This is a genomic window from Chondromyces apiculatus DSM 436, from assembly GCF_000601485.1.
Taxonomy (GTDB): Bacteria; Myxococcota_A; Polyangia; order Polyangiales; family Polyangiaceae; genus Chondromyces; species Chondromyces apiculatus.
Window position 1 is genome coordinate 115,343 of record NZ_ASRX01000022.1, and the last position, 41,598, is coordinate 156,940.

Here is a 41,598-nt window from a genome sequence, read left to right on the forward strand (position 1 = left end):
CGAGCAGGGCCGCCTGATCGATGGCGTTGCTGATGGTCCCCACCACCTCGGCCGCGGCCTCCCGCGCCTTGTCGTTGAGCAGGATGGGCACCTCCGTGAACCCACCCGCCGACGTGCAGTAGTAAAGGCGCCCCGAGTGCACCTCCGTCCCCGGGGGCATCACCTTCTCCAGCACCAGCGCGTAGAGGACCGGCTGCAGCGTCTCCCCACCGGCCACGATCGCGTTGCGCTCGGTCCGTACCCGGCCCGTCTTGTAGTCCGTGGCCCGCACCGCACCCTGCCGGCTGCGCTCCACCAGATCGATCGACCCGCGCAGCTTCACCCCGCTGTCGAGGTGCACCGGCTCCTCCACGCTGGCGCGGTCCCGGCTGCGCCGGATGGGCAACCCGAAGGAGAGCTCGAAGTGCACCGGCTCCCACTCGTCGTCCTCCGCGGCCCGCCGCAGCCACTCGCGCAGGTCGGCCCGCACCGACGCGATCCCGTCGGCCCACACCCGATCGATGGCCGGCGCCAGCTCGTCCTTGAACCGCGCCGCCACCCCATCGAGCACCCGGTCGAGTGCCGCCCGCGCGTCGTCGAGCGACCCGGGCGTGATCGGCAGCCGCCCCTGATCCCGCAGCGCCACCAGCACCTCGTAGAGCGCCTCGTGCACCAGCGAGCCTCGCTGCAGCGGGTTCATCTCCTCGATCGCCTCCGGCACCTCCCGGGGCGAGAGCTTGTGCACCGCGTACAGGAAGAACCGGTAGGGGCACGCCGCGAAGTGCTGGAGCGCCGTCGGCGAGAACGACCGCGCCGCGAAGGTGTGCGCCTGCAGCGCCTCCCGCGCCTCCGGGATCGGCCGGTAAAGCCCGTCCGCCGTGGTCCACGCGGGGATCCAGCGCCGCGCCCGGAAGCGCAGCGCCCGCGCCAGGTGCGGGTTCACGCTGAGCAGGTAGCGCGCCGTCCCGATGGTCTGCTCCTCGGGCTGGTGGAAGAGCGTCTCCAGCAGCGCCAGATCGTGCTCCGCCGCGTCGATCGCGTCCTGCGGCCGCGCCGGTGCAGGCCAGCCGATCCGCGCCGCCCCTCCGCCCTGCTCGGCGCGACGGATCAGCTCCCCGAAGCCCGGCAGCCGCCCCTCCGCAGCGCGCAGCAGCTCAAGTCCGTAGAACGACGGCACCCGCGGCCGCGACTGATCCATGTCCACCCGCGGGTATGAGAGCACCAGCCGCTCCCGCGCCGCGCCGACCGCGAGGTGCAGCGCCAGCCGCTCCCGCGCCACCCGATCGTCGCTGGTCGCGAGCGGCGCATCGGGCCGCGCCTCGGCGATGCGCCGGCGCAGCGTATCGCGCAGGATGGGCTCCTCCATCACCTTCTGCGGGAACAGCTTCTCCGCCAGCCCTGGCACGAACACCACCGAGAACGAGCGCCCCCGCGCCGCCTCGATCGGCGCCACGAAGATCCGCCCCTCCCGCCTGTCGGGCGGCGGCTGGAGCAGCTCCGTCAAGCGCGCCGCGAGCACGATGCGCACCTCGTTCAGATCCACCGGCCCGATGTGCACCATCGGCGTCAGCTCCGCGAGCACGCTCAGCACCCGCTCCGGCTTCCGCAGCGCGCGCGTCGCCAGCGCGCCCAGGCGGTTCAGCCACTCCCCCCACGACGCCTGGTGCCCCGGGCGCGGCAGGTCCGCGAGCAGCGGCAGCGCGAAGCGGCGGAGCGCGTCGAGGTCGGAGAGCGTCCGCTCGATCCGGTCGACGTCACGCTCCTCCTTCACCTCCGCGAGGTCGAGCTTCAGCTCGTTCTCGTACCCATCGAGCCGCCGCCGCCACCGATCGAGCCCCCCGATCACCGCAGCGTTGACGAGGATCTGCTCCCACCGCCGGGGTGCCCGCAGCGTGCCCTCGACCACCGGCGGCTCCTCCGCATCCCCCGGCGCATCTCCCCCCTGAGCCTCGACCGTCTCCGCGCTCTCGATCTGCTGGACGTTCGGCAGCGCATCCTGCAGCGCGCCCGACGGTGCTCCCTGCTGCGTGCCCTGCGGCGCTCCCTGCTGAGTGCCCTGCGGCGCTCCCGGCTGCGTGCCCCGCGGCGCGCCCCCGACCGTCGTCGCTCCGCTCTTCAGCCAGCGATCGCGATCATGCCTCCCGCCGCTCCCGCCTCGACGCCGTGTCGGCTTCGGCCCCGCGTCATCGTCCAGGTCCGCGTCCAGATCGAGATCGCTGAACGGATCCCGGAGCATCGTCTCCGGCAGCAGCTCTTCGTCGGGAGGTACCCACCTGTCGCTGTCGCCGAGCGCGGGCGGCGGCGCCCCGTCGGCCGTGACGTCGGGCACCTGCCCGAGCGAGAGGTACTCCGCGAACCGCGACGCCGACAGGTTCTCCGCCGCGCATGCCAGCAGCGCCAGCAGCGCGCGCCCTGCAGGATCGGGCCGCACCGTTCCTTGCGCGAAATGCGCCGGGATCCCGGCGCGGCGCAGCGCCTCTTCGAGGTGCGCGCGGTACTGCTCCGGAGAGCGGAGCAGCACCGCCATGGTGTCGAACGGCACCCCGCGGGACGCCTCCTTCAGCGCGAGCCTCGCGATCTCCACGCACTCCCGGCTCTCTCCGGGGGCTGACAGGATGCGCACGTCGTCTGCGAGCGTCGACGGCTCCTCGTCCGTCTCGTGGAAGAGCCGCTCCTGCACCCGGATCAGCGACGGAGACGCTGCCCCCTTCTCGTCCGCGCCCGGTGGCCGCAGCCGCTCCCAGGGCACCCCGAACACCTGGTCGAGGTGCCTCTCGCTCATCGCGTCACCCGCCGGGCTCGTGGCCAGCGCGTCCGACGAACGAGCCACCAAGGCGGCGAGCAGATCCCGCTCCAGCGCGAAGCTCAGGGGCAGGTCCAGCATCAGCGTGGGCAGCCCCAGCAGCGGGTGCCTGGCTTCCGGATCGCGGGCCCGCTCCGCGGCGAGTTCGATCACCAGCGCCCGGTCGGCGAGGTTCGCTTCCTCCAGCTCCGCCTCGAACCCCGCGAGGATGCGGTCCAGATCCGTCGTCGCCAGCGACGCCGCGTCCAGCCCGGCGAGCCGCACCTCCTCGATCGTCCTGGCCAGCGCGCGCGGCAGCCCTGGCCGATCGGCCACCGGCTCGAACCGCCCGAGCTCCCCCCGCCTCCCCAGCCTGTCGATGACCCGCGCACAGAGCGCTTCGAGCGCCAGCATCCCCGCCGGCACCAGCCCACGCGTGACCAGCGCCGGAGCCGCGAGCGTCGCCGCCAGCCGCCCCAGCGTGAGCCTGTGCCAGCCGAACGCCGCGTGGCGCTTGGCTGCCACCGCGCAGACAAGCTCGTTGGCCGCGTCGATCGATGCCCCCAGGATCAGCACCCGCTCCGAGCCGCGTCTCCGGCGCAGCCAGGCCGAAGCGCGCTCCAGCCGAGCTGCTGCGCTGGGAGATGTGATGAGGGTCCGTGACACGAGCCTGGCAACTGTAGATCGCCCACGCCCCCTCCGCCCACGTTCACGGGCAGCTTTTGCAGCCCCGCAGCGCCGGCGCGTTCTGTCCCTGGCCGCGGCAGCACAGCGACCACGAGACGGTCGACCCTGCTTCCTGCAGCGATCCGGCTGGCGGCCTCTCTCCCTTCGGGATAACGCCTGCAGCCGGCGGCAGACCCGTGCGTCACTCCCCTCCTCGTGTTCTCCTCGCGGCCCTCCTCGCCCTCGTCGCCCCGCCCGCCGGCTGCGGCGGCCCTTCTCACCCCGCCGCTCCCTCCTCCGCGCCAGCTCCGACACAGCCCGCACCATCCCTGCCTCCCCCGCCCGCCGCGTCCACCGCCACTGCTGCGGCCCCCTCCAACACCTCTGCTCTCGCCGCGCGCGCCTCCAGCATCCCTGCTCCCGCCGCGGCTGCCTTCAGCACCCCCTCCCCTGTAGCCGCCGAGGACCGCCCTCCTCCCTGTCTGCTCGGAGTGCGCGGCGCCGATGGCCTCACCCCGCTCGAACGCGGCGTCCGTACCGCCTTGCGTGAAGCGCAGCTCGATCGCGTGATCGACCTCGGCCTCGACGCCGAGAAAGACTGCACCGAGCGCACCCCCTGCAAGGGCGCCCCCCTCGCGCGCACCCCCAGCGTCGACCTTGCTGTCGTCGCCTTTCCCCAGGGCTGCCCGCCCGTGGGCGCGAGCGTCATCCTCTCCGCCGGCACCCCTGACGTCCGCGTGAACGCCATCGACCCCTCCTCCGTCGAGGTCCGCGGCGTGCGCTTCCGCCGCTGGAACCCCGCGCGCTGGGACGGCGCCCCCACCGCACCGCGTGTCCCCTCGGACGACGTGGTGCCCGGCCTCGCAGGCGTCGACTTCGACCTCCCGTACCCTGCCTCCCTCTTCAAGCTGCTCGTGGCCGTGCAGGTCCTGCGCCTCGTCGAGCGAGGCACGCTCACCCTCGATCAGCCCGTGTTCGACGGCCACGCCGGACGCCCCCTCCGCGCCTGGCTCGACGACATGATCACCCGCAGCGACAACACCAGCACACGCGCCCTCGTGCGCAAGCTCCACGCGCTCGGCGCCATGGACGAGGTGACCCCCTACTTCGCCGCCCTCGGCCTGCCCACCCTGCAGATCCGCGGCACCTCCCCCGTCACTGGTGGCGACTGGCACCCTGGTCAGATCCACATGGGCGCCTGGGACACCGCGCGCCTCCTCTGGCTCATCGATCCCTCCGCCCCCCCGCCCTCCTGGCCGATGGCCGCTCCCTTCCTCGGCGAGGCCTCCAGGCAGAGGCTCTTCACCTTGCTCTCCGAGCAGGCCTTCCACGAAGCCCTGAGCACCCCGGCCCTGTGCGGCACCTGGGGCGTGCGCCAGGGCATCCCGGCGCGCATGCCCCCGCGCTGGATCCACAGAGACGGCAGCGTCAACGTCGACGAGCTACGCCGCTCCACGGACGCCCGCCCCTGCAACGCCAGCGCCGAGGTCGCCTTCGCCCACAAGACCGGCCTCACCCTCAATTACGGGAGCGACGCCGGCATCGTCACCGGCATCCCTGGCCGCGCGAGGCGCCACTACCTCGTGGCCCTCGTCAGCAACCTCGGCTACCGCTACACCGACGCGGAGCACGCGGGAGGCCCCTTGCCCTGCCTCGCGAAGGGCGTGTGTTACACCCAGCGCATCCCCGCGCTCGGCGCCCGCCTCGACGCCCTGATGAAGTCCCTGCTGGAGTGACCCGAGCGAGATCCGAACAGGGCAGCCTCTGGTCCCCGGCACTCGTTCCAGGTCCTCCGTGCGGCGCTCGTGCGAAGGAGGGGGGGTAGCGACCACCGGGAGCGTAGTCTCGAATGGAGGCTGCGCCTCCACAGGGCCCGAGGAAAAGGCTTCTGATTCAGAGACCTTGGAGTCCTTTTCAGAGCAGGGGCCGATAGGCCCCTGATCCAGGGTACGCAGTACATCAGGCGGCGATTGAGAGGGGGCCGTCGGGCATGCGCTCGACGGCCTCGGCCAGCATCCGCCGGGCCCGGTGGAGGCGGCTCATCACCGTGCCCATCGGCACCTCCAGGATGAACGACACGTCCTTGTAGGTCAGCTCCTCGAGATCGATCATCACCAGCACGCCGCGGAAGTGGGCGGGCAGCTTGGCGAGCGCCTTCTTCATGCCATCGGGCAGCGTGCGCATCACGGTGCGCTGCTCCTGCGGGCAGGTCCAGGCACACGGATCGAGCGCCAGCTTGTCGAGGGCGTCTCGCTCCCGCCGGCTCCGACGACACCGGCTGATGAACACGCTGAACACGATCTGGTGCAGCCAACCCCGCACGTTGGTCCCCGGCTGGTAGGAGGCCTCGAACCGGAGCGCGCGCTCGATGGCGTCCTGCACGATGTCCTCGGCGAGGGACTCCGAGCCCGAAAGACGCACCGCGTGCCCGATCATCTCGCCGTGCAGCCTCACAATCGCCTGCCGGACATCGCTGACGGCTGCACCCTTCGCCTGCCGGACCTCGCTGACGGCGGCGATCTTCGCGCGTGGCTTGAGGCGCACCCCGGACGGCGGCGGAGCGCTGGGGGAGACAACCTTGGCGCGCGCCTTGAGGCGCACCCCGGACGGCGGCGGCTCGCTGACGGGACCTTCGTCACCGCGCTGGCCTGAGCGGCTCGTTCCGAGCTGGGACTTGGAGGGGGTCTGGAGGCGGGTGCGGGTGCGGGTCGGCGGTTGGGCGGCGGGGCGGGCGAGCATCGGTGGACTCCTCGACCGGCTGCTTCCGCAAGGGTGGGACCACCGCGCAACTGCGCGAAATCACTGGAACGGTCGATCGAGAGTGCGGCATCCCGCCCGCGGGTGCGTGTTCAAAAGGACACCGCTCCCGTGGCGTCGGTGGAGACGGGGGTGGGGTAGGGGAAGGAGGGCAGGAGGAGAGCAGGAGGAGGAGGTAGGCGTGGAGGGCTTGCGGGTGGAGGTGCGTGCCCCTGCGGGGTGCCTGTCTCCTGGAACGGCCCGGGACCCCACAAGCTTCCCGGAGCACTGGAAGCGGGACCGTTCGTTGTCCGGGTTTCCCGGGCAGCGGGGGGGGGACGAGGTGCGGGAGATTGCCGGATGACCGTCGCACCGCGTGGACAAGGTGCGGGAGGTCGCCGACGGGACCGTGTCCACGGTGGACAAGGTGCGGGAGGCGCCGACGGGACCGTATCCACGGTGGACAAGGTGCGGAAGGCGCCGAGGGGACCGTATCCACGGTGGACAAGGTGCGGAAGGCGCCGACGGGACCGTGTCCACGGTGGGAATGCGCCGGCAGCGGGGGCCTCCCGCACTTTTCCCACGGTGGACATGGTCCCGTCGGCGACCGACGTACCCATTTCCGGCGGAGGGGGCCGGCCTCATGACGCCGGGCCCAGGGATTCCTGCGGGAGAGGCAGGGGCGTGCCCTGCCGTGTGACTCAGAACGACAGGGGATCGACGCCCTGGGAGAGGGCGGCGATCAACCCCGGGAACCGCTCGGCGATCTCGCTGGCCTGCATCCCCCGGTCGGCCCCGGTCACGAGGCGCCAGGCGTCGGCGGCGAGCGCGTGGATCAGCACCCCGGCGATCGCCGCGCAGTCGAGCGCCATGGTGCAGGCGAAGGCCGCGATGATGCCGGTGAGCACGTCGCCCGAGCCCGCGGTGGCGAGGGCGGGGTTGCCGGCCATGCACACGTAGATGCGGCCGTCCGGGGTGGCGATGATGGTGCGGGCGCCCTTGAGCACCACGATCGCGCGGGTGATCTGCACGGCCTCGCGCACCGCGCCGAAGCGGTCCTGCTCGATCGCGCTCCCGCTGCGGCCGAGGAGCCGCCCCAGCTCGCCGGGGTGAGGCGTGAGCACCAGGCTGCCGCTCGCCCTGGCGAGCGCCTCGGGCCGCCCCACGAAGTGGGTGAGGGCGTCCGCGTCGACGACCTTCAACCCGTCCCAGCCGAGCACCACGTGATCGACCACGGTGCGGGCGCGGTCGTCGAGCCCGAGCCCCGGACCGATGGCGACCGCGTGGCGGCCCGCGAGCGCCGCCTCGACCGACTCGTCGAGCCGCTCGGGCTCGATGGCCGTGGTCATGATCTCGACCACCCGCGACTGCAGCGCCTGCGCCGCGTCGGGCCAGGTGCCGATGGTGACCAGGCCTGCGCCCGAGCGCAGCGAGCTGCGCGCCGTGAGGAGCGCGGCGCCCAGCTTGCCCGACGAGCCCGCGATGACCAGCACGTTGCCGGCCGCGTGCTTGTGGGTGTTCGCCTCGCGCGGCTGCAGGTAGGAGCGCACCGTCTCCTTGCGGATCACCTCGGCCACGTAACCGACGTGGGCGAGGATGGGCCGGTCGGGGACGCCGAGGTCCACGACGTGCACGTTGCCGGCGAGGCGCGCGCCCTCGGGGGTGAGCAGGCCGATCTTCAGGTGCCCGAAGGTCACGGTGTCGTCCGCGTGCACGGCGGTGCCCAGCGGCGCTCCGCTGTCCGCGTCGAGGCCGGAGGGGACGTCGAGGGCGATGCACTGACAGCGCGCTTCGTTGATCGCCGCGATGACGTCGGCGAGGTGGCCCTGGATGATGCGATCGAGGCCGGTGCCGAAGATGGCGTCGACCACGATGTCCGCCCCCGAGAGCGCCTTGTGCAGCGGCTCCAGGGATTCGTCGCTCGGCAGCTCGGTGAGCACCCCGCCAAGATCCACGTAGGCGTCGAGGTTGATCCGCGACTCACCCGTCACCGCCTCGGAGCGCGAGGTGAGGAAGACGTGCACGTCCGCGCCGCGCGCGAGCAGGTGCCGCGCCACCACGTAGCCGTCGCCGCCGTTATTTCCCGCCCCGCACACCACCACCACGCGCGCGTCGAGCGGATAGGTGGCGGGCTGCCCGGGGCTCGGCACGTGCCGCACCGGGAACGAGCGCGCCCGCGCCGCGAAGGCGGCTGCCTCGTCGTCGCGCCGCTGGGGGCGCCAGCCGCTCGTCGGACCCCCCGCGAGCCGCCCGCTGGGCAGCGACGGGGGCGCCGGCGGCAGGAGGGAAGGAGAGCGGAACGCCCCTGCGGGTCCGGGCCACGTGGGCTGCGTTGCCTCCGCCGCCGCCCCGTCCGGGCGGAGCGACGTCCGGCGCGCATCGATGATCGCGGAGATCACGTCTGCCGCGCCGCGCCCCGCGTTCTCCATGAGCACCATGCCGGGTACGTGGCAGGCCTCGATCGCGTACTTGTCGAATGCCCGCATCTGGGCTCGGGAGAGGACGGGGATCACCGACTCACCATAGAACGGCGTGGCCCCGCCGGCCTACCCTCAACCTCCAGGGACAGGGGTCGAGCCCGCAAATCCCGAGGCTCGCGGCGACGCGCCGCGCCTGAACGAGAGACCAGCTCAGGAGCCGGGCCACGGCGTGCCGGGCGGGAGACGGAAGCCGCCGCCCTGAGGGCGTGCTAGTCCACGGCCCATGAAGAGAAGCCTGGTCGCCCTCTCGCTGATCCTCGTCGCGGCGTGTGCTCCCTCCGGTGGCGAGTCCACGCAATCGCCTCCAGCCCAGGGAGCGCCGACGCCCAAGAGCACCGCTGTGCCTGCCGCCACCCCGCAGGCTGCCGCGACTGGCGTCAAGGTCGGCCAGCCCGCGCCGGACTTCACCCTCACCGATCTCGACGGCAAGACCGTCCACCTCGCCGACTACAAGGGCAAGACGGTGGTCCTCGAGTGGTTCAACCCGGGCTGCCCCTTCGTGCAGAAGGCGCACCGTGAAGGCGCGCTCAAGGACATGGCCGCGCGCGTCGCCGACAAGGGCGTGGTGTGGCTGGCCATCAACTCGGGCGCCGCGGGCAAGCAGGGCCACGGCAAGGAGGCGAACGTGAAGGCCCGGGACGAGTTCGGGATGAAGCACCCCATCCTCCTCGACGAGACTGGCGCCACCGGCCGCGCTTACGGCGCCGAGAGGACGCCGCACATGTACGTCATCGATCCCAAGGGCATCGTCGTCTACGCCGGCGCCATCGATAGCACGCGCGGCGGCGAACCGGAAAAGGACGAAAAGGTCACGAACCACGTCGACGTGGCGCTCTCCGAACTGGCCGAGGGCAAGCCCATTTCGATGGCGCAGACCGAGGCTTACGGCTGCTCCGTCAAGTACTGAGCGAGGACTTGCCGGCAGGGGTCGAAGCTGTGAACATGGCCGTCCGTGTCCGAGCACGCGTCGCGTCAGCCGTCGCAGCCACCCATCGAGCCGGGCACCTTGCTCATCGGCAAGTACCGCGTCGAGCGGGTGATCGGGCGTGGTGGCATGGGGGTGGTCGTGGAGGCACGGCACCTCGCGCTCGACGAGCGGGTCGCCGTCAAGTTCCTCCTCCCTGACCACGCCCTGAACGCCGAGTCGTCGGCGCGCTTCCTCCGGGAGGCGCGCGCCTCGGTGCGGATCAAGAGCGAGCACGTCGCCCGTGTCTCCGACGTGGGCACGCTGGAGAACGGCGCCCCTTACATGGTGATGGAGTTCCTGGTCGGGCAAGACCTCGCCCAGGTCCTCCACGAGCGCGGCCCGCTCCACGGCGAGGAGGCCGTGGACTACGTGATCCAGGGGTGCGAGGCGATCGCCGAGGCCCACGGCCACGGCATCGTGCACCGCGACCTGAAGCCCTCGAACCTGTTCCTGACCTCCCGGAACGACGGCACACCCCTCGTCAAGGTGCTGGATTTCGGCATCTCCAAGCTGCTCCACGAGCGCGTCGACAACCTGACCCGCACCACCGCCGCCATGGGCTCGGCCCTCTACATGTCCCCCGAGCAGATGCAGCAGACCCGCTCGGTGGATCACCGCACCGACATCTACGCGCTTGGCGTGGCGCTCTTCGAGCTCTGCGCCGGGAGGCCGCCGTACTACGCGGAGACCTTGCCGCAGCTCTGCGCCGAGGTGCTGACCGGCATCCCCACCCCGCTGCGGGATCTGCGCCCCGACCTGCCGGAAGCCTTCGCCGTGGTGCTGGCGAAGGCCTACGCGCGCGACCGAGAGCACCGCTACGCCACCGTCGCGGAGATGGCGATGGCGCTCGCTCCCTTCGCTGCACCCCAGACGCACCCGCTGATCGAGCGCATCGCGCGGATGGGTGGCGTGCGGCTCTCCGACACCGGCCAGGGATACCGGCAGGCGTTCCCCTCGTCTCCCCACCAGACGGGCGGCGCGCTCGGCTCGCCGCTGCCCACAGCACCCGCGGCGCAGGTGGGCTCCGGGCCCCAGCAGCCGGTGCAAGCGATCTCCGCGCCCTACGCGAGCGCCTCGGCGTCCCAGTCGCAGCCCTTGCGCGCGCCTTCGCAGCCTGCGGTGCAGCCGTCCCCTCCTTCGCCATCACACCCGTCGTTCCCGAGCGTGGCGACGACCCCTGTCGCCGTGCCTTCAGGACCGTTTCCAGGCGCGCAGACCTCGCGCTCGACAGGCGGCGTGAGCATGCCTGCGGCGCCTCCTGGGTCCCCTGGAGGCGAGCAGATCACGCCGGGGCACTACGCGGGGCCCATGAGTTCCCGCGCCGCCGCCTCCTTCGCGACCGGCAACGCCACGGGCACCGGGGTTCCCGCCGTGTCACCGAAGCGGCCCGCGGTCGGCGTCATCGTGGCCATGATCGCCGCTGCCCTCACGGTGGGCTCCGTGGTCGGCGTGATCGTGCTCCGGGCCAGGTCCACCAGCACGCCGGCCGCCGGCCAGGAGACGACGCCATCGTCGGGCGGCGTGGCGCCTCCCACGGCCTCGCAGGTGCTCCCGCCTGCCTCCTCTCAGCCGACCCCTGCGGCTGTCCAGGAGCCTGCGTCGGCGTCCCCCTCGGGCGCTGCGCCGAGCCCCAGCGCATCCGCCATGTCCACCGCGTCCACCACGTCTCCCCCGGACGCCAAGGTGGCCGCTCCCTACGCGAGCGCCTCCACCCCGCAACCCGCGACTCCCACGACGCGCGGCACCTCGCCGGGGACGCGTCCCACGCAGCCGTCGCGCCCCACCCCTGCCCCCGTGGATCTCAACAGCCAGGACTGAGCGCGCATGAACCAGAGAGCCCCGATGAGCCAACGGCCTCACCAGATCCGCTTCCGCCTCACCGCCGTCGCGTCCCTCGCCGCCGCGCTCGCGCTCGCGCTCGCCCCTGCAGCGACCGCGCGCGCGCAGACCGCGGCGCCTGGACAGTCAGCGGCCATGGGTCAGACGCTCTTCGAGGAAGGTCGCAAGCTCATGGAGGCCAAGCAGTACGCCGAGGCCTGCCCGAAATTCGAGGAGAGCCTGCGGATCCGCCCCGGCATGGGCACGCTGCTCAACCTCGCCCTGTGCAACGAGGCCATCGGGAAGACCGCCACGGCGTGGGTGCAGTTCAAGGAGGTCATGTTCGCCGCCAAGAAGGATGGCAACACGGCGCGCGAGGCCTTCGCGAAGGAGCACATCGACGCGCTCGAACCGAAGCTGTCCCGCCTCCAGATCGATGCCGCCGCCACCCCGGGGCTGGTGGTCCGGCGCGACAACGAGGAGGTGCCCGCTGCGGCACTGCGCACGCCCATCCCCGTGGATCCTGGCAAGCACACCATCGAGGCGACGGCGCCGGGTCACTCCGTGTGGTCGACGACGATCGCGGTCGGTGCCGTCGCGGATCGGAAGACCGTGAGCGTGCCGGAGCTCCTCCCGCTCCCGGAGGAGACGGCGCAGGCGCCGGGTGCGGGGACCGCTGGCTCGGGTGCGGACAAGGGGAACACCTTGAGGACCGTCGGCTTCGTGGTGGGCGGGGTGGGCATCGCCTCGCTGGGTGTCGGGGCCGTCTTCGGCGCGCTCGCTGCAGGTCAGGCGAGCAGCGCGGAGGACGATCAGGCCCTCTGTCCGAACAAGCAGTGCACACCGGCCGGCCGCGCGGAGATCGACGCCGCAGGCACGAAGGCGCTGGTCTCCACGATCGGCATCGGCGTGGGCGTCGCAGCAATCGGTGCCGGCGTGACGATGATCCTGCTCTCTGGTCGATCCTCGCGCCCCGAAGGCGCCGCCGTGACGCGCCCGCCGGTCGCCCGGATCGTGCCGGAACTCGGCCCTCAGGGCGGCGGCGTGCACCTCATCGGCGCGTTTTGAGTCCCACGGCAGGGGCTCGCGCCCCCGCCCCCCACCGAGCAAAGCTCGTCGGGGCCCCCCACTCCGCGATCCACCCGCGGTTACCAGAGCGCTTTGCCGCTTCGGGCCTGACGCCCGTCGCCTCGGGAAGCGGACGATGTCTCCGACCGCATGGATGCGTCTCCACGTTCAACGCGGCGGGTGCGCCTCGGGGGGGAGCTGGATGTCCTTCAGCTCTGCGCCGAGAAGCTCGATCGCCGCCGCCACCAGGGGGTGCTGCGCGACGGCCCGGCGGCGGGCTGCTTGACGTGCCTTCTCCTCGGCGGTGAAGAGCTGGGCCATGGAGACGGCCTGGGTGCCGGGCGCGAGCGTGTCGATCTGCAGCTCGACAGGCTTTCCGTAATGCGTCTGGAGGGCCGTGCCGAGGAGCTGCCGCGCTGCAGGATCGCTGGCGTGAGCGAAGTACATCGAATCCGCAGCGAAGAAGCCGAGCATTGCCCGCTCCGGGCCCAGCTCCAGGATGGCAGCGCGCTCCAGGAATGACGCGAGCGCCGGCTTCTGGCGGCGCACGAGATCGAGCACCGCGCGCCAGGCGGTGACGTCGACGCTCGTGGGGAGGGTAGGAAGGGTGACGACCTCGTCGGTCCAGCGCGTGGGGGCCGGACCAGGACCCGAGACCAGGGTCGGCGCCTCCTGGAAGGTCGAGCGAACCGCGCCGTTGCCGGGAGGTGGCTCCGGAAAATTGGGGCGCACGGCGGCGCCGTTCAGGGGCTGGTCCGGGAAGCTGGGGCGCCCGGGGGCGCCATTCGAAGGGGGGTCCTTGAAGACCGGCCGCGCGGCGTTGCTGCTGGGTGGTTCCTTGAAGGCCGGTCGGGCGGCGCTGCTGCTCGGGGCCTCCTGCGCGTTCGGTCGCGCCGCGGCGCTGTTCGGGGGCAGGTCCGGGAAGCTCGGTCGGGTGGCCGCGGCGCTGTTCGAGGGCAAGTCCGGGAAGCTCGGCCGGGTGGCCATGCTGTTCGGAGTCGGCTCCGGGAAACCGGGGCGCGCTGCGCTCGACCTGGCCGCGCCATTCGTGTGCGGGGCAGGCTGGGCCGTTCGCGGTGCAGCGGCGGCCGGCGGTTCTGGCGCGAAGGCAGGTGGCGGGGGCGGTGGGGGCGGCGCGGGCGGCGCGGGCGGCGCGGGCGCTATGCGGGCCGGTGCTTCTGGACCCGCGGCCGCAGGTGGCGGCGCGGGTGCCACGCGGGGTGGTACTTCTGGACCCGGAGCAGGTGGAGCGGCAGGTGGCGGTTCGGCCGACCGGCCATCCGTCCCTTCGCGGGATGCGCTCCGCTCGCCCCGGGCTTCACCGGCGGGTGAAGCGCTGCGGCGTGGAGGGCCCCCTTGCGGGGAAGGTCCACCCCCTGGTCGTTGCGGCGCACGATCCTGGCCCCCTGAAGGCCCGGAGCCACCGCCGCCGAGGCGTCGATCGAGCTCGCCGAGGCGCCGCAGCAGCTCGTCGACGGGCACGAGCGGGGGGCGCCGGGCCAGGCGGACCAGCGCCATCTCCAGCGAGGCGCGCGGCTGACCGCTGCGGGCGATGTCGTCGAAGGCGCGCGAGAAGCCCTGATGAAGTCGGGCGAGATCGTCGGGGTCGGCCTTGGCGGCGAGCGCCTTCATGTCGGCCACCTCGGCGTCGGCGAGGTCGAGCAAGGGCCCAGGGTCCTCGCATACCCGCGCGACCACCAGATCCCTCAGGTGGGAGAGGATGTCGCGGGCCACGTGGGGCAGGTCGTATCCCTCCTGGGCGACGTCGCCGACGATGCGCAGGCACGTCGCCGGATCGCCCGCCACGAGGGCCTCGGCGAGCCTGTGCATCACCTCGCGGTCGGCGACGCCGAGCACGCGGGCCACGCCCTCGGTGGTGATCCGATCGCCGCTCACCCCGACCCACGCGATCACCTGATCGAGGAGGCTCATCGCGTCGCGCATGCTGCCGGCGGCCTCGCGGGCGATGGCCTTCACCGCGCCGTCTTCGGCGGGGATCTTCTCCTGCTCGAGCACGTAGCGCAGGCGCGCCGCGATGGTCTGGGCGCTGAGGAGCTTGAAGTCGTAGCGCTGACAGCGGCTGAGGATGGTGACCGGGACCTTGTGCACCTCGGTCGTGGCGAAGATGAACTTGACGTGCGGCGGGGGCTCCTCGAGCGTCTTCAGGAAGGCGTTCCACGCCGCGTTCGAGAGCATGTGGACCTCGTCCACGATGAAGATCTTGTAGCGGTCGCGCGCGGGCCGGTACGGCAGGCTCTCCTGGAGCTTGCGGACCTCGTCGACGCCGTTGTAGCTGGCGCCGTCGATCTCCTGCACGTCCACGTCGGCGCCCACCGTGATCTCGGTGCAGGGCGCGCACTGCTGGCAGGGCTTCGCGGTGGGGCCGTGGACGCAGTTCAGCGCCTTGGCGAGGATGCGGGCGCTGGTCGTCTTGCCGACGCCGCGGACGCCCGTGAACAGGAAGGCGTGGGCCACGCGGCCGCGGGCGATGGCGTTGCCGATCGTCGTCGAGACGTGGTCCTGACCGACCAGATCGTCGAAGGACTGCGGGCGCCACTTGCGCGCGAGGACGACGTAACTCATGGCCGCCGCACTAGCACTTTCTCGCGGGCGCGTCGCTGCCCCGCGTCACCACATCCCCACGTTGCCGCCCGGCGTTGTCACCCACGCCGCACCCGTGCCGCGCCTCTGACGTGGGCTGACGTGGGCTGACGACGAAGAACGCTCGGAGCATGAACATTCCCCCGTTCCTCCAGGCGTTACCGCATTGTCCCCGGACATCGCGGCGTGCTCGCCGCGCCCTGGGTTTCCTTGGAGGCGGGGCGTCGGGCGGATGGGACCGCAGGGGTTGCGGCGCGCCCGGTTCACGGCATACCCTGCCGGCAACATCATGGCCGGAAACCCCATGCAATTTCGCGGCGGAATGAACGAGCTGGTCCGTCAGGCTGCGCGCATGCAGCGCAAGATCGACGAGGTCAGGGCCGGGCTCAAGGACCACGAGCTGAGCGCGGGCGCCGCCGGGGACAAGGTGAGCGTCACCGTCTCGTGCGAGGGCAAGCTCCGCAAGATCACCATCGATCCGGAGTTCCTGGCCAGCGAGGGGACCGAGCTCGCGTTCGATGCGGTGATCGCGGCCGCGAACGCCGCGCTGGAGGCTGCCGACAAGCACGTGGAGGCCGAGATCGCCAAGGTCACGGGTGGCATCAAGCTTCCCGGCATGAGCGCCTGACGGCTTTGCGCTCCACGCCCCCCTCTCATCGTCCCTTTGCGGCAGGCGCGCCCGGTTCCCCGGGCTCTCCTGCCCACGCGGGCCGCCCCGGTGACGCCGGCAGCTTCGTGCGCGGCGGGCTCCCGGCGCGCCTCGCCCGGGTGGCGCAGATGCTGGCGCGGCTGCCCGGGGTGGGAGAGAAGACGGCCCAGCGTTACGCCCTCTTCTTCGCCACCACCGCGGACGAAGCGACGGCGCGTGAGCTGGGGACCGAACTCGTGACGCTCCGGGAGCACGTGCGCCCTTGCGAGCGCTGCAACCACATCGCCGAGGTGGGCGAGGACGGACGGGCGCGCTGCGCGATCTGCCTCGACACACGGAGGGATGGCACGCTGCTCTGCATCGTGGCCCGGGTGCAGGACCTTCTGGCCATCGAGCGCAGCGGGGCGATGCGGGGGCGCTACTTCGTCCTGGGCCGCCTCCTTTCTCCTCTGGAGGGGGTGGGGGCCGAGGACCTGCCCCTGGAGGCTCTCCGCTCCAGGCTCCAGGACCCCGGGGAGCCCATCCGGGAGGTGCTGGTGGCCACTCCCCCCTCCGTGGACGGGGAGGCCACGGCTCTGCTCCTGGCCCGGGAAATGGGGGCCATGGGCATCCAGGTCTCCCGGATCGCCAGCGGTGTCCCCCACGGGGGGGACCTCGAATTCGCCGACCAAGTCACCCTGGGCCGCGCCATCGAGGGCCGGAAGAGCTTCGGCTGATCGCGTGCTGTACCTGGATCATGGTACATGCGCGGACACGAGACGCGATCCTGGGATCGCGGCGCGGGTCACCGCAAGAGAGACCGGGCACGAGGTGCCCGGGAGGTCAACATGTCCAAGACCCCCATCACGTCCGAGCGCGCTCCTCGCGCAATCGGGCCATATTCGCAGGCCGTACGGGCCGGTGATTTCCTGTTCTGCAGCGGTCAGATTCCGATCGACCCTGCCACTGGTGAGCTCGTCTCCGGGGGGATAGAAGCCCAGACCGCTCAGGTGATGAAGAACCTGGGGGAGGTCCTCGCCGCCGGTGGAGCCGGCTGGGGTGACGTGGTGAAGTCCACGATCTACCTCGTCGACATGAATGATTTTGCCGTCGTGAACCGAGTTTACGGGGAGGTCGTGGGCAGTGTGCCTCCCGCGCGGGCGACGGTACAGGTGGCGGCGTTGCCGAAAGGCGCGGCCGTCGAGATCGACACGGTTGCCCACGTTCCCACCTCCCGGGGAGCCTCGACATGAGCACGAGAGACCAGAACGAGAGCGCGACGAAGCCGGAGAGCGCAGAGCCGCGGCCCAGCACGGACGAGGCCACCCAGGCGGCTCCTCGGCCCAAGGCGGAGGCGCCCGCGACGGCGGAGCCTCAAACCAGTGCGGAGGGCCAGGGCGCCGAGGGGGACGACCCCGATCGCCCGAAAGCCCGGCGCGTGGTGAGATCGGCCAGCACGCGGCGCGCCGACGAAGCGGCTGCAGGCGAACCGGGAGCCGTGCCCTCGGGCCGCCCCTCCAGGCCCGCCCAGGAGCCGCAAGGATCGCTGCTCGACGCCATCGCGCCCCGCCGCCGCCCCACCCTGGAAGACGCGCCGCCGCCCGTGGGTGAAGACGCGGCTCCTCCTCCGGCCGCGGCGCCGCGCGTGCGGGACTACCGCGCGCCCAGGCCGGCGCCGGGCGCAGCCGCCGGACCGCGCCCCGACCGCGGGCCGCGCCCCTTTGGAGATCGTGGACCGCGCCCCGACCGCGGGCCGCGCCCCTTCGGAGATCGTGGACCGCGTCCCGACCGCGGGCCGCGTCCCGACCGCGGACCGCGCCCCGAAGGCGCGGAGGCCAGGCCGGCGGGTGAAGGGCCGGATGCCGCCCGTCCGGACAGTGGGCCGCGCCCCGACCGCGGGCCGCGCCCCTTCGGAGATCGTGGACCGCGCCCCGACCGGGGGCCGCGTCCCGACCGCGGACCGCGCCCCGACCGCGGATCGTTCGGCGATCGTGGGCCGCGCCCCGACCGGCCCTCGCGCCCCGGCCCGAATGCCGAAGGCGCGAAGCCCCAGGGACGTCCTGCAACGACGGCATCCACCAAGGAGCCGTCGCGCATGGTCACGGTGACCGGTCCCGCCGCGACCGGCGAGAAGCCGAAGGACAAGGGGCCGGTACGTCCCTCTCACCTGATCTTCGCCATCCCGGCGGCGAAGGCCGCGCAGCCTCAGGGGAGCAACAAGCCCTCGCTGACCGCCAAGGAGGCGCTCGCCGCCAAGGCCAAGGCCAAGCAAGGCGCGGCGCCGGCCAAGGCGAAGGCAGCGGAGGCGTCGGCGGAGACGGCAGCTCCGGAAGCCGTCCGCGAGTTCGACGCGGAGCTGCTCTCGGCGGGCTGGGATCGTGCTGGAGAAGCGCTGCGCGCCGCGGGTGATGCCGGCGCAGCACTCATCGATGCATGGGTCACGAAGGGCAACGCGGAGGCAGTCGCCGCCGCAGCAGAGGCCGACGACGTCTCGGGCACCGTGCGCAAGGCTGCGCGTCGTGCGCTCGGCGTCATCAAGGCACGTGGCCTCGCCATCCCCACCCGTCCCCGGGTGGCTCGTCTCGCTGACGACAAGGCGGGCGCCGAAGAGGCGACGATGTTGCCGCCCGACGCCACCGGGACGTCGGCCATCACCGTGACGCGCCGCGAGCCGAGCGGCCGATTCCACATCGCCGAGGTCATCCTCCGCGAGGGCGTCGGGGTGCTCCACGCCGGGAGCGGCTGGTTGAGCGGATCGCAGCTCAAGGAGGGACGCGCGCGTGCCCTGGAGAGCCTCGGGACCGCGCCAGTTCCGGTGCCTCCGGAGTGGGCGCGTCATCGGATCGCCCAGGCCAAGAAGCTGAACGCGACCTCCGGCCAGGTGCTGCCGCTCGGCTTCGAGGGCTGCCGCGAGCTGGTCGAGCCGGCACCCGAGGCCGAGGCGAAGCACCCCGTGGCCGATCTCGAAGAGCAGATCACGCCCGAGCTGATGGCCGAGCACGCGGCCCAGTCGCGGGCGCTGCACGACGAGCCCGAGTTCCGGGGCTGGCTGCCTTCGCGACAGGCGATGGACGAGGCGCTGCAGGGCCTCGGACAGAAGCTCGGTCCCGACGGCCTCCAGGATCCCGTGCGGGTGAACGCCGCGTTGCGCGAGGAGATCGAAGCGGCCACCGACCGCTTCTTCTCTCCGGAGCTGCGGGCGGTGTTCGCCGCGCGCATGCGTGACAGCGCGATCTCGCTGCGGGTCAGGCGCGGGGACGCCGCCGCGCTCGGAGCGCTGGCCGTCGCGCGGGCCGTCCGCGAGGCAGGGCTGATCACCTCGCCCCCGCGGGAGATCCCCTTCCTGACCTCCTTCTTCAACAAGGCCCTCGCCATGATGGCGCAGCAAGGTGGCGGTCAGCTCCGCATCCCCACGCCGATCGGGGGCATCGACCGCCTCGGTTCAGAGGAGGGCAGCGCGGAGGAGGAAGCTTCCGGGTCCGCACCGGCAGGCGAGACCTCGGAAGCGAAGACCGACGAGAGCAGCAACGCCTGAAAGGCGACGCTGACCGTGCAGAGGGGCGTCCCGCGCGCCCCTCGCGCCCCGCGCGCCCCGCGTGAGGGAAACGAAAGAGGCGAGCCCCGGAGATCCGGACGCTCGCCTCTCTTCTTCTGGGCGTCGAAGATCCGCGCCGCTTACCGCGCGATGACGGTCACGTCGCCGAGGCCGTCATCGTTCGCGATGTCGACCTGGCCACCTGCCCCGGTACCCAAGGTGTACGACTTGCCAAACTCGTTCTCTGCCGTCGCCCAGTCGGCGGGGATGCCCTGCTCGGTGATCTGCCCGGTGGTCGTCACGGTCAGCGCTCCGTTCGTGGCTGCCGGCAGCGAGAAGACGATGCTGCCGTTGCCGGAGGTCACGCTGCCGTCCTGATCGCTCCACACCGCCACGCTCAGATCGATGCTGCCGTTGTCGGTGAACACATCGAGCGGGCCGCGCGCGCCGGTCACCTCGATGCTTCCGTTCTCGCTCGTGATGGTCGTCGAGCGGGCCTCGGTACCGGAGAGGTCGACCTCGACGCCCCCGTTGCCCTGCGTGACCTGGAAGTCGCCGTTGAACGCGGCAGGCAGGGTGACCTCGATGTCGGCGCCGAGCGTGGCCGGGCCGCCGTTCTTGACGACCTGGACCACGATCTCGCCACTGCCCCCGATGGTGTAGCTCAGGGAGTTCTCCATCTCCCGCTGCGCCTCGGCCTCGGCATCTTCCTCGCCCATGACGAACGGCAAGAACTTGGCCACGACCTCGTCGCCGCTACCCCGCGTCACGCTCACGCTGCCGTTGGCGCTGACGATCCTGACCGGCAGCCCGGCCGTGTAGCGGTTGCTGGCCGACTCGGTGGTCCCCTCGTACCGAACGGGCGGCTTGACCTCCCCCTCCGCGTCTCCGTTGAGCTCGACGGAGCAGCCGGCCATGGTGAAGGTGGTCGCGAGCAAGAGGCAAGCAGTCAGAAGCGAGCGTTTCATCATGGAATCCCTCTGAAGTTCGTCTACGGCGGCAGTTCCTGGAGATCCCCCGAACGGAGGCTCCTCCTATCCCTGCTCTATTGGACGCTCCACGCCTCAAAAAAATCAAGCGCGCGACCGAATCGTGACCACGCCTCTGCCGTCCCCCTGCGGGCCCCGGCAGCCACCCGCGAAACCAGCCATTCACGCCCGGATCTCGGCCCGTGCGAACGAGACTCCACAGCCCGGCGTCGCTCCAGGTTCACACCTTGCGGCTCATGAGGACGAAAAAGAGCGGCGCGAAGAAGATGCTGAAGACGGTCGCCGTGAGCATCCCTCCGAAGACGCCGGTGCCGATGGCGTGCTGGGTGGCCGAGCCGGCGCTGCGCGCCAGCATCAGCGGCACCACGCCCAGGATGAATGCGAGCGATGTCATCAGGATAGGCCGGAACCTCAAGCGGGCTGCCTCCATGGCGGCCTGCCGGGCATCCATGCCTCCCTGGCGCAGGCTCCTGGCGAACTCGATGATGAGGATCGCGTTCTTCGCCGACAGACCCATGATGGTGATCAGACCGACCTTGAAGAACACGTCGTTGGGCAACCCCCGCACCGTCATGGCCAGCACGGCGCCGACGAGGCCCAGCGGCACCACCAGGATAACGGCCAGGGGGATCAGCCAGCTCTCGTAGAGCGCGGCGAGCACGAGGAACACCACGAGGATGGACAGCGCGAGCAGCGCCGGTGCTTCGGCGCCCGAGAGGCGCTCCTGGTAGGACTGTCCGGTCCACTCGATGCCGAAGCCTGGCGGTAGCTTCGACGCCAGGCGCTCGATGGCCTCCATGGCCTCGCCAGTGCTGCGCCCCTGCGCCGGCTGTCCGCTGATGCCGACTGCGGGGTAGCCGTTGAAGCGCGTGAGCTGGAGCGGACCGCGCTCCCACTGGACCATGGTGAACGCGGCGAGCGGTACCATCTGGCCCGAGCCGTTGCGCACGAAGAGCTTGAGCAGATCCTCGACCTGCATGCGGCTCTCGGCGCGGGCCTGGACGATGACCTGCTGGAGGCGCCCCTGGTTGGGGAAGTCTCCGACATAGGAAGAGCCCAGCGCGGTGGAGAGCGTGCTGGCGATGTCCTCGAACGCCACCCCGAGGGCGTTGGCCTTCTGCCGATCGATGCGGAGGCGGACCTGGGCGGCATCGCTCTGGGCGTCCGCGCGCACAGCCGTCAGCGCGGGATCGGCCTCGGCGAGCGAGAGGAGCTGTTGCTGCGCGGCGATGAGCGCGTCATTCCCGCGGCCCATCCGGTCCTGCAGCTTGAAGGTGAAGCCCGAGGTGTTCGCGAGCTCTCCGATGGGCGGCGGCACCACGCTGAAGACCAGCCCGTCACGGATCTTGGAGAAGGCCTCGTTCGCCAGCGCCGCCTCCGATTGCGCCGTCGCTCCGGATGGCCGCTGACTCCAGTCCTTCAGCATCACGTAGGCGATGGCCACGTTCTGCCCGGAGCCGGAGAAGCCGAAGCCGGGATAGGTCGCCACCGTCTCGACGGCGGGGCGGCTGCGAAAGTGCGCCTCCACCTGCGCGACGGCCTCCAGCGTGCGGTGATAGGTCGCATCGGGAGGCAACTGCATGTCGGTGATGACGGTCCCCTGATCTTCTTCGGGCAGAAACGCCGTCGGGAGCCGCGTGTAGATCACCCCGAGCCCAGCGACGATGACCGCAAACCCGAGGAGCATCCGGAAGCGCCGCCCGAGAGCCCCCTCGACCCACCTCCGGTAACCACCCGTGAGGCGATCGAAGTGGCGGTTGAACCAGCCGAACACGCCGCGGCGCGTCCCGTGGTCGGCGGCGTGGGGCTTGAGCACCGTGACGCAGAGCGCGGGCGTCAGCGTCAGGGCCAGGAAGGCCGAGAACGCGATCGAAACACCCATCGCCAGGGAGAACTGCCGGTAGATCGCGCCGACGGCGCCTGACGCGAACGCCATGGGCACGAACACCGCCGCCAGGACGAGCGTGATGCCCACGACCGCCCCGCTGATCTCGCCCATCGCCTTGCGGGTGGCCTCTCGCGGCGCCAGTCCCTCCTCGGCCATGAGGCGCTCGACGTTCTCGACGACCACGATCGCGTCGTCGACGATGATGCCGATGGCGAGCACCATCCCGAAGAGGCTGAGCATGTTCACCGAGAACCCTGCGAGCAGCATGACCGCGCAGGTGCCGAGCAGCGCCACGGGGACCACCACGGCCGGGATGAGCGTGTAGCGGATGTTCTGGAGGAAGATGAACATCACCACGAACACGAGCACCATCGCCTCGACCAGCGTCTCGATCACCTTGTTGACCGAGAGCTTGACGAAGGGCGCCGTGTCGAAGGGCACGCTGTAGAACACGTTGGGCGGAAGCCCTTGCGACAGCTCCTCCATGCGGGCGCGCACGAGGTCGGAGGTCTTCATGGCGTTGGCGCCCGACGCGAGCTGGATGCCGATGGCGGCGTCGGGTTTGCCGTTGCTGCGGGACGACGAGCCGTACCCTTGAGGGCCGACCTCGACCTCGGCGACGTCCCTCAGGAGCACGCGAGAGCCATCGGGGCGAGCGCGCAGGACGATCGCGCCGAACTCCTCGGGGGTGGTGAGCTGCCCCTCGGCGACGACTGTGGCGGTGATCTGCTGGGTCGTCGGGCTCGGCAGCGCGCCGATGCGGCCCGAGGCGAACTGCAGGTTCTGCGCGTTGATCGCCATCGACACGTCGGCCGGCGAGAGCGCGAACGCCGCGAGCTTCATGGGATCGATCCAGATCCGCATCGCGCGCTCGCTCGTCCAGAGCTGCACGCGACCGACGCCAGGCACCCGCTTGATCTCATCGATGATGGTGCGCGCGAGGAGATCGCCGAGCGCCGTCGGATCCACGCTGCCGTCGCGCGACGACAGGCTGACGATCATCAGGAAGCTCGACGCCGAGTCCTCCACGAACAGCCCGTTTTGCCGCACCGACGCGGGCAGGCGCGGCTCGACCGCCTTGAGCCGGTTCTGCACGTCGACGAGCGCCAGCGCAGGGTCGGTGCCCGGCTCGAAGGTCGCGGTGACCTGCGCCGAGCCGCTCGTATCGCTCGAGGACTGGAAGTAGAGCAGCCGCTTGACGCTGCTCAGCTCGCGCTCGATCAGGCTGACGACGCTCTGGTCGAGCGTCTGCGGCGTGGCGCCGGGGTAGCTCGCGTAGATCGACACCGTGGGTGGCGCGACCGAGGGGTACTGCGACACCGCCAGGCGCGGGATGGCCAGCACGCCGAGGAGCGCGATGAACATCGCGACGACCACCGCGAAGATGGGGCGATCGATGAAGAATTTCGGCATCTCGTCGGCCTGTTTCAGCCCTTCGCCGGCTGCGCCCCCGCAGGCGACCAGGGAACGGCGCGGACCATCGCGCCTGGCGCGACCTTCTGCTGGCCATCGACGACGACGCGGTCTCCTGCTTTCAGCCCCTCCTCGACGAGATACCGGTCGCGCTCGACGCCCCCTGGTCGGATGGGGCGGATCGCCACCTTGCCTTCGGGCTCCACCACGAAGACCGTCGCCCCGCCCGCCGAGTCGCGTGTCACCGCCTGCTGGGGAACCATCAGCGCGGTCGGGTGGACACGGGTGTCGAGCTTCACGCGCACGAACATGCCGGGGAGGAGGGCACGGTCGGGGTTCGGGAACACGGCGCGCAGTGTCACCTCGCCGGTGCCCGGATCGACGTTGATGTCGGAGAAGAGAAGCTTGCCCTTGGTGGGGTACTCGCTGCCGTCGTCGAGGAGGAGCGCCGCTGCGGGCTCACCCTGGCGCGTGCCCTCGGGGACCGCGTTGCGCAGGCGCATGACCTGCGACGCCGGCTGCTTGATGTCCACGTAGACGCTATCGATCTGCTGGATCACTGCCAGCAGGGTGGGGTCGTTCTGTCCGACGAGCGCGCCCTCGGTGACGAGTTCCGCCCCGATCCTCCCCGCGATGGGCGCTGTCACGCTGGCATAACCGAGGCTCAGGCGCGCTCGCGCCAGCGCCGCACGCGCCTGCGAGACCTCCGCGCGCGCGATGGCCTCCTCCGCCAGACTGCTTTCGTAAAGCTCACGGCTCACCAGGTTCTCCCCCAGCAGACCCGCCGCGCGCTTCTGCTTCGCTTCGGCCTGGATCAGGGTCGCCTGGCCTCTCTCCAGGGTTGCCCGCGCGCCATCCACGTCGGCCTTGAAGGCCGCGGGATCGATGAGGAACAGCGTCTGGCCCTGCTGCACCTCGCTCCCTTCGGTGAAGCTCCGCTTGAGGACGACGCCGGCGACACGCGCGCGCACCTGGGCGATGCGGAGGGGCGCCACGCGTCCTGGTAGCTCCTCGTGCAGCACGACATGCTCCGGCGTGACATCGACGACGCCCACCTCGGGCGGCGGAGGTGGCGGCGGCTCCGGTGCTCGGGCGCAAGCGCTGGACAGGAGCAGAGAGGCCGCGAGGGTCAGGCCGAGTGGAGCTCGTTCTTGCATGATCACCGCTTCGACGCTGGCCGGGTGGCTGCGCGGCGGCGGCCGCTCAGTCCCCAGCCTTCTCCCAGGGCAGCGGTTCGGCCCCCAGACCGACCTTCTGCCGGAAGGCGGCGTGAATAGCACGGGTCGTTCGGCCTGGCACACGGGCGCCGATCTCCTGCCCGTCCACCCGCACCACCGGCACGATCTCGCGAAGGGTGGAAGTGATGAACACTTCGGTGGCGGACCTGAGCGTCTCCAGCGGTAGCCGCTCCACCCGGACCGGAATGCCGAGCTCCCCTGCGACCTCCAGCACATGTGCCCTGGTGATCCCGACCAGGATGCCTGCCTCTTCCGGCGGGGTGACCAGCACTCCCTGGGTCAGGGCGAAGACGTTGGACGTCGTTCCTTCCAGCACGTCACCGCTGCCATCCAGGATCAGGGCCTCGTGGGCCCCGGCTGCCCGTGCTTCCTTGAGCGCCATCATGCTCGTCAGGTAGTTGCTCACCTTGGCACCCTGCGCGACCTCGTCGGCTGCGCGGCGGGTCTTGAAGGTGGTCACTGCCACACCGTCCCGGTACATCGTGGCCGGCAGTGCCTGGAGCGGCTCCACGAGGACGACGCGCAGCGCCTTCTCGGCCAGGCCCGTGTCGAGGCCCATGGGCCCCGAGCCGCGGGTGATCATCGCCCGGACATAGCTCTCGGGGTTTCTGGCGGCGCGAATCGCCCGCCGGATCTCCAGCGCAAAGTCGGCTCGGGGGAGAGGCAACGGGATCGCCACCCGCCCCGCCGAACGCTCCAGCCGGGCCAGGTGCTCATCCAGGGCGAAGGGTTCGCCTGCGTAGGTGCGGATGGTCTCGAAGACGCTGTCGCCGTAGAGGAAGCCGCGGTCGTACACCGAGACCTTGGCTTCCTCTGGCTGGAGGATCACTCCGTCGATGCTTGCGAGTCGGGTCACACGGGGAGAGTGACCCTATTTCTTGAGCTTCGCCATCAGCTCCTTGGCCACGGCGAGGTCCTTGTTGCTGTCCAGCGCGCGCTCCAGCATCTGGATGGCCTTCTTGTCATCGCTCTGCCGGTGGCTGATCTCGCCGAGGTAGTAGAAGACCTCGGCCTTGGTGATCGGGGCGGTGTCGTCGAGCTTCTGGAGCAGGAGCGCGCGGAAGGTCTTCTGCGCCCGATCGAGGTGCGCGTCCTTGACCTTGTCCTCGCTGGTCGACGACATCTGCAGGGAGAGCACCCCGAGTTCCCGGAGGACGGCGATCGATCCGGGATCGATCTTGAACGCCGTCTCCAGCTCCGCCAGCGCCTTCTCCTGCTGCCCATCCGCCAAGTAGGCCTTGGACAGCCGGTGGTGGATCGCCGCGAGTTCCTTCGAGCGCCGCCCGCCGTAGGACTCGATGATCTTCTGCAGCGCCTCGGCCGCTTTCTGTCCCCGCCCGGAGGCGCTGTACGCATCGCAGAGCGCGAGGAGCAGCTCCCGATCGCCCTTCTGGAGATCGGACGCCTTCTCCAGAAGCTCTGCCGATCGCCCCGGATCGCTGCGCTTCTCCATGTGGATCTGCGCCGCCTTCCGGTAGAGGTTCACCTTCTGTGTCGCCTCCGTGGCGGTGTCGGCATCGCCCGTGATCAGCTCGGCAAGCTCCGTCCACGCCTCCTGCTTCTCGTAGAGCGAGAGCAGCCGCTTGCGGATCTCTGCCGCGCTCTGGTCTGCGCTGAGGCCACGCTCCAGCACCCGCCGCACCGCCGCCTCGTCGCTGAGGGCGCGGTGAAGGTCTGCGAGCCGCAGCGCCGTCGTCACGGCGTCCTGACCGCTCGTGTCGGCCAGCACCACCTCGAGCTGCTCCGCGGCGGCTGCCTTGTCGCCCTTCTGCTCGTAGAGGCGCGCCAGCGAGAGCAGCGCTTCCTTGTGCCGAGGCTCGCGTGCCAGCACCGCGCGGTAGGACTCGATGGCCCGCGCCGTGTCGTTCAGCCGCTTCTCGTACACCTCGCCCAGGCGGACGCTGTAGAGCAGCTCGGCCGCGACGTCGTTCCGCTCCTTGGCGAGATCGATCTGGCGCACGAACAGGTCGGACAGCTCCTGATCGCGACCCGTCTTTTCGAGGAGCTGCGCCAGGAGTGCCGTCGCCTTGTCGTTCTCGGGCTCCTCGTCGAGCACGGCGCGCAGGTGCTCGGTCGCCTCACCCACGGCATCGAGCCTCGACAGGCAGATCTCGGCGCTCTCCAGCCGCAGCGCTGACCGGGCCTGAGACGATTCCGCCAGGTCGGTGAGACGCTCCAGGAGCTTGAGGAGTTCCTTGTACTTGCCGGTCGCTGCGTACAGCTCGCGCAGCGCCTTCGCGGCGCGCTCGTCGGACGGCTCGTCCTCGAAGATGGTCTCGTAGAGCTCGATGGCCCCCGCGTGCTCTCCGAGGCGCTCGCGCGCCACGGCAGCCGCGGCGTGCCGCTTCTCCCGGATGACCTCTGCGTCTGCCGCGAGCTCGGCCTGACGGACCAGGAGGGCGTAGACCTCCTTCCAGTCGCTCGCCGCCTCGCGGACCTTGGTCAGCTCGGACAGTGCCCAGGCATCGCCGTCGTCCGCCGCGATCATCTCGCGCAGGATCGCCTCGACCAGCACCTTGTCGTTGAGGGGCCCCTCGGCGAGCGCCTTCGCCTCGCGGCGGATCTCCGACGCCTGTCCATCCATCCCGTCGAGCGCGGCGAGCCTCCGCAGCGTCGCCACGAGGTCCAGCTCCCGTCCCGAGGTCCGCTGGATCTGCTCGATGGACCTGAGGATGTGCTCACTCGTCGCGTCGTGCTTCAGCGCCTCCTCGAAGGCGCGCTCGGCAGCGCGGGGATCCCCGACCTTGTCCTTCTGCCACTCGGCGATGCGCATCCACAGATCGCGCGCCGTGTCGCCGTCGAGGTCCGTCGCCTCGCGAACCGCCTTCTCCAGCGCGGCCGCGGCGCTCTGCCACCCGCCCGTCATCGGGGCGAGCCGCTCCAGCTCCGCGAGCACGTCAGCGTCGGACGGCTCATCCGCCAGGGCCTTCTCCAGCGTCTCCTGCGCGGCCCGGGCGTCGCTCGCGCGCTCCTCCAGCACCTTGGCCAGATCGAGGCGCATGCGCACGCGCTCCGCGCCGGTCGCGGCCAGGCGGATCCGCTTCTCGTAGAGGCGTGCCAGCGAGGGGTTGTCGTTGCGCGTCCGGTAGACACCCTCCAGCGCCTCCGCGGCTTCCTCGAAGAGTTCCGGGCTGTCCGTGAGCTTCTCCAGCGCGGCGCTCGCCTTCTCGTGGTCCACCGCGCGTTCGAGCGCCTGACGCAGGGTCGCGAGGCCCTGGGACTTGTCGTCGAACGACTCGATCTGGATCACCGCCAGCCGGTAGAACAGCTCGGCCTGATGCCGCTCGTCGGGCGTCACGGCGACCCGGCGCTCCAGCACGTCGGCCAGGGCCTTGGTGTCCCCGAGGCGGCCGTAGAGCCGGTCGAGCGCTTCGAGCAGCGCAGGCTCGTCGCCCGCGTGCTCCACCGCCTTGGCGTACGCCTCGACGCTGCGCCGATCGTCCTTCAGCTTCTCCTCGGCGATGCGGCCGACCCGCAGCCACAGATCCTTCGCCACCGTGGCGTCGAAGATAGCTCCCGCCCGCTGCGCGAGGGCGTCGCAGTAGCGGCCGAAGCCCTCGGTGCGCTCCGCGATCCGCTCGATGTCCTCGTGGAGCGTGACGTCCTCCGGCGTATCTTCGAGCGCGCGGAGCAGCGCGGCCTCCGCCTCGAGCGGGCGCTTGAGCTGCTCGTCCTGCACCAGCGCGATCGCCCTCAGGGTCGTCGCGCGATCGGTGGGCTCGGTCTGCGCCCGCAGCCGGAGCTCCAGGGCAGCGGCCAGCTCCTCGTAGCGGCCCGCGTTGCGGAGCACGGGCTCCAGCACGTTCGCCGCGTCGAGCCGCAGCTCGTCCTGCGCCTCGCCGATGGCGCGGACGGCCTTGATGGCGTGGTCGCTCGACGGGTCCTCGCCGAGCACGAGCTGGTACTGCTCGATGGCGTCGCTCGGGCTCTGCAGCTCCTTCGCGTACAGATCGCCGATCGCCGTCCGCAGGGCGACGCGGGAGGCCGTGTCCTCAGCGGCCGCTGCCTGCTGCTTCAGGTTCTCCAGCAGCTCGTCCCACATCTGCTCGGAGCGGTAGAGCCGCTCCAGCGCCTTGAGCACCGCCCGGTCTCCGGCCCGCGCCTCCAGCGCTGCATTCAGGGCGTTGATCGCATCCCTCGGGCTCTGCAGCGCCTTCTCGTAGCGCTCTGCAGCGCTCACGTTGAGATCGTAGCGCAGGTCCGCCTCGTCGGGCTCCGTCAGCTCCACGCGCTGCGCGTACAGCTCCACCAGACGCTGGGCGTTCTCGCGGGGCTCGTAGAGGTTGATCAGCGCGTCGATGGTCATCGTGCTCTGGGCGTCGAACTCCAGGGCGCGCTCGTAGGCGCTGATCGCGCCGTCGGAGTCCTCGATCATGTCGAGCTTCGTCTCGGCGATGCGCCGCCAGATGGAGGCGTTCTCCTCGTCCGAGGCCATCCCGCTCTTCTTTTCGAGCACCCCGATCAGGGTCCCCCAGTCGCTGAGCAGCACGGCCAGCGTGTCCATCGCCTCCAGCGGCTGCGGATCGCTCGGATCGAGGGCGCTCAGGCGCTCGTACGCGCGCAGGGCGCGCCGCGGATCGTCGATCTGCCGGTCGTAGATCTCGGCGAGGGAGGTGAGCAGCTCGCGGCGGGTCAGATCGTCCGAGGTCGCGAGCGTCCCTTGTTCGAGGCTCTCGGCGAGCTCCTCCCAGGCGCCGAGATCCGAGGCAATCCGCGTCAGCTCCGCCCGCGTCTCGCTGTCGTCCGGATCGATCCGGAACGCGGCGCGCAGCGCCTGGATCGCCTTCAGCTCATCGCCTCCGCGCGTCTCCCAGAGCTTCGCCGTCTCCCGCAGCACGGCCACCTTCTCCTGCGGATCCGAGGCGAGCGAGAACCGCTCCTCGTTCAGCCGGATCAGGTGCCGCCAGTCGTCCGACCGCTCGTAGAGCGGGCGCAGGATCTCCACGACGCGCGCCTTGTGCTCGGCGTCGCCGACCAGCGCCTCCAGGGCCTTGATGGCCTCGGTGTGCCACGGGACCTCGGTCACGATCGCTTCGAGCTGATCGATCGCCCCCGAGGTGTCGTCGAGCCGCGTGCGCAGGATCTCGGCCAGCGACAGCCGGAAGGGCGCCGCCTGCTCTCCGTCGGGCGCGGCCTCGGCGCGGCGCAGGTAGAGATCGGCCAGGTCCCTCGGCCGATCCAGCTCTCGGTAAAGCTCCGTGAGCGCGTCGAGCGACCGCGTGTCCCCGTCGTCCACGTCGAGGGCGGCGCGGTACGTGTCGATCGCGGCGGCCGGCTGCCCCAGCTCCCGGCGCTCCAGCTCCGCGATGGTGTGCAGCGCGTCGAGCCGGTCCTTGCCGTCGCGGTGATCCAGCGAGGCGCGGTAAAGCTCGATCCGCTCACCGTGCCGACGCTCCTTCTTCAGGAGGCCGTCGATGGCCAGGAACAGCTCCCGGGACTCGGGTGAGAACTCGTGCGCCCGCCGGTACCACCGGAGCGCCTCGGTCACCTCACCGAGTTCCGCGTAGATCTCGCCGGTGCGCCGGCACAGCTTGGCGCTCGAATCATCGTCTCCGGAGAGCTCGTTCAGCTCGGCGGCGTAGATCTCCGCGAGGCGCCGCTCCGCGCTCGCGACCTTCGCCAACCGCTCCAGCTCCGCCCACACGCCCTCGTCGGTGAGATCCTCGTGGAGGAGCTTCGCGACGGTCTCGAGCGCCGACCGGTAATCTTCGAGCTGCTCCTCGTGGAGCGTGGCCAGTCGCTGCAGGAGGTCGCGGCGCTCGGCCGGCTCCTGGCTCGCTGACAGCCGCGCGTCGAGCGCCACCTTCACCCGGCTCCAGTCGGCGCGGCGCAGGTAGACCGACTCCAGCATCTCCCCCGCCCGCGCTTTGTGCTCCGGGTCGGTGGCGTTCTCCAGGATGGACTCCAGGAGCGTCACGGCTCCCACGTGGCTCTGCTCGATGAGCAGCGCCTCCGAGAGTTCGTCGAAGGCGCGCTGCACGTCGCCCGTGTGCTGGTGCGCGACGAGCGCGATCTTCACGTGCAGCTCCGCCATCTCCGCGGGGCCTGCGCCGGAGTCGAGCTGGCGCTCGTAGAGCCGGATCAGATCCTCGTACCTGCTCGCCTCGCGGTAGAGCGCATCGAGCGCCTTGATGGCCGCGACTTCGAGGGTGATGTCGAGGATCTCCTCGTACGTCGAGATGGCGCCCTCCTTGTCACCCAGCGGGCCGCGCTGCAGATCGGCCACCCGGAAGAGGAGCTTCGTCTTCTCGTCGTTGTTCTGCGCGTTCTCCACCCGGAGCTTCAGGATCTCCAGGAGGTTCACGGCGTCGTCGGCCTCGCCGTACAGCTCTTCGAGGGCGATCATCGCGCGTCGGTCGTCGCCGCGCGACTCCAGCGCCTTCCGGTACTGGGTGATGGCCCGCTCCCGGTCGCTCAGCTTGTGGCGCGCCAGCTCGCCCACCCGCAAGCGGACGTTCTGCTGCACGTCTCCGTCGAGAATGTCGGGCGCGATTTCCTGGAACAGCGCGCACACCTCTGCCCAGCGCCCGGTCGTCTCGCCGAGCCGCTCCACCGTGTCGATCCAGCTCGACACCTCGGGCTCACCCGCGCCCTCCTTCAGGCCGCGCAGGGCGTAGCTGAAGGCCCGCGACGTGTCGCCGAGCGGCCCCTCGGCCGTGCGCAGCGCCTTGTGCAGGGTCGAGAGGCGCTCGCTCGCCTCGGTGCCCGTTTCGACCTTGATCTCCAGCACCCGGAGCAGCCGCTCCGCGTCACCGTCGTCCTCGTAGAGCGGCTCCAGCGTCTCGGCGGCGTCGCGGCGTGCGTCCTCGCGCTCCAGCATCGCCTCCAGGGCCTTGCGGCTCCGCGTGTCGGCGCGGTCGAGCGAGAGCGCCTGCCGGTAGGCGTCGAGCGCTCCCTGCGCATCGTCCTGGTGCAGCCGCCGGACGTCGCCGAGCTGCGCCAGCAGGGCCAGCCGCAGCTTCGTGTCGTCGGTCAGCGACAGGTCCACGTCGAGCGCGTCGGCAAGCTCCACCCAGCGCTCGTCGAGCTCGTACAGCGTCTCCAGCGACGCCAGGGTCGAGCGCTCCGGCCCGAACTCGTCGAGCACCGCCCGCCAGGCGTTGATCGCCTCCGGCACGTCCGCGAGCTTGTGCGCCAGCGTCTCGGCCGCCTTGGTCATGGCCCGCCGCCGCTCTGCGGAGTCCTCGGTGGACTGCTCGCGCGCTCGCAGGATGCCCACGAGTTCCCGCCACTGGGACGTGCGCTCGTACAGCCGCTCCAGCGCCGACAGAGCCGACACATCGGTCGGATCGTCCGAGAGGCGCGCCCGCCAGGCCTCGATGGCCTTCGTCGGATCGTCGAGCACCGTGTCGTAGAGGATCCCGATCCGCTCGTAGAGTGCCCGCCGGGTGTCGGCGTCGTCCTCCAGCCGCACCTCGATCCCGAGCACCTCGGCGAGCGCCTGGTGCTGCTCCCGCGACGCATAGATCCGCCCCAGCGCCTGGGCCGCCGGGATCACGAGCTGCGGATCGTTCGCGTCGATCCCGAGGACGCGCCGGTAGACCTGCTCGGCCCGGTTCGCGTCGTCGAGCAGATCCTCGTAGATCCGCGCGACCTCCATCAGGATCTCGCCCTGGGTCACGGGCGTCGTGCAGGCGTCGCCCGCCGCGGTGAGCACGCTGGCCACCTGCTCGTGCGAGCCGAGCCTCCGCCCGATCTCCAGGAGCCGCGACCGCGCGGCCGGGTCCTCGGGCTCCAGGGGCACGAGTTCAGACAGCGTCGAGAACGCGCCCGCATCGTCGCGCAGCCGCTCGTCGCGCAGCACGCTGATGCGCCGCAAGAGTTCCCGCCGCTCCTGCTCGTCGGTCGCGCCCTCGCGGCGGATCTCCAGCACCCGCACGAGCTGCCGGATCTCGTCGCGCGCCTCGTACACCACCTCCAGCACGCGCGCCGAACGGAGCCGCAGGCTGCCGATCTCCAGCACCCGCTCCACCAGGCTCCGCGCCTCGGCGTCGTTCTGGCGCAGCCGGAGCACGTCCTCCAGGTGCGTCAGCGCGAGCTCGGGCTGCAGCAGCCGGTCCAGGTAGATGCGCCCGAGGTGGAGCTTGATGTCCACCCCCTCCTCGTCGGTGGCCGTCGCCAGCCGCCGCTCCAGCAGCGCTGCCAGATCTTGCCAGCGACCCTCGCGCTCGTAGAGCTTCTCCAGCGCGTCGAGCGACGGCACGTGGAACGTGTCGAGCGCCAGCACCCGCTCGTAGTAGCCGATGGCCTTCGACGCGTCGCCGATGATCTCCTCGGCGATCAGCGCCACCTCGTTGAGCAGCTCGATCCGGTCCTGTTGATCGGTCGTGGCCTTCGCCGCCTTGTCGTACAGATCCTCGAGTTCGCCCCAGCGCTCGGAGTTCGTGAGGATCTGCTTCAGCCGGCTGAAGGCGCGGCTGTTGTTCGGGTCCACCGCGAGCACGCGCTCCAGGTAGGGCATCGCCCCCTCCGGATCGCCGAGCTGCTCGTCGTGCAGGCTCGCGGCCCGCTCGCACAGCTCCACCTCGATGGCGCTGCCGAGCACCTTGTCGCCTTCCGTGCGGCCCGCGACCAGGTGCAGCCGGTAGGCCTCCGCCAGGTCGGTCGGGCGCCCAGCGCGCTGCGCCAGCTCCGCCGCCCGATCCCACAGCACGAGGTCGTCGGAGAACTCGTGGAGCGCCCGCAGGAGCACGTCGAACGCGGTGCCCGCAGCCCGCAGCTTCGACTCTTCCACGATCGCCAGCCGCAGGTAGAGCTCCCGCCGCCGCTCCGCATCGGGCTCGCCTTCGAGGAGCACCCGCAGGGCCATCGCCTCGCGCCGCGGGTCGCCGATCTCCGCGTACTCCGTCGACAGCACCTCGGCCGCCCGGGCCCGCGTCTCCGGCCGCTCCATGAGCCGCCCCAGGATGGCGATCGCGTCGCTGTCGTGCGCCTCGATCTCGAGCGCGCGTACGCAGGCATGGAACGAGTCCACCGGCCGCCCCAGCCGGTCGAGGTAGAGCCCCGCCAGCTCGATCTCCCGGCGCGCCCGCTCCTCGCCCTCGCTCGCGTCGCGGTGCACGGCCACCACCTCGGCGGCCGCCTCGAACTCGCCTGCCGCCGTGAGCAGCCGCGACAGTGCCCGCAGCGACTCGCTCCGGCCCGGGACGAGGTCCGTCACCTGCCGGAGCAGCTCGATGGCCTTCGAGGCGTCGCCGAAGACCTCCTCTTCGAGCGTCGCCCACTCTTCGAGGATCTCGGCGCGCTCCTCGCCCTCCACCTGACCTGCCCGCAGCGCGAAGAGCCAGCGCAGGTCGTCCTTGCGCGCGCTGGCGCGGAGCAGCTCGTCGAGCGCCTGTACGGTGTCGACGTCCGTCGGATCTTCCTCGACGAGCGCCCTGTACACGTGGACGGCCTCGTCGAGCTTGCCCATCTCCCGCGCGTACACCTCGGCGAGCTTGAGCTGCAGGCTCCGCTTCGCGTCGGGCGCGAGGTCTTCTGCCTGCTTGAGGCGACCCTCCACGGCCTGCACGAACGGCCCCCAGCTCGACGCCGCCCTCGACCACGCTTCGAGGAGGCCGAGCCCTTCCTCGTCGGGCTGCAGCTCGTAGGCCCGCCGCGCGTAGCCCACCGCGCTCACCTTGTCGGAGAGCGGCTCGCCCGTCACCGCGGCGAGCTTCCGGAGGATCTCCACCTTCGTCCCCACGTCCTCGGTGGTGTCGAGGAGGATCTCGTAGAGCGCCGGCAGGCGCGACCACTTCTCTTCCTTCTCGTAGATCGGCACCAGCGCCGCGGCGGCGCGCGGGTCTCGCGCGGACACCGTGAGCACTCGCTCGTAGGAGCGCGCAGCGCGCTCGGGGGCGCGCAGCTCCTCCTCGAAGATCCGCGCCGCCCGGAAGGAGATGTCGAGCTTCGTCTGCGGATCGGGCGCCTTGTCGGCGGCCGTGGAGAGGAAGTCGACGAGCCCTTCCCAGTCGCGCTGCGACGCGTACAGCTCTTCGAGGCCGTCCCAGTCACCGACGGTGAAGTACGTGTCGCGCAGCACCCTGAGCGCCCGCGCGTGCCCCGGAGAGAGCGCGAGCACCCGGCGCCAGGTCCGCGCGGCTGCCGCCCCGTCCTTCAACCGCTCTGCGTACACCGCGCCGAGCTTCTGCAGCGCCGCGAGGCGCCCCGCGTCATCGGTGGCGAGATCCACCCGGCGCTCCAGCACCTCCGCGACCGTGCCGAAGTCCTTCTCGCGCTCGGCGAGCTTCTCCAGCGCGTCGAGGACGCCGGCCGTCCCGGGCTCGATCTCCAGGATCTGCTTCTGGAGCGCGATCGCGTCGGCCCCGCGGTCGAGCCGCTCTGCCGCGAGCTTCGCCATCTCCCCGAGCAGCTCCACCCGCTCCGCCCCGGCGGCGACCGAGAGCTGCCGCTCGTAGAGGGTGTAGAGCTGCGGCCACGCGCGCCGCTTCAGGTACAGCTCGCGCAGCTTCTGCTGCGCCTCCTCGTCGGTCCCCTCCACCTGGAGGAGCGCCTCGTACGCGGTGATCGCGTTCTGCACGTTGGAGAACTGATCGATCCACCGCCGCGCGACGGCGCGGTAGAGGTTCGCCTTCTCCGCGGGGACGTGGCTCAGCTCCGCGAGCCGCTGCTGGTACTGCAAGAGGTCGCGCCAGCGCCCGAGTGACTCGTAGATGCGCGTCAGCTCGCGCACCGCCTCGATGTCCTTGTCATCGAGCTGCACGAGCTGGGTCAGTACCGTCACCAGCGCCGCGTCGTTCCGGGTCCGGTCCCGGTAGACGGTGGCGATCTCGCGCAGCACCGCCGCGCGCCCCTCGGCGTCTTCGGCGGGCGTCCGCTCGAGGTCCCACCGGTACAGCTCGACGAGCGGGTTGTAGCCCTCGGTCTGCAGGTAGAGGCGCTTCAGCGCGTCGCGCGCCTCGCGGCTCTCCGGATCGGCGCGCAGCACGGCCTTGTACTGCTCGATCGCCTTCGCCGCGCTCTCGTTCGACTCCACGAGGCGCGCGATCTCCGTGGCGAGCGTGCGGCGCTGCGCCCCCTCGGGCATCGCCCGCTGCGCGTCGGTGAGGATGGTGCTGAGCCGCCCCGTGTCTCCCCGCGCGGTGCACAGCTCACGGAAGAAGGTGAGCATTCCCTCGTGGGTCGGGTCCGTGCGCCGCACCCGATCGAAGTACGGCTCGGCTGCATCGGGCTGCTCGCGCATCCGCCAGTGGACCATCGCGATCTGCACGAGCATCCCCAGCTCCTCGCCGGCCTTGACGCCGCCGCCCCGGAGCTGGTCCTCGTAGAGCGCCACCAGGCGATCCCAGTCGCTCGCCGCCGAGTACGCCTCGGCGAGGAACGACATCGCCTCGGGCTGACCCGGCGCGAGATCGAGCACCTGCTTGTACACCGTGATGGCGCGGTCCTGATCCTTGAGCGGCTGCGCCAGGGTGCGCCCCGCCCGCAGCCCGGCCGCGACCCGATCGTCCTTCTGCGGCGACTCGGTGAGCACCGTCTGCTGCACGCGCGCGACGGCCTCCCAGTCGGAGGCGGCGGAGAACGCGAGTTCGGCCAGCGCCGCCGCCCGCCGGTTCTTCCGGTCGAGCCGTAGCGCCTCGTCGAGGTGTCGCAGCACCTCCTCTGCGGCCTCCTCGCGCCCGTAGCGGTAGGCCACGTCCGCGGCGCTCGTGTAGAGGACGCTCTTGAAGGCGTCGTCGGTCGCCGCCTCGGCTTCGCTCACGTAGCGCGCCGTCAGCTCGCGCCACTTCTCGCGCTTCACCTCGAAGTCCTCGAGCGCCTCGGTGGCCCCCGCGTCGCCGGGGCGCAGCTCGAGGAGCTTGCGGTACGCGTTCGACGCCCGGTCGACGTCGATGAGCTCGTCGCTGTAGATCCGCGCCAGCTCGGCTTGCATCGGCGCCTCCACGGCGCCCCCGGAGGACAGCGCGATCTCGAGTTCCAGCAGCCGCGCGACGGCTCCCCACTCGCGGCGCTGCTCGTGCTTGCCGCGGGCAGCCCCGAGGAGCCGCTCCACGTCGGTCTCGCTCACGCCCGGCGCCGTGACGGCGTCCTCGAGCTCCTTCCAGGCTGCATCGTTTTCCGGCTCGTCCTGCAGGCGCCCGAGCGCCATGCGAATCGTCTCAACGCTCATCATCTCTCCGGTCCCGCTGCGTCGGCGTGCACTCGTGCGCGCCGGCCGGCGGAAATCGCGACCTCACCCAGCCCAGAACCACAACGTGCTCGTCCCAGCGTCCGCGCGCGTCGACACGCGACCGACCGTTGGCCCCGCGCCTTCGCGCGGCATTCGTCGAAATCGCGCGCTTCCACTGGGGCAGCGAAGATAGCCCCCTCCCTGCTGAGGTTTCAAGGTCGGGTCGCCAGGGCAGCGTCCGGCGGTTCACGGCGGGCCCTGGTTCGGCTATCAGGCCCGCCCATGGAAACCACGATCAAGCGGCTCGGGGTCATCGGAGCGGGGCAGATGGGGCGGGGCATCGCCCAGGTCGCGGCGGGCGCCGGGCTGGAGGTACTCCTCTGTGACGTGAGCCGGGACGTCGCGGAGTCCGGCAAGGGGCAGATCGCGTCGATCCTGGGCAAGCAGGTCGAGAAGGGGAAGATCACAGCGGAATCCCGCCAGGACCTCCTCGACCGCATCGCCTGCGCGGGGAGCATGGACGATCTCGCGACGACGGACCTGGCGGTCGAAGCGGCCACCGAGAACGTCGAACTCAAGCTCGCCCTCTTCCGGCGCGCCGATGCCGCGCTCCCCGAGGGTGGCATCCTCGCGTCCAACACCTCCTCCATCTCCATCACCCGCCTCGCAGGCTCCACCAGGCGCCCCGAGCGCGTGATCGGCATGCACTTCATGAACCCCGTTCCCCTCATGAAGCTCGTGGAGATCGTCCGCGGCGTGCAGACCTCCGAGGCCACCTACACGGCCGTACGCGAGCTCTCCGAGCGGCTTGGCAAGACCGTCATCACCTCCAAGGACGCGCCCGGCTTCCTCGTCAACCGCATGCTCATCCCCTTCCTCAACGAGGCATGCTTCGCGCTCCAGGAGGGCACCGGCACGCCCGAGGACATCGACACCGGCGCCAAGCTCGGGCTCAACCATCCCATGGGGCCCCTCGAGCTCGCCGACCTCATCGGCCTCGACACGGTCCTCGCCATCGCCGAGGTCCTCCACAGCGAGATCGGCGACCCCAAGTATCGCCCCGCCGTCCTCCTCCGAAACCTCGTCGCGGCTGGATGGTACGGCCGCAAGACCGGGCGAGGCTTCTACACCTACGACGCCAAGGGCCAGCGCACCGGCTCCTCCCTTTGAGTTGAGTCACCCAGCCGAGGACACCCCCATGACCACCACCCCGCACGTCACCGTCGAGCGCGACGGCCACCTGGCCGTCGTCACCATCCAGCGCCCTGACAAACTCAACGCGCTCAACCCAGCGGTCCTGCGCGACCTCACCCACGTCTTCCGCGCGCTCGTCGACGAGCACGCCTCCGCGCCTGCGCCCGCCGAGGCGTCGGCCTCCGGGCCGGTGCGGGTCGCCGTGCTCACCGGCGCTGGCCGTGCGTTCGTCGCCGGGGCCGACATCGCCGAGATGGCCGGCATGAACAGCGTCGAGGCGCGCCGCTTCGCGGAAGCAGGCCATCAGCTCTGTGCCCTCCTTGAGAGCGCGCCTTTCCCGATCATCGCGGCGGTCAACGGGCCTGCGCTCGGAGGAGGCTGCGAACTCGCGCTCGCCTGCGACTTCATCCACGCCGCGGAAGGCGCCAAGCTCGGCCAGCCCGAGGTCAACCTCGGCGTCATCCCGGGCTTCGGGGGCACCCAGCGCCTGACTCGCCGTGTCGGCGCTGGCCGTGCTCGGGAACTCATCTACACCGGTGACATGCTCACCGCCGAGCAGGCACTCGCCATCGGGCTCGTCAACGCCGTCCATCCGCCGGCCGATCTCCTCGCCCGCGTCCGCGAGGTCGCCCTCAAGATCGCCTCGCGGGGCCCGCTCGCCGTCGCGGCGGCCAAGCGCGTCATCCTCCGGGGTGAAGACATTGATCTGGTCGCGGCCAGCGAACTCGAAGCGCAGGCGTTCGCCACCCTGTTCGGCAGCGAGGATCAGAAGACGGGCATGACGGCTTTCCTGCAGAAGGCGAAAGCGACCTTCGCCGGCAAGTAACCGCCACAAAAAAGCCACGCGCACCGCCGGTCTGGAGGGACTCCGGGGTGCGCGTGGAGACTCTCGCCCGAGGAGGAGGGGGGCCTCGGCGAAAGCCATTGAGTTAGCGCCGCGCTGCGTCCCGATCGGGGGGGAAGCGGACCGTAACGCCCGCGGCTAAGGAAGAATTTGCCATTCTCGACGCCGTTGTCGAGAGGGATCGGAGCGAAAAGCACGCCCGAGAATCGACCTGATCCATGAGCACAGCGCCTGCGGGGCCATTGTTGGCGCGCCCTGCTCACCAGGTCACTTGCCTGGCCACGACCACTGCAATGGTCGCGGCCGCCAGCGCCCAGAGTGCACTGACGATCAGCGCGACCCGCGCCCCTCGCTCCAGCGCGACCACCCACCCCGCGTCGCCCACCTTCCGGCGCCGCGCCAGCGCGGCGGCCCCTGCCAGCGCGCCCGCGCACCCGGCGAGCATCAGCGCCCCGAACGACAGGTGGAGCTTTCGCTCGAACATCCACCCGAGGTGCGGCGATGCCAGGAACAGCCGCTGTCGAACCAGCCCTCGGTAGGGGAGATCCAGCGCCACCCCGCTCCCGACGGCGGCTCCCATGAGCACCGTGGCCAGCGCGATCAGCGCGGGGATCCACCCCTTCACGCTGCGGAGCGCCCCGCCTCTTCCGCGCTCCGGTCCTTCTCCCGGACCCCGCGCGCGCGCCACCTCCAGCGCCGTCTTGACCAGGGCGCCTGAGAGGCCTGCCACGGCGAGCCACCCGAGCACCCCGTGCAGACCGGTCAGCCAGCGCAGCTCCGATGCCGTCATGGCGCGAGCGTCGCCTGCACCATCATCCCCACGGCGGCCGCTGCCACGCCGTGCCCCACCCACCGCGCCGCCACCACCGGCGCGCGCCGTGCCAGCGCCAGCGCGCCGAGCCCTGCGAGCCCTCCGAGGTAGAGGGCGTTCCAGCACCGCCACGCGAAAGGACTCTGCGCGGCGCCGATCAGCACCGCCGGGTTTGCCTCCGGGAACAGGCACACCTCCACCACGCGCACCGCCGCGTAGCCGACCACGGCGCCGACGCCGCCCATCGCCAGGGCGATGAGCCCCCTCTCCGCGGCCGTCATCGCAGCACCTCCAGCCGCCGTCCCACCGGCGCGGATCTCTGCGCCGCGCTACCCCGCTCACCCCGCTGAAAGGCCTGCACGCGCGGGCACTCCGGGTCTGGCCCCAGCGCTCCTGTCAGGTGCATCGCCACCACCCGGCAACCCCCGCGACACACCTCCTGCAACGCACACGACGCGCACGGCTCTGCTGCCATCCGGCGCCGCCACGACGCGAGGGTCGCCTCGCCGACGCCCGCGCCTCCTCGCCCCCACGCCTCTTCGGCCACCGCCTGCGAGGACGGGGCGAAGCTGCAGGGCGCCACGGCCCCGCCCACCCCCACTGCGGCCAGGTGCCGACCCGCCTCGCACCCCAGCACCCCGAACCGCGCCAGCCTCTCCGGATCCAGCGCCCCGCCGGACAGCAGAGGGACCAGCGCACAGTCGATCCGGATCCCCATGCTCACCGCCGGTGCTCCCACGCCCTCCACCACCAGCCGCTCGATCCGTGGACCGAGCCCTGCCACCTGCGCCTCCGTCAGCCGGGCCTCCAGGTAGCCCGCGTGCTGCGCCCTCCCTGCTGGCTTGTACCGCAGGAGCTGCGCCTCCACGGCGCCCAGCGCTGCCGCCCGCGCGAGCGTCCGCTCCAGAACGTCGACGCTCTGCCGCGTCAGGACCACGTTCACCCCGAACGCGACGCCTGCCTCCCGCAGCATCTTCATCGCCCGCTCGGCGACCGCGGCGCCGTCGAACCCGCGCACTGCCGCGTAGGCCTCCCGCTCCCCGTCGTAGCTCACGTTCACCTGCGCGAACGCGCGCAGCTCCTCCGCGCGGGCCCGGCTCATCCCGATCCCGCTGGTGGTCACCACCGGCGTCAGCCCGAGCTCCCGCGCCAGGCGCCCCAGCGCGCCGAGATCCGATCGGCTGAGCGGCTCTCCTCCACCGAAGGCGACCGTGAAGGCTCCTGCTTCCGCGATGGCCCGCAGCCGCTCCGCGAGCACCTCGAACGCTGGCACTGCGCCGTCGGGCGTCGCGTCCAGGTAGCACCCCGAGCACCCCGCTCCGCACCGTGCGGTCACCGCCAGGTGCACCTCCAGCGGCGCCGGGATCCCCCGCACGGCTTCCACGAGCGCGTCCTGCTCTGCTGCAGGTCTCCCAGCCTCCTCGCCCACCTCCCACAGCGCGCCGCCCTCGATGCCCAGCCGCCGCGCCGCGCGCTGGTTGACCGCGATCAGCGTCGCATCGTCGACGCGCACCCACGCCCCGAACACCTCAGCCCGCGTCCGCATCGTCCCCACCATGCCCCTCGCTTCGGCGCTGCTTCGCCTGCCGCTCCTGCGCGCCCTCTCCAGCCTCCACGGGCGCGCGCGTGCTTCCGGAGGAGCCTGCGCCTGCCTCCTCTTCCGCTTCCCTGTGTGCCGCGCGTCGAGGTCTCACTGCGGCAGCCACCGCGACGAGCGCCGCGCCGGCCACCACCGCCGACAGGAACAGCACGTCCACCGCGCTCCCGACCGACGAGCAGTTCGCCCCTGGCCCTCGGCGCAGCACCAGGATGTCGTCAGGCGCCACCGCCGGCGCCACCGCCGGCGCCA

General features: G+C 71.3%; 22 protein-coding genes and 1 pseudogene (1 of these 23 running past the window's edge). 10 read left to right on the forward strand and 13 right to left on the reverse strand.

Annotation, left to right across the window (positions count from 1 at the left end; genetic code table 11):
* Window positions 1-3,427, reverse strand: the 5' portion of a protein-coding gene (locus CAP_RS16375) for a PD-(D/E)XK nuclease family protein (protein WP_044241609.1). It extends 140 nt beyond the left edge of the window; the window shows 3,427 of its 3,567 coding nt (coding positions 1-3,427); its start codon is at window positions 3,425-3,427; its stop codon lies beyond the left edge, outside the window.
* Between the two features lie 197 nt (window positions 3,428-3,624).
* Between CAP_RS16375 and CAP_RS16380 the strand changes: the two genes are divergently transcribed.
* The gene (locus CAP_RS16380) at window positions 3,625-5,163 is read left to right on the forward strand and encodes a serine hydrolase (protein ID WP_156040862.1); all 1,539 of its coding nucleotides are present in this window, start codon (window positions 3,625-3,627) and stop codon (window positions 5,161-5,163) included.
* A 223-nt stretch (window positions 5,164-5,386) separates the two neighbouring features.
* Here CAP_RS16380 and CAP_RS44765 read toward each other — a convergent pair whose 3' ends face one another.
* Both CAP_RS44765 and CAP_RS16390 read right to left on the reverse strand, forming a co-directional pair.
* Window positions 5,387-6,166, reverse strand: coding sequence for an RNA polymerase sigma factor (locus CAP_RS44765; protein WP_052375384.1), 780 nt, complete (start codon window positions 6,164-6,166; stop codon window positions 5,387-5,389).
* Window positions 6,167-6,864: 698 nt separating this feature from the next.
* Window positions 6,865-8,676 carry an NAD(P)H-hydrate dehydratase gene (locus CAP_RS16390; RefSeq protein WP_231511518.1) on the reverse strand — a complete coding sequence of 604 codons (1,812 nt, stop codon included), beginning with the start codon at window positions 8,674-8,676 and terminating at the stop codon, window positions 6,865-6,867.
* A gap of 190 nt (window positions 8,677-8,866) precedes the next feature.
* On the opposite strand from CAP_RS16390, the gene CAP_RS16395 reads away from it, so the two are divergent.
* Genes CAP_RS16395 through CAP_RS16405 form a run of 3 tightly spaced genes read left to right on the forward strand, consistent with a single transcriptional unit; the run spans window position 8,867 to window position 12,496 of the window.
* Window positions 8,867-9,550: a redoxin family protein gene (locus tag CAP_RS16395; RefSeq protein WP_081864947.1), complete on the forward strand. Its 684-nt coding sequence runs from the start codon at window positions 8,867-8,869 to the stop codon at window positions 9,548-9,550.
* 45 nt (window positions 9,551-9,595) lie between these two features.
* Window positions 9,596-11,428 (forward strand): serine/threonine-protein kinase, encoded by a 1,833-nt coding sequence (locus CAP_RS16400; protein ID WP_231511519.1) that lies wholly within the window; start codon window positions 9,596-9,598, stop codon window positions 11,426-11,428.
* Between the two features lie 24 nt (window positions 11,429-11,452).
* Window positions 11,453-12,496 (forward strand): hypothetical protein, encoded by a 1,044-nt coding sequence (locus tag CAP_RS16405; RefSeq protein WP_052375387.1) that lies wholly within the window; start codon window positions 11,453-11,455, stop codon window positions 12,494-12,496.
* 168 nt (window positions 12,497-12,664) lie between these two features.
* On the opposite strand, the gene dnaX is transcribed toward CAP_RS16405, so the two are convergent.
* Window positions 12,665-15,079, reverse strand: coding sequence for a DNA polymerase III subunit gamma/tau (gene dnaX, locus CAP_RS16410; RefSeq protein ID WP_044241611.1), 2,415 nt, complete (start codon window positions 15,077-15,079; stop codon window positions 12,665-12,667).
* A 322-nt stretch (window positions 15,080-15,401) separates the two neighbouring features.
* Here dnaX and CAP_RS16415 point away from each other — a divergent pair, with 322 nt between their 5' ends.
* The 4 genes from CAP_RS16415 (at window position 15,402) to CAP_RS50470 (ending at window position 19,260) form a co-directional block, all read left to right on the forward strand.
* Entirely contained in the window at window positions 15,402-15,725 is a 324-nt protein-coding gene (locus CAP_RS16415; protein ID WP_052375388.1) for a YbaB/EbfC family nucleoid-associated protein, read from the forward strand.
* Window positions 15,726-15,730: 5 nt separating this feature from the next.
* Entirely contained in the window at window positions 15,731-16,462 is a 732-nt protein-coding gene (recR, locus tag CAP_RS16420; protein ID WP_370865982.1) for a recombination mediator RecR, read from the forward strand.
* Window positions 16,463-16,573: 111 nt separating this feature from the next.
* A complete protein-coding gene (locus CAP_RS16425; protein ID WP_044241612.1) occupies window positions 16,574-16,978 on the forward strand; it encodes a RidA family protein in 405 nt (134 codons plus the stop codon).
* Window positions 16,975-19,260: a hypothetical protein gene (locus CAP_RS50470; protein WP_156040863.1), complete on the forward strand. Its 2,286-nt coding sequence runs from the start codon at window positions 16,975-16,977 to the stop codon at window positions 19,258-19,260. Before CAP_RS16425 ends, CAP_RS50470 begins: the two co-directional genes overlap by 4 nt.
* Before the next feature lie 140 nt (window positions 19,261-19,400).
* On the opposite strand, the gene CAP_RS16435 is transcribed toward CAP_RS50470, so the two are convergent.
* The 5 genes from CAP_RS16435 to CAP_RS16455 all read right to left on the reverse strand — a co-directional run bounded on the left by CAP_RS16435 (window position 19,401) and on the right by CAP_RS16455 (window position 36,900).
* Complete coding sequence (locus CAP_RS16435) at window positions 19,401-20,228, reverse strand: DUF4097 family beta strand repeat-containing protein (protein WP_156040864.1); 828 nt, start codon at window positions 20,226-20,228, stop codon at window positions 19,401-19,403.
* A gap of 241 nt (window positions 20,229-20,469) precedes the next feature.
* Entirely contained in the window at window positions 20,470-23,550 is a 3,081-nt protein-coding gene (locus CAP_RS16440) for a multidrug efflux RND transporter permease subunit (protein WP_044241615.1), read from the reverse strand.
* A gap of 14 nt (window positions 23,551-23,564) precedes the next feature.
* Complete coding sequence (locus CAP_RS16445) at window positions 23,565-24,707, reverse strand: efflux RND transporter periplasmic adaptor subunit (RefSeq protein WP_044241674.1); 1,143 nt, start codon at window positions 24,705-24,707, stop codon at window positions 23,565-23,567.
* Window positions 24,708-24,753: 46 nt separating this feature from the next.
* Complete coding sequence (locus CAP_RS16450; protein ID WP_044241616.1) at window positions 24,754-25,644, reverse strand: aminotransferase class IV; 891 nt, start codon at window positions 25,642-25,644, stop codon at window positions 24,754-24,756.
* 15 nt (window positions 25,645-25,659) lie between these two features.
* Complete coding sequence (locus CAP_RS16455; RefSeq protein WP_044241675.1) at window positions 25,660-36,900, reverse strand: tetratricopeptide repeat protein; 11,241 nt, start codon at window positions 36,898-36,900, stop codon at window positions 25,660-25,662.
* Window positions 36,901-37,182: 282 nt separating this feature from the next.
* Between CAP_RS16455 and CAP_RS16460 the strand changes: the two genes are divergently transcribed.
* Complete coding sequence (locus CAP_RS16460; RefSeq protein WP_044241617.1) at window positions 37,183-38,070, forward strand: 3-hydroxyacyl-CoA dehydrogenase family protein; 888 nt, start codon at window positions 37,183-37,185, stop codon at window positions 38,068-38,070.
* Between the two features lie 28 nt (window positions 38,071-38,098).
* Window positions 38,099-38,920, forward strand: coding sequence for an enoyl-CoA hydratase/isomerase family protein (locus CAP_RS16465; RefSeq protein WP_044241618.1), 822 nt, complete (start codon window positions 38,099-38,101; stop codon window positions 38,918-38,920).
* 277 nt (window positions 38,921-39,197) lie between these two features.
* On the opposite strand, the gene CAP_RS16470 is transcribed toward CAP_RS16465, so the two are convergent.
* The 4 genes and pseudogenes from CAP_RS16470 to CAP_RS52345 form a co-directional block, all read right to left on the reverse strand.
* On the reverse strand, window positions 39,198-39,728 hold the full coding sequence (locus CAP_RS16470) for a hypothetical protein (protein WP_044241619.1): 531 nt from the start codon (window positions 39,726-39,728) through the stop codon (window positions 39,198-39,200).
* A complete protein-coding gene (locus CAP_RS16475; protein ID WP_044241620.1) occupies window positions 39,725-40,030 on the reverse strand; it encodes a hypothetical protein in 306 nt (101 codons plus the stop codon). Before CAP_RS16475 ends, CAP_RS16470 begins: the two co-directional genes overlap by 4 nt.
* Complete coding sequence (locus CAP_RS16480; RefSeq protein ID WP_197041202.1) at window positions 40,027-41,295, reverse strand: radical SAM/SPASM domain-containing protein; 1,269 nt, start codon at window positions 41,293-41,295, stop codon at window positions 40,027-40,029. The genes CAP_RS16475 and CAP_RS16480 overlap by 4 nt, the downstream gene beginning before the upstream one ends.
* Window positions 41,279-41,598: pseudogene (locus tag CAP_RS52345) on the reverse strand (hypothetical protein); the annotation flags it as partial. The pseudogene CAP_RS52345 and the gene CAP_RS16480, both read right to left, overlap by 17 nt.

Excerpts from the sequence above, each read along its gene's own strand:
- CAP_RS16415 (WP_052375388.1), top strand. The coding sequence starts at position 15,402 with ATGCAATTTCGCGGCGGAATGAACGAGCTGGTCCGTCAGGCTGCGCGC.
- CAP_RS16440 (WP_044241615.1), bottom strand. The coding sequence starts at position 23,550 with ATGCCGAAATTCTTCATCGATCGCCCCATCTTCGCGGTGGTCGTCGCG.
- dnaX (WP_044241611.1), bottom strand. The coding sequence starts at position 15,079 with ATGAGTTACGTCGTCCTCGCGCGCAAGTGGCGCCCGCAGTCCTTCGAC.
- CAP_RS44765 (WP_052375384.1), bottom strand. The coding sequence starts at position 6,166 with ATGCTCGCCCGCCCCGCCGCCCAACCGCCGACCCGCACCCGCACCCGC.
- CAP_RS16475 (WP_044241620.1), bottom strand. The coding sequence starts at position 40,030 with ATGACGGCCGCGGAGAGGGGGCTCATCGCCCTGGCGATGGGCGGCGTC.
- CAP_RS16425 (WP_044241612.1), top strand. The coding sequence starts at position 16,574 with ATGTCCAAGACCCCCATCACGTCCGAGCGCGCTCCTCGCGCAATCGGG.
- CAP_RS16470 (WP_044241619.1), bottom strand. The coding sequence starts at position 39,728 with ATGACGGCATCGGAGCTGCGCTGGCTGACCGGTCTGCACGGGGTGCTC.
- CAP_RS50470 (WP_156040863.1), top strand. The coding sequence starts at position 16,975 with ATGAGCACGAGAGACCAGAACGAGAGCGCGACGAAGCCGGAGAGCGCA.
- CAP_RS16445 (WP_044241674.1), bottom strand. The coding sequence starts at position 24,707 with ATGCAAGAACGAGCTCCACTCGGCCTGACCCTCGCGGCCTCTCTGCTC.
- CAP_RS16480 (WP_197041202.1), bottom strand. The coding sequence starts at position 41,295 with ATGCGGACGCGGGCTGAGGTGTTCGGGGCGTGGGTGCGCGTCGACGAT.
- CAP_RS16465 (WP_044241618.1), top strand. The coding sequence starts at position 38,099 with ATGACCACCACCCCGCACGTCACCGTCGAGCGCGACGGCCACCTGGCC.
- CAP_RS16460 (WP_044241617.1), top strand. The coding sequence starts at position 37,183 with ATGGAAACCACGATCAAGCGGCTCGGGGTCATCGGAGCGGGGCAGATG.
- CAP_RS16405 (WP_052375387.1), top strand. The coding sequence starts at position 11,453 with ATGAGCCAACGGCCTCACCAGATCCGCTTCCGCCTCACCGCCGTCGCG.
- CAP_RS16435 (WP_156040864.1), bottom strand. The coding sequence starts at position 20,228 with ATGAAACGCTCGCTTCTGACTGCTTGCCTCTTGCTCGCGACCACCTTC.
- CAP_RS16395 (WP_081864947.1), top strand. The coding sequence starts at position 8,867 with ATGAAGAGAAGCCTGGTCGCCCTCTCGCTGATCCTCGTCGCGGCGTGT.
- CAP_RS16455 (WP_044241675.1), bottom strand. The coding sequence starts at position 36,900 with ATGAGCGTTGAGACGATTCGCATGGCGCTCGGGCGCCTGCAGGACGAG.